This is a genomic window from Granulicella pectinivorans, from assembly GCF_900114625.1.
GTDB classification, from domain to species: domain Bacteria; phylum Acidobacteriota; class Terriglobia; order Terriglobales; family Acidobacteriaceae; genus Edaphobacter; species Edaphobacter pectinivorans.
In genome coordinates this window covers 689,523-746,119 of sequence record NZ_FOZL01000002.1, presented here as the reverse complement: position 1 = coordinate 746,119, position 56,597 = coordinate 689,523, and the positions used below count along the sequence as shown (strand labels likewise).

51 protein-coding genes and 1 tRNA gene (2 of these 52 cut by a window edge) are annotated in these 56,597 nt (G+C 60.9%); 23 read left to right on the top strand and 29 right to left on the bottom strand.

The window, feature by feature from the left end; translation table 11 throughout:
* Both BM400_RS21025 and BM400_RS21020 read left to right on the top strand, forming a co-directional pair.
* On the top strand, positions 1–404 hold the 3' portion of the coding sequence (locus tag BM400_RS21025; RefSeq protein ID WP_089843662.1) for an L-threonylcarbamoyladenylate synthase. Its footprint begins 241 nt before the window's first position; only the last 404 of its 645 coding nucleotides appear in the window; its start codon lies beyond the left edge, outside the window; it ends in the stop codon at positions 402–404.
* Between the two features lie 142 nt (positions 405–546).
* Positions 547–1,128: a YdcF family protein gene (locus BM400_RS21020; protein ID WP_245782069.1), complete on the top strand. Its 582-nt coding sequence runs from the start codon at positions 547–549 to the stop codon at positions 1,126–1,128.
* Positions 1,129–1,132: 4 nt separating this feature from the next.
* On the opposite strand, the gene BM400_RS21015 is transcribed toward BM400_RS21020, so the two are convergent.
* Positions 1,133–1,948: a DUF92 domain-containing protein gene (locus BM400_RS21015; RefSeq protein WP_175529183.1), complete on the bottom strand. Its 816-nt coding sequence runs from the start codon at positions 1,946–1,948 to the stop codon at positions 1,133–1,135.
* A 216-nt stretch (positions 1,949–2,164) separates the two neighbouring features.
* Here BM400_RS21015 and BM400_RS21010 point away from each other — a divergent pair, with 216 nt between their 5' ends.
* A complete protein-coding gene (locus tag BM400_RS21010; RefSeq protein ID WP_245782068.1) occupies positions 2,165–3,556 on the top strand; it encodes a YncE family protein in 1,392 nt (463 codons plus the stop codon).
* Between the two features lie 74 nt (positions 3,557–3,630).
* Here BM400_RS21010 and BM400_RS21005 read toward each other — a convergent pair whose 3' ends face one another.
* Both BM400_RS21005 and BM400_RS21000 read right to left on the bottom strand, forming a co-directional pair.
* Positions 3,631–4,557 (bottom strand): anti-sigma factor, encoded by a 927-nt coding sequence (locus tag BM400_RS21005; protein ID WP_089843654.1) that lies wholly within the window; start codon positions 4,555–4,557, stop codon positions 3,631–3,633.
* Entirely contained in the window at positions 4,554–5,102 is a 549-nt protein-coding gene (locus BM400_RS21000) for a sigma-70 family RNA polymerase sigma factor (protein WP_245782067.1), read from the bottom strand. The genes BM400_RS21005 and BM400_RS21000 overlap by 4 nt, the downstream gene beginning before the upstream one ends.
* A 243-nt stretch (positions 5,103–5,345) precedes the next feature.
* Here BM400_RS21000 and BM400_RS20995 point away from each other — a divergent pair, with 243 nt between their 5' ends.
* Complete coding sequence (locus tag BM400_RS20995; RefSeq protein WP_175529182.1) at positions 5,346–6,119, top strand: TlyA family RNA methyltransferase; 774 nt, start codon at positions 5,346–5,348, stop codon at positions 6,117–6,119.
* A gap of 75 nt (positions 6,120–6,194) precedes the next feature.
* Positions 6,195–7,055: an NAD(+)/NADH kinase gene (locus tag BM400_RS20990; RefSeq protein WP_089843649.1), complete on the top strand. Its 861-nt coding sequence runs from the start codon at positions 6,195–6,197 to the stop codon at positions 7,053–7,055.
* Between the two features lie 310 nt (positions 7,056–7,365).
* Here BM400_RS20990 and BM400_RS20985 read toward each other — a convergent pair whose 3' ends face one another.
* The 6 genes from BM400_RS20985 to BM400_RS20960 all read right to left on the bottom strand — a co-directional run bounded on the left by BM400_RS20985 (position 7,366) and on the right by BM400_RS20960 (position 15,827).
* Positions 7,366–9,390 carry a CocE/NonD family hydrolase gene (locus BM400_RS20985; RefSeq protein ID WP_089843647.1) on the bottom strand — a complete coding sequence of 675 codons (2,025 nt, stop codon included), beginning with the start codon at positions 9,388–9,390 and terminating at the stop codon, positions 7,366–7,368.
* 50 nt (positions 9,391–9,440) lie between these two features.
* Positions 9,441–11,063 carry a cytochrome c oxidase subunit I gene (locus BM400_RS20980; protein ID WP_089843644.1) on the bottom strand — a complete coding sequence of 541 codons (1,623 nt, stop codon included), beginning with the start codon at positions 11,061–11,063 and terminating at the stop codon, positions 9,441–9,443.
* A gap of 286 nt (positions 11,064–11,349) precedes the next feature.
* Positions 11,350–12,084 (bottom strand): ABC transporter ATP-binding protein, encoded by a 735-nt coding sequence (locus tag BM400_RS20975; protein ID WP_175529181.1) that lies wholly within the window; start codon positions 12,082–12,084, stop codon positions 11,350–11,352.
* A 15-nt stretch (positions 12,085–12,099) separates the two neighbouring features.
* A complete protein-coding gene (locus BM400_RS20970) occupies positions 12,100–13,248 on the bottom strand; it encodes an ABC transporter permease (RefSeq protein ID WP_245782066.1) in 1,149 nt (382 codons plus the stop codon).
* Entirely contained in the window at positions 13,249–14,559 is a 1,311-nt protein-coding gene (locus BM400_RS20965) for an ABC transporter permease (RefSeq protein ID WP_089843641.1), read from the bottom strand.
* Positions 14,559–15,827 (bottom strand): Fe-S-containing protein, encoded by a 1,269-nt coding sequence (locus BM400_RS20960; protein ID WP_089843638.1) that lies wholly within the window; start codon positions 15,825–15,827, stop codon positions 14,559–14,561. The genes BM400_RS20965 and BM400_RS20960 overlap by 1 nt, the downstream gene beginning before the upstream one ends.
* Before the next feature lie 193 nt (positions 15,828–16,020).
* On the opposite strand from BM400_RS20960, the gene BM400_RS22315 reads away from it, so the two are divergent.
* On the top strand, positions 16,021–16,584 hold the full coding sequence (locus BM400_RS22315; RefSeq protein WP_217644138.1) for a hypothetical protein: 564 nt from the start codon (positions 16,021–16,023) through the stop codon (positions 16,582–16,584).
* Positions 16,585–16,599: 15 nt separating this feature from the next.
* On the opposite strand, the gene BM400_RS20950 is transcribed toward BM400_RS22315, so the two are convergent.
* From BM400_RS20950 to BM400_RS20940, 3 genes are all read right to left on the bottom strand, one after another.
* A tRNA-Arg gene (locus BM400_RS20950) sits at positions 16,600–16,676 on the bottom strand.
* Positions 16,677–16,730: 54 nt separating this feature from the next.
* The gene (locus BM400_RS20945; protein ID WP_089843636.1) at positions 16,731–16,997 is read right to left on the bottom strand and encodes a hypothetical protein; all 267 of its coding nucleotides are present in this window, start codon (positions 16,995–16,997) and stop codon (positions 16,731–16,733) included.
* Between the two features lie 79 nt (positions 16,998–17,076).
* Positions 17,077–17,556: a TlpA family protein disulfide reductase gene (locus BM400_RS20940; RefSeq protein ID WP_342714613.1), complete on the bottom strand. Its 480-nt coding sequence runs from the start codon at positions 17,554–17,556 to the stop codon at positions 17,077–17,079.
* A 37-nt stretch (positions 17,557–17,593) separates the two neighbouring features.
* On the opposite strand from BM400_RS20940, the gene BM400_RS20935 reads away from it, so the two are divergent.
* From BM400_RS20935 to BM400_RS20920, 4 genes are all read left to right on the top strand, one after another.
* Positions 17,594–18,637 (top strand): glycosyltransferase family 2 protein, encoded by a 1,044-nt coding sequence (locus BM400_RS20935; RefSeq protein WP_089843631.1) that lies wholly within the window; start codon positions 17,594–17,596, stop codon positions 18,635–18,637.
* Positions 18,638–18,827: 190 nt separating this feature from the next.
* Entirely contained in the window at positions 18,828–19,295 is a 468-nt protein-coding gene (locus BM400_RS20930; RefSeq protein ID WP_089843629.1) for a DinB family protein, read from the top strand.
* Positions 19,295–19,879, top strand: a complete 585-nt coding sequence (locus BM400_RS20925; RefSeq protein ID WP_089843627.1) for a YkgJ family cysteine cluster protein — start codon at positions 19,295–19,297, stop codon at positions 19,877–19,879. The genes BM400_RS20930 and BM400_RS20925 overlap by 1 nt, the downstream gene beginning before the upstream one ends.
* Before the next feature lie 83 nt (positions 19,880–19,962).
* The gene (locus BM400_RS20920; RefSeq protein WP_245782091.1) at positions 19,963–20,499 is read left to right on the top strand and encodes a UbiX family flavin prenyltransferase; all 537 of its coding nucleotides are present in this window, start codon (positions 19,963–19,965) and stop codon (positions 20,497–20,499) included.
* 18 nt (positions 20,500–20,517) lie between these two features.
* Here BM400_RS20920 and BM400_RS20915 read toward each other — a convergent pair whose 3' ends face one another.
* The 3 genes from BM400_RS20915 to BM400_RS20905 form a co-directional block, all read right to left on the bottom strand.
* The gene (locus BM400_RS20915) at positions 20,518–21,489 is read right to left on the bottom strand and encodes an alpha/beta fold hydrolase (RefSeq protein WP_089843623.1); all 972 of its coding nucleotides are present in this window, start codon (positions 21,487–21,489) and stop codon (positions 20,518–20,520) included.
* A gap of 100 nt (positions 21,490–21,589) precedes the next feature.
* A complete protein-coding gene (locus BM400_RS20910) occupies positions 21,590–22,237 on the bottom strand; it encodes a nitroreductase family protein (RefSeq protein ID WP_089843620.1) in 648 nt (215 codons plus the stop codon).
* 123 nt (positions 22,238–22,360) lie between these two features.
* A complete protein-coding gene (locus BM400_RS20905; protein ID WP_245782065.1) occupies positions 22,361–23,377 on the bottom strand; it encodes a hypothetical protein in 1,017 nt (338 codons plus the stop codon).
* A gap of 178 nt (positions 23,378–23,555) precedes the next feature.
* On the opposite strand from BM400_RS20905, the gene BM400_RS20900 reads away from it, so the two are divergent.
* Positions 23,556–24,290 carry a hypothetical protein gene (locus tag BM400_RS20900; protein ID WP_141224033.1) on the top strand — a complete coding sequence of 245 codons (735 nt, stop codon included), beginning with the start codon at positions 23,556–23,558 and terminating at the stop codon, positions 24,288–24,290.
* 141 nt (positions 24,291–24,431) lie between these two features.
* Here the strand turns inward: BM400_RS20900 and BM400_RS20895 are convergent, their stop codons facing one another.
* A complete protein-coding gene (locus BM400_RS20895) occupies positions 24,432–26,111 on the bottom strand; it encodes a beta-L-arabinofuranosidase domain-containing protein (protein ID WP_175529180.1) in 1,680 nt (559 codons plus the stop codon).
* A 269-nt stretch (positions 26,112–26,380) separates the two neighbouring features.
* The gene (locus tag BM400_RS22240; protein WP_175529179.1) at positions 26,381–26,545 is read right to left on the bottom strand and encodes a hypothetical protein; all 165 of its coding nucleotides are present in this window, start codon (positions 26,543–26,545) and stop codon (positions 26,381–26,383) included.
* A 221-nt stretch (positions 26,546–26,766) separates the two neighbouring features.
* On the opposite strand from BM400_RS22240, the gene uvrA reads away from it, so the two are divergent.
* Both uvrA and BM400_RS20885 read left to right on the top strand, forming a co-directional pair.
* On the top strand, positions 26,767–29,904 hold the full coding sequence (uvrA, locus tag BM400_RS20890) for an excinuclease ABC subunit UvrA (protein ID WP_089843608.1): 3,138 nt from the start codon (positions 26,767–26,769) through the stop codon (positions 29,902–29,904).
* Positions 29,904–30,791 (top strand): CPBP family intramembrane glutamic endopeptidase, encoded by an 888-nt coding sequence (locus BM400_RS20885; protein WP_089843606.1) that lies wholly within the window; start codon positions 29,904–29,906, stop codon positions 30,789–30,791. The genes uvrA and BM400_RS20885 overlap by 1 nt, the downstream gene beginning before the upstream one ends.
* A 49-nt stretch (positions 30,792–30,840) precedes the next feature.
* On the opposite strand, the gene BM400_RS20880 is transcribed toward BM400_RS20885, so the two are convergent.
* Positions 30,841–31,512, bottom strand: coding sequence for an Ig-like domain-containing protein (locus BM400_RS20880; protein WP_089843603.1), 672 nt, complete (start codon positions 31,510–31,512; stop codon positions 30,841–30,843).
* A 139-nt stretch (positions 31,513–31,651) separates the two neighbouring features.
* On the opposite strand from BM400_RS20880, the gene BM400_RS20875 reads away from it, so the two are divergent.
* Complete coding sequence (locus BM400_RS20875; RefSeq protein WP_089843600.1) at positions 31,652–32,914, top strand: dipeptidase; 1,263 nt, start codon at positions 31,652–31,654, stop codon at positions 32,912–32,914.
* A 59-nt stretch (positions 32,915–32,973) separates the two neighbouring features.
* On the opposite strand, the gene purU is transcribed toward BM400_RS20875, so the two are convergent.
* From purU to BM400_RS20860, 3 genes are all read right to left on the bottom strand, one after another.
* Positions 32,974–33,831 (bottom strand): formyltetrahydrofolate deformylase, encoded by an 858-nt coding sequence (gene purU / locus BM400_RS20870; RefSeq protein WP_089843598.1) that lies wholly within the window; start codon positions 33,829–33,831, stop codon positions 32,974–32,976.
* 1 nt (position 33,832) lies between these two features.
* Positions 33,833–35,131 (bottom strand): adenylosuccinate lyase, encoded by a 1,299-nt coding sequence (gene purB / locus BM400_RS20865; RefSeq protein WP_089843595.1) that lies wholly within the window; start codon positions 35,129–35,131, stop codon positions 33,833–33,835.
* 365 nt (positions 35,132–35,496) lie between these two features.
* Positions 35,497–36,081: a DinB family protein gene (locus tag BM400_RS20860; RefSeq protein WP_089843591.1), complete on the bottom strand. Its 585-nt coding sequence runs from the start codon at positions 36,079–36,081 to the stop codon at positions 35,497–35,499.
* Positions 36,082–36,200: 119 nt separating this feature from the next.
* Between BM400_RS20860 and BM400_RS20855 the strand changes: the two genes are divergently transcribed.
* A complete protein-coding gene (locus tag BM400_RS20855; RefSeq protein ID WP_089843588.1) occupies positions 36,201–36,959 on the top strand; it encodes an NIPSNAP family protein in 759 nt (252 codons plus the stop codon).
* Between the two features lie 172 nt (positions 36,960–37,131).
* On the opposite strand, the gene trpE is transcribed toward BM400_RS20855, so the two are convergent.
* Positions 37,132–38,646 carry an anthranilate synthase component I gene (gene trpE / locus BM400_RS20850; protein WP_089843587.1) on the bottom strand — a complete coding sequence of 505 codons (1,515 nt, stop codon included), beginning with the start codon at positions 38,644–38,646 and terminating at the stop codon, positions 37,132–37,134.
* A gap of 29 nt (positions 38,647–38,675) precedes the next feature.
* Positions 38,676–38,942, bottom strand: coding sequence for a hypothetical protein (locus tag BM400_RS20845; protein WP_175529177.1), 267 nt, complete (start codon positions 38,940–38,942; stop codon positions 38,676–38,678).
* Positions 38,943–39,115: 173 nt separating this feature from the next.
* On the opposite strand from BM400_RS20845, the gene BM400_RS20840 reads away from it, so the two are divergent.
* Entirely contained in the window at positions 39,116–40,402 is a 1,287-nt protein-coding gene (locus BM400_RS20840; RefSeq protein ID WP_425432410.1) for a Glu/Leu/Phe/Val family dehydrogenase, read from the top strand.
* Positions 40,403–40,455: 53 nt separating this feature from the next.
* On the opposite strand, the gene BM400_RS20835 is transcribed toward BM400_RS20840, so the two are convergent.
* Positions 40,456–40,791, bottom strand: coding sequence for a hypothetical protein (locus BM400_RS20835; protein WP_089843580.1), 336 nt, complete (start codon positions 40,789–40,791; stop codon positions 40,456–40,458).
* Positions 40,792–40,967: 176 nt separating this feature from the next.
* On the opposite strand from BM400_RS20835, the gene pgsA reads away from it, so the two are divergent.
* Both pgsA and BM400_RS20825 read left to right on the top strand, forming a co-directional pair.
* Positions 40,968–41,660, top strand: a complete 693-nt coding sequence (pgsA, locus tag BM400_RS20830; protein ID WP_089843577.1) for a CDP-diacylglycerol--glycerol-3-phosphate 3-phosphatidyltransferase — start codon at positions 40,968–40,970, stop codon at positions 41,658–41,660.
* Positions 41,661–41,761: 101 nt separating this feature from the next.
* Positions 41,762–42,691 carry an NHL repeat-containing protein gene (locus BM400_RS20825; protein WP_089843575.1) on the top strand — a complete coding sequence of 310 codons (930 nt, stop codon included), beginning with the start codon at positions 41,762–41,764 and terminating at the stop codon, positions 42,689–42,691.
* Here the strand turns inward: BM400_RS20825 and BM400_RS20820 are convergent.
* The 4 genes from BM400_RS20820 to BM400_RS20800 all read right to left on the bottom strand — a co-directional run bounded on the left by BM400_RS20820 (position 42,627) and on the right by BM400_RS20800 (position 47,697).
* Positions 42,627–43,760, bottom strand: a complete 1,134-nt coding sequence (locus BM400_RS20820; RefSeq protein WP_089843572.1) for a mechanosensitive ion channel family protein — start codon at positions 43,758–43,760, stop codon at positions 42,627–42,629. The genes BM400_RS20825 and BM400_RS20820 overlap by 65 nt on opposite strands.
* Before the next feature lie 144 nt (positions 43,761–43,904).
* A complete protein-coding gene (locus BM400_RS20815; protein WP_089843570.1) occupies positions 43,905–45,446 on the bottom strand; it encodes a fumarate hydratase in 1,542 nt (513 codons plus the stop codon).
* A gap of 213 nt (positions 45,447–45,659) precedes the next feature.
* Positions 45,660–46,352, bottom strand: a complete 693-nt coding sequence (locus tag BM400_RS20805; protein WP_141224032.1) for a DUF481 domain-containing protein — start codon at positions 46,350–46,352, stop codon at positions 45,660–45,662.
* Positions 46,353–46,554: 202 nt separating this feature from the next.
* On the bottom strand, positions 46,555–47,697 hold the full coding sequence (locus BM400_RS20800; protein WP_089843562.1) for a DUF481 domain-containing protein: 1,143 nt from the start codon (positions 47,695–47,697) through the stop codon (positions 46,555–46,557).
* Positions 47,698–48,229: 532 nt separating this feature from the next.
* On the opposite strand from BM400_RS20800, the gene BM400_RS20795 reads away from it, so the two are divergent.
* The 3 genes from BM400_RS20795 (at position 48,230) to BM400_RS20785 (ending at position 51,561) form a co-directional block, all read left to right on the top strand.
* Positions 48,230–48,967: a GvpL/GvpF family gas vesicle protein gene (locus BM400_RS20795; RefSeq protein WP_089843559.1), complete on the top strand. Its 738-nt coding sequence runs from the start codon at positions 48,230–48,232 to the stop codon at positions 48,965–48,967.
* 192 nt (positions 48,968–49,159) lie between these two features.
* Positions 49,160–50,695, top strand: coding sequence for an OmpA family protein (locus BM400_RS20790; protein ID WP_089843557.1), 1,536 nt, complete (start codon positions 49,160–49,162; stop codon positions 50,693–50,695).
* Between the two features lie 92 nt (positions 50,696–50,787).
* On the top strand, positions 50,788–51,561 hold the full coding sequence (locus BM400_RS20785; RefSeq protein WP_089843554.1) for an SDR family NAD(P)-dependent oxidoreductase: 774 nt from the start codon (positions 50,788–50,790) through the stop codon (positions 51,559–51,561).
* Positions 51,562–51,860: 299 nt separating this feature from the next.
* Here the strand turns inward: BM400_RS20785 and BM400_RS20780 are convergent, their stop codons facing one another.
* Entirely contained in the window at positions 51,861–52,136 is a 276-nt protein-coding gene (locus BM400_RS20780) for a hypothetical protein (RefSeq protein ID WP_245782064.1), read from the bottom strand.
* Positions 52,137–52,329: 193 nt separating this feature from the next.
* On the opposite strand from BM400_RS20780, the gene BM400_RS20775 reads away from it, so the two are divergent.
* Together BM400_RS20775 and BM400_RS20770 are read left to right on the top strand one after the other, a co-directional pair.
* Positions 52,330–55,605 carry an efflux RND transporter permease subunit gene (locus BM400_RS20775; protein WP_089843551.1) on the top strand — a complete coding sequence of 1,092 codons (3,276 nt, stop codon included), beginning with the start codon at positions 52,330–52,332 and terminating at the stop codon, positions 55,603–55,605.
* Between the two features lie 24 nt (positions 55,606–55,629).
* A protein-coding gene (locus BM400_RS20770; protein ID WP_089843549.1) for an efflux RND transporter periplasmic adaptor subunit crosses the window boundary here: on the top strand, positions 55,630–56,597 show its 5' portion. 247 nt of this gene lie beyond the right edge of the window; 968 of the gene's 1,215 nt are visible here — the first part of the coding sequence; the start codon lies at positions 55,630–55,632; the stop codon falls past the right edge of the window.

The following is a 56,597-nucleotide window of genomic DNA, read 5'->3' as shown; positions in this document are numbered from 1 at the left end:
GCGGGCTGGATTCGGCCTTCGACCGGCTCGCGGAGAAGTTCTGGCCGGGACCCCTTACCTTGATCGTGAAGGCCGGCTCCAAGCTTCCGTTGCGAGTCACGGCGAATACCGGCAACGTAGCGCTGCGTGTCCCGGAGGCGGCAATTGCCCGCGCAGTTGTAGAGCGGCTTGGTCTCCCCATTACAGCAACCTCGGCCAATCTCCATGGGCATCCAGAATGCACCTATGCCAATTGTGTCCGCGACCAGATCGGCGACCGCCTCGATCTTATCGTCGATGGGGGACCAACTGCCCGCGCCGTGCCGACCACCATTGTCGATCTCTCGGGCGGAGGCTCTTCATGGATGATTCTGCGCGAGGGTGCCATTCCAACCCATGAGATTGCCCTGACGCTACAGCGATAATGGCTTCGCATCGGTTTTGGCCGGAAAGGCATCAAAAAGAACAGTACGCATGAGTCCGCCGCCCTATCAACGTCCGCCAGCGCCCAGATCTCCCGGCAGGGGGCTCTTCCGGCGTGTATTCGGACTCGCTCTCCTCGTTGCGTTGGGTTGGGGGGCTTGGCTCATCGCCGAGATTCACAAGACGGCCACCGAGGATCAGGCGCGCGCTGCGGATGCGATTGTCGTCTTCGGAGCCGCGGAGTATTCCGGACGGCCCTCCCCAGTGCTGCATGCACGGCTGGACCACGCGGTCAGCCTCTACAACAAGCAGATTGCGCCGGTCATCATCACGCTGGGCGGCGGCGGCGATAAGGATTCGGGGCGGTCGGAAGGGGGCGTGGCGCGGGATTATCTGCTGGCCAACGGGGTCCCCTACGACAAGATCATCGCCGAAACGAGATCCTTCGATACGGAACAGCAGGTGGCCCGTCTCGCCGTCATCGCCCGGGCGAACGGCCTGCAGCGGCTTGTGGTGGTGTCGGATGGGACACACCTCTTCCGCATCCGCTATCTCTGTGAGGAGCAGGGGCTCGACGTCTATACCTCCCCGCGGCCTCTCTATGGCAATATCTCCGACCAGGATCTCTCGCGAAGGTATTTTCACGAGATGGTGAGCTACACCAGCCTGAGAATGCATCTGCACGCAAGTTGGTTGAGGCTCTGGCTGGCGGGCAAGGCCAACTAGCTGCCTACCAGAATGCCTGCGGAGGCTCGAGGATGTGGAAGAATCTGATCATCAGGTAGGCGGCAAGGCAGGTCGAGGCGAAGTTGACCAGATCGTTCCCGATCCAGCCCCAGCGCTCTACCGTCGCGCCCAGCAGGCTGTCGAAGAGTAGTCCCGAGACCCCGCAGACGAAGACGAGCACGGCCACGCGAGCATCGATAGCCCCGAGCGCGGTTGCCAGCCCAGCGATCAGCGCCGCGGCAAGCACCCCGCAGAGCGTTCCGGCCATGCTGACGGCACCATTCGTGCCCGGTGGGACAGATTTCCCACTCGTTATCAGAATTGTGCGGCCACCGAAGACCTGCCCCAGCTCGGAGGAAACCGTGTCGGCGGTCGCTTCGGCGAGTGCGGCCAAACCCGCGGCGAAGAATCCGGTTTCGTGCTGCATCGCAAAGAAACCGGCAACCCCGAGGTTTGCCATCACCTGCGAAACCTGCCGGCCACTCCGTCCGCGCCGGTCGGTCAGGCCTTTCGCTTCCTTATGCAGGCGTCCGTAGCGGGTAGCGGCAAAGGTAAGGAAAAAGAGCAGCGCCAGCTCAGGGAAGGCCGTCCGTGTCCACGAAACCTCGTAATACTGCCGCGAAAGTAGGTTAAGGCAGAGCACGCCGCCGAGCGCCGCCGCCGCCGGAGTCGCCGAACGAAGCCTCCAGACAAGCAGCGAAAAAGCCGTACTGAAGGCCAGAGCCCAAAAAAACCAGACAGGTGGCCTTTGGATGCCAACGAGCGTGAAGAAACGGAGTCCAATAAAAGCCGTGAGAAGCAGCCCCATTCCCAGCGTCATCAAGAACGACTGTCTACGGTCCCAAGCCGCGGAGATAACGCGCTGTCGCTCGGGGCCACCGCCTCCGGAGTACTCCGCGTCTCTCGATTCCTTGTGCACAGCCGGGTATCCCTCCTGATGGTGATTTACAATCGAACCTTGAGCATACCGAAGCGCGTTCGTAACAAGAACCCCAAAATTGGATTCACCGTGGGAGCAGTTTTGCAGCCAGTCAGCATGTCAGTTCGCAGCATAGCCCGCAGCACCTCCGCACCGGCGTCTGGTTCCCGCCGCCGCACGCACCTCTTTCGCAGCTCCGCCGCGGCTCTGGTAGCCGCTGCCGTCTTCGCCGTGGCAGGTTGCGGCAATACGTACCGGCCTGTGATTACGGCGATCAACCCCGTCGGTCCGGCTGGACAACCGCAGAAGTACGCTGTCGCCATCTCGAGCACGGGCACAAGCACGCCCGGTCTGGCGACCATCGTCGACTTCTCCGGCGACACGGTCTTGATCACCGTGCCCGTGGGCAAGAATCCCCAGTACTTCAATGTCGATGCGCAGGGCTTCAATGGCTATGTGATCAACGGTGATTCGTCCATCAGCTCATTCGACATTTCGAACAGCCTACTCGCGAGTGGCGTTCTGGTCAGCACCCTGCTCCCGGGAGCGAATCCCGTCAGCATCTTCCCACAGGGATCCTCCGTCTATATCACGGAGCCAGGGCGGAATGCGATCGGTCAGTTTACCGGTACGCCACCGGCCCTCAAGCAGGAGCTCGGACTGGGTGTGGCGACCAATCCGGTCTATGTCGTGGGATACGCTTCTGCTCAGCGTCTGTACGCGCTCAGTCAGGGCAACGGCACCTCGCCTGGCACGGCTTCGGCTATCGATGTCCCTTCCCAGACCATCACGACGACGGTTCCGGTAGGCGTCAACCCCGTCTATGGCATCATGACCTCCGACTTCAAGCGCGCCTACATCATGAACAAGGGCAGCAATACTGTCTCGGTCATCAACGCGCAGACCAACACGCTCGATAACTTTACGGGTAGCACAGGTACGGGAACCATCGCCGTCGGGACCGCGCCGGTTTGGGCTGACTTCGCCACGACCCGCTCGGAGATGGTGGTTGCGAACCAGGGGAGCGGCACCAACAACGGCTCCGTTTCCATCATCAGCATCCCTCTTTGCAACGCCTCCGCGACGGTGACGAACCCAAACTGCGATGCCACCAACCCTGTGGACGCTGCCGGTTTCGGCACGGTGCTGGCGAATGTTCCAGTGGGTGTCAATCCCATCGTGGTCGCTGTCCTGGCTGACGGAACCCGGGCCTATGTGGCCAATGCCGGCGATCCGAGCCTGCCTTGTGCCACGGTGCCGGTAGCAGGCGTCTCGACCGGATGCTCGGTGTCGGTTGTCAATCTGACAACGAACACCGTGACTGCTACGATTCCCGTCACGGGCCACCCGAGCTTCATGGCTTTGACCAACGGCACGCCGACGGGTAAGGTCTACGTCACGTCGAAGGACAACAACACGATGACCATCATCCGTACCGATATCGATGCCGTGTCGACCTCGGTCGATCTGCAGGGCAAGGGCGTGATGGTTCGGACGACGCTGCCGTAAATAAAGTCAAGACAGACTAGAAAGCCCTGCCGGAATCATTCGGCAGGGCTTTCTGGTTGTTGCGGAGTTTTTGTTTAGGAGCCAAGCATCAGGATTGGCATGGTTGGAGTCTTTGCACCGCCCTGGTTCTCGATGGTGATGCCGAAGGCCTTGGCTTCGATTCCCTTAGGCAAATTGGTCAATGCAAAGTTGGCGTAACCCTGGGCGTCCGGGTGGAAGGTGCCGGCTGGGATTGGAGCGCCTCCGTTGGTCGGGATGATCCAAAGCTCGTAGACTTTGAAGGTATCGATCGGATCGAGACCGGTCGCGGTAAAGATCAGTACGCCGCGTTCCGCCGAATACGTTGTGCGGCCCGTAGGTGTCACTGGGGCAAGAGGCTTGCGCAGAGCAACCTTCATCGCGCCCTGGTCGTTCAATGCATCTCTGAGGGCGCGATCCGACGCGGCTTCCGCACTCACTTGGTCGATCTGCGACTTGTCGAGAGCAATTTCGCTCTTCAGGTCTTCGCCCTGGCGGTAAAGCTGCATCGTGGAGACGGCGAGCGCAGCCGCGGCGGCCCAGCCGACCCAGGGCACTACGCGCGACATCAGGCTTCGCTTTTCGACTTCTTTTTCAAAGGAGAAGAGCTGAGCTCCTCCGCTGGAGCGCTGGTACGCGCCAATGGATGCCGTGGTATCGCCAGCGGAGTCTGAGGCTACCTGCGCAGCCTGCTGAGCGGCCTGTGGCAGTTGCAGCGGGGGCACGATAGGCCGAAGCATCGGCACGGGCTTTCGCTCGCGGCTCACGCGCTTGATGAAACGGGTACGGGCCATTGCTGGCGGCGAATGCATCTCCGCGGTATAAGCGTAGGTCGCCAGGTCTCCCTGCAGCTTTGCCAACTCTTCCCGAAGCTGAGGACTGTGCTTCAGATGAAGCTCGACGTTCGCAGCCTCGTCAGCGCTCAGCAACTGCATGGCGTAGAGAAGAAGGTCTTCCGGTTCGATATGTCGCGAGTTGCTCATGCTTGGAAGGCCTTTCTCAGCGACAGCAGCGCGCTGCGGATTCTGGTCTTGACGGTTCCTAGCGGATCTCCGGTCATCTCGGCGATCTCCGAGTGAGTTAAACCATCGAAGAACGCCATCTCCAAGGTCTTGCGCTGCTCTTTTGGCAGAAGATGGATTACGGCTCGCGCTCGTTCCATCATATTGTTGCGCTCGGCTTCGTCGGCAAGATTGTATGGTGAGGCAAGGGCCACGTCATCCACCGAATCGGTCGGCTTCTTACGCCGGAGCTGATCGATTGACCGATTTCTGGAGACTACCGCCAGCCATCCGCCCAGGCTGCCCCTGGTTGCGATAAAGCTCTCGGGATGTCTCCAAACCTGCATAAAGATTTCCTGAAGGATGTCTTCGGCCGAAGCGGGGTCGCGCAGCACACGCAGTGCGACCGAGTAAACGACCTTCGAGTAACGGTCGAACAGCGATGCCATCGCCTGTTCGTCGCCGCGTTGCACAAGCGCCAGAAGCGAGGCATCATCCCTCGTCGAGGCGTCCGGCAAACCCTGCATTCCCGTCTCTCTATACATGAAACGCGCACCCTGGTAGATCAGATTGCAAATCTGGAGGTTTCTTTGCTCTTCTCACCGCATCAACAACCCTTTGATGCCCTGCGCAGGTGATGCGAACAGCGATAGCCTCGGCTAAGAACGCCAGTGTACGTTATTTCGATCCACGATTGTCGAGGGGAAAAGCATCGCCTTCGATCACCTCACAAAGTTCTTGCCGATCAACTTCGTGAGATGCTGATCCAGATGAAGATTCGCCTGGACAAACTCGTAGTGGACCGCGCGCTGGCTGCCTCGCGCGAGAGAGCGCAGGCCCTGATCCTCGCCGGTCGCGTTCTCGTAGGGGAGCAGAAGATCGACAAACCCGGTACTCCGGTTGACTCCGAGGCCGAGGTACGCCTGCTTGGCTCGGACATGCGCTACGTCAGCCGGGGCGGCCTGAAGCTCGAAGCTGCCCTGAAACACTGGGCGATCGACCTTACCGGCATCGCATGCCTCGACATCGGAGCCTCTACCGGCGGCTTTACGGATTGCATGCTCCAGCATGGTGCAGCCTCCGTCCTCGCGGTCGACACCGGCTACGGCCAGATCGCACAGAAGCTCCGTGACGACGCCCGCGTCAGCCTGCGTGAGCGTTGCAACGCCCGTCTGCTCGCGTCGGGTGAGCTCGTCGCAGAGGCTAACGGAGCCACGTTCCTTGCGATGGATGTCTCCTTCATCTCCGCAACGCTGGTTCTTCCTGCGGTTCTCAAGGCCGCCGCTCCTGAGGACATTACGTGGACGGGCACCGCGGTGCTCCTGGTCAAACCCCAGTTCGAGGCAGGCCGAGAAGCGATCGGCAAGGGTGGCATCGTCCGCTCGCAGGAGGCCAGGCAGTTCGCGATCGACCGTGTGCATGATTGCGTGCTCGCCAACGGAGGCCATCACACTGCCATCATCGATTCGCCCATCCACGGCATGGAGGGCAATCATGAATACCTGCTTTACGCTAAATTCGGCGAAAACAGTCCGAAGGTATAGGTTCCAGGTTTTAAAACGGATGACTTGGAACGGACAACTTAGAACTGCCCTTCAGAAGCCGGTACACTAACACCAATGCCCCTGGCCGCGATCATCTCGAAGCCCCAGAAGCCTGAGCTTGCCACCATCATTCCCGAGCTGGTCGGCTGGCTGAGGGAGCGCCAATACCAGGCGATTCTCGATACAGAGAGCTCGGTCTACATCGGTGCCGAAGAAGAGGGTTGCCCACGCGCCGATCTTCCGCAGTTCAAACCGAATCTCGTCATCGTACTCGGCGGCGACGGAACGCTGCTCTCCGCGGCACGCGCGTTTGCCCACCGCGAGACGCCGATCCTCTCCGTCAACCTCGGCTCGCTCGGCTTCTTGACCGAGATACCCAAGGCCGACCTCTACAACACGCTCGAGGCCTGGATCGCGGGGACCGCACCGATTGACACGCGGGCCATGATGTGTGCCCGCCTTATCCGCGACGGCAAGGTCATCCGCCAGTGGGAGACCCTCAACGACGTTGTCGTCTCCAAGGCCACCATCGCCCGCATGGGCGACTTTACGGTCGAAATCGACGGTCAGCTCGTCGCGACCTTTCGTGCGGATGGCGTCATCATCTCCACCCCGACTGGTTCCACGGCCTACAACCTCGCTGCGAATGGGCCGATCATGATGCCTTCAGTCGACGCGATGGTCATCAACCCTATCTGCCCCCATCTCCTCACGCTGCGCCCCATCGTGGTGCCTGGTAGCGTGAACGTGGCGATCCACATCGAAGGTGTGCCCAACCAGACGATGCTGACTGCGGATGGTCAGGAGGCGGTCGACCTGAACCTCGGCGATACGGTGCACTGCTGCAAGTCGCAATACAGCGTGCGCCTTCTGCGCCTCCATCAGAACGGCCTGTTCAACGTGCTTCGCCAAAAGCTGAAGTGGGGCGAGCGCTAAGCTGGTCTTTGTGGTGACAGTCTGCTTTCGCGGTAAATTTTTCGTTCAACTCATCCCGTCTATTCCGATCGCAGAGTCTGCATCGGGTACGGAGGCTGGCCGGTGATTTGGTTTTGTATCCGTCTCCAGACGGCCAGGCGGAGGTCTTGGCTGAACGTGAGCATGTGGGCTCCTGGCAGGTGTCTGGGAGAAGAGAAGCAATTGGCGCGCCAAACTTTGGTGGTGATTACGCCGAATTTCGGCCTGGATTGTGTCTGAAAGTGGAAGGGCCTGGATGAGAGCGGACATCGCTCCCATCCAGGCCGGTTATTTATGGGACGATCGGCAGGTTGATGAAGCTGGCTTTACCGGGCATGTCCCAGATGCGCTGCGTTGCCTTCTGGTAGTCCGCCGGCTTCGCATCGAAGATGTTCGGCACAAAGGTTTGCGGGTTGCGGTCATACAGCGGGAACAGCGTCGATTGCACCTGCACCATGATGCGGTGCCCGGGCTGGAAGACGTGGTTCACGTTCGGCAGATCGAACTTCACCAGCTCCGGCTCATTTGGCTTCATCGCCTCGGGGTACTCGAAGCTCTTGCGATACCGCCCGCGGAAGATATCCAGTGCAATCGGAAGCTCGTATCCGGCCATCGTCGTAGGACCGGTGGCATCATCCGGATACACATCGATCACCTTCACGATCCAGTCCGAATCCGTCCCACTGGTCGAGGCATACAGGTTCACCTCTGGCACACCGCTCACCCGCGTCGCAGTGGTCACAGGCTCGGAGACATACGTCAGCACATCCGGACGGTTGTCGACAAAACGCTGATCCTGCACCAGCCACGTCTGCCATGTCCCGACGTCCCCGGTACGCGGCAGAAAGGGAATCGGCTTCGCCGGGTCGGAGACGTACTCCGCAAACTTCGCTCCGCCGCCGGTATGCGTCTCGTAGGAGAGCTTCCCATCTGCATGCAGGTACAGCGGCCTTGACGTGCTGCCGCATCCTTTGTCGCAGCTCAGAGGCCACTTGGGCAGCTTATCCCAACGGTTCTCGCCTGTGTTATAGATCAAGACAGGTGGCGTATTCGCCTTGGGCGCGCCTTCGACGAGATACTGGTTGAAGAAGGGCATGAAGATCTCTTCGCGGACATACTCGGTCGTATCGCCATCCCAGGTGAAGGGGCCCATCACATGGCCTTCACGATTGATCTGCGAGTGGAACCACGGGCCCATCACGAGGAAGTTCTTATCGTTGTTGGTGTCCTTCGCCTCCCATAGAGTGTAGGCATGGTTTGCACCGTACATGTCTTCCTGGTCCCACAGCCCCTGCAGCCACATAGTCGGGACCGTGAGCGGCTTGGCGGAGACCAGCTTGTCGAGCGCCTGCGACTGCCAGAACCCATCGTAAGCCGGATGCGCCTCGACAGTCTTCCAGTAGGGAAGCTGATCCTCGCCGAGCGACCGCGCAAAGTTCCCTGCGGATCCTGCCTCCAGGAAGTTCGCGTAGTCGTCGTGATGATCGTGAGGAACGTGTGGCCCCGCACCCCGCACCGCCGTCTGGCTCACAAAGTAGTCCAGCATGCGCTGACGGAATGCGCCGTAGTGGAACCAGTCGTCGCCCATCCATCCATCCACCATGGGGCTCTCGGGAATCGCAGCCTTCAGCGCCGGATGCGGGTTCAACAGGGCCATCACGACGGTGAATCCCTCGTACGACGAGCCAATCATCCCAACCCTGCCATTGGTCTCGGGAAGATTCTTCACCAGCCAGTCGATCGTGTCCCATGCGTCCGTGGTATCGTCCGCGCCGGAGGGGTTATAAGGGCCTACCGGAGGCGGTGTCATCAGGTACACGCCCTCCGATCCATATTTGCCACGCACATCCTGGTAGATCCGAATGTACCCGTCCTTCACGAACACCTCATCGGGCAAACCGAGCTCGTCGATCAGGTGCGGCGAGTCGGCCTGGGCCGCAACTCCGGGGGCACTCCGTCCTGCAACGGGGGCGACCCCTGGAAGCGCGTTCCCGGCGGTCGTGCGGTGTGCCGCGGCGCGGGCAGCGGCGTTGTAGCAGGTGCGCGTCAGGACGATCGGGGCATTTTTCGCGCCCTTGGGAATCATCACGACGGTGTAGAGCTTCGTCCCGTCGCGCATCGGGATCATGAGTACGCGCTTCTCGTAGTCGAAGACGGGCGCGGGCGCTTTGTACGGAATGCGTCTAGGGGGAGTGAAGCTGGATGGGATATCGTTCCCGACGATCGTCGGATCCGCAGGCTTGTTCTGCGCAAATCCGGAAAGCGAGGAGAGCGTGAGAGTCAGCCCGGTAAGGGCTACGCGGCAGAGTGGTGTCATGAGGGTCCGTTCGCTGGTGATTTGGCCTCACTATACCACTCTGCTTCCGCCTACCTGTCCATCGACGCGTAGTCGTACGCCTCCTGCGTCACCATGGGAACCTGAGCGAAGTTCTCCGTCGGTGGAGGCGATGTCGTCTGCCATTCCAGGCCATACGCCCGCCACGGATTCGCCCCGGCGACCGGTCCGTAGAAGAGCGACCAGCCAAGATAAACCATCGTCAGCAGATATCCGAATCCCATCACCGTCGCGCCAGCGGTCGAGAAGATATTCAGCACCTGCCACTCCGGCGGATACACCGCATACCGGCGCGGCATGCCCAGGTAGCCCAGGATGAACTGCGGACCAAAGGTAAAGAAGAAACCGACGAAAATAAGCAGTGCGGCAACCTTCGCCGGAGCCTCCGGATACATGCGTCCCGTGATCTTTGGCCACCAGAAGTGCAGTCCGCCCAGATATCCCATGATCACCGAGCCCACCATCACGAAGTGAAAGTGGGCCACGATGAAGTACGTCTCGGTCAGGTGAACATCCATCCCCACCGTCCCAAGAAACACGCCTGTGCATCCCCCGATGACGAACAGCCCCAGGAAGCAGAAGGCATAGATCATCGGCGCCTCAAAGCTGATGGACCCCTTGTAAAGCGTCGAGGTCCAGTTGAAGACCTTGATCGCCGAGGGCACTGCAACCAGCATCGTCAGCAGGGAAAACACCAGCGCCGAGTACTGGCTGACACCCATGATGAACATATGGTGTTCCCATACGAAGAACCCGAACACAGCGATAGCCACCGAGGAGAACGCAACCGCCGAATACCCGAAGATACGTTTCCGTGTGAAGCACGCGATGATCTCGGAGATAACGCCCATCGAAGGCAGAAGCATGATGTACACGGCCGGGTGCGAATAAAACCAAAACAGATGCTGAAACAGCAGCGGATCGCCGCCTATCGCAGGATCGAACACCCCAATGCCGACCAGCCTCTCCAGCGCAACCAGCACAATTGCAATCGCCACCACCGGCGTAGCCAACACCATCACGATCGAAGCCGAGTAGTGCGCCCAGACGAAGAGCGGCAACCGGAACCACGTAAGCCCTGGAGCCCGCATCCTGTGGATCGTCACGATGAAGTTCAGTCCGGTAAAGATCGAAGAGAACCCCGCCACAAACGCCGCAAGCCCAGCCGAGATCACGTTCGTATTCACAAAGCGCGTGCTCAGCGGCGTCGTAAATGTCCATCCTGTATCCACGCCACCCGCGATCACGGTATACAGCAGCAACATGCCAGCGATCACATAGCAGTACCAGCTCAACAGATTGATGCGCGGAAACGCAAGATCCCTCGCACCCAGCATCAGCGGGATCAGAAAGTTACCCAGGATCGCAGGAATCGCGGGGATCAGCACAAAGAAGACCATCACGATGCCATGCATGGTGAAGACCTTGTTGTACGTATCGAGCGCCATCAGGTCCGAGGCTGGCGTCAACAGCTCCAGCCGTAGCGCAAACGCAAGCAGACCGCCAACTCCGAAGAAAAAGGTAACGCCGATCAGGTACAACAGCGCAATCCGCTTGTGGTCTTTCGTCAGCAGCCAACTCGCAAGGCCATGGCTCTCGTTCAGGTAGTTGCTTGGGGCTTTGGTCGCAGGCAGAACCACCGTGGTCGTCGTCATCCCAGACCACCTGCTTCGGCAAGAACGGGCACGGAGAGACCAGAAGCGGCAAACTCGGCTGCGGCCTGGTACATCTCCTGCACCGCGAGCACGATCAGTGGTGGGCACGTCATCTGCGTTCCGTACCCGGGGCATGGCCCAGAGCACTTGCAGCGCTTAGCGGAAGGAGGAAGTGGCGTCGGCATAGAGAACCTCGTGCCATCATCTTGCGGCCGTCAGCCGCCCTAGTCTGTGACGCTCATCACAAGCCCATGCTCTTAAGCCGAAGCCGCCTTGGGAGACAAATCTAGCGGAGCGTAACCATCCCACGCGCCGGATGACAAAAGACCTTCCCATGGCTTAGCGCAATCTTCCGCCCCGCCAGCCCCGCCATCTCCGGATCATGCGTCACCATCACGATCGTGTGCCCATTGCGATGCAGATCCTGGAGCAGTCCGGCGACGATCTTCTGGTTCGCCTCGTCCAGATTGCCCGTAGGCTCATCCGCCAGCAGGATCGGAGGATGATTGATCAGCGCCCGTGCAATACAAACCCTCTGCTGCTCTCCACCCGAAAGCTCGCTCGGCAGATGGTCCGCCCTCTTGCCCAGCCCCACACGGTCCAGCGCCTCGCGCGCCTGCCCCTGGTCCGTCATCGAATGGAAGTACTGCGCCAGCATCACATTCTCGAGCGCCGAAAGATATGGAATCAGGTGAAACTGCTGAAAGATGAATCCAATCTTGTCCGCGCGAAATCGGTCCAACTCCCCGGCACTCATGCTGGCAACATCCACGCCATCGATCTTCAACTCGCCAGCCGTAGGCCTGTCCAGACACCCCAGCATATTCACCAGCGTGCTCTTGCCGGAGCCCGATGGCCCCGTAATCGCCACCCACTCGCCCCCCACAATCGAGAACGTAGCATCGTCCAGCGCCCTCACCGTGCCTGAGCGTCCGGCATAGTCGCGCGTCACCCCACGCAGGCTGATCACCGCGCACTCGGGGCGCGTGGTCTCCATCGAAATGTCTCTGCGTTCCGCCATGGTCTCTCTCTTCCTTTACTCGCCCTTCAACAGCGCCGCAGGCTGTAGGCCGCGCAGCACGCGCGCCGGGAACAGCGCCGCCGCCGCCGCAATCACCGCGTTCAACAGAATCACCGCCGGAATAACCCCCACACGCGGAAGCGTAGCGGTGTGGAAGTTCAGTTCGCTGATCCCGAACGCCGCGGCCGAGCCCACAACGTATCCCGCAACCACCCCGGCCCCGGCAAGCACCATCGCCTCCAGCAGGAACATCCCGATCATCTGCCCCTGCGATCCGCCCAGCGCCTTCATCAATGCGAAGTCGCGCCGCCGTTCCAGCACCGACGCCGACATCGTCGCCAGCACCGACACCCCAACCGTCAACGCGATCAGCAATACCGCTCCATACATCAGCGCATGCGTGCGATCCACAATGCGCGATTCGCCCTCGACAAGCTGCCGCACAGGCTCAACCTTCATCCCCGGCAGCGCCTGCTTCATCAGCGCGATCGCGCTATCCACCTTCGCCGCACCACCCGGAACCTGTACCTCGATGGCCGTCGCTCCGGCCCCGGTCCACTGGGTAAAAGTCTCCATCGGGATATAAATGCGGCTATCTTCATCGCCGCCTGTACGCAGCCGTCCCGCGCCATGCAGCACAAGCTCCTTGCCTGCGAAGGTAAGCCTCAGAGCGTGCTCATCGGCAACAAAGTTCGCGGCCTTCTGTCCAAGCAGCGCATCCTTCTCACCCTCCGGCCAGGCATCCACCTGCCACCACGCGTCCAGCTTCTTCACCGCGTCGAAGTCGGTCCCAACAACCACAACAGGCGTGCCCCGATCGGTCGTAGCCACCGCATAGCCAAAGTCCGCGACGATGGCATCGGAACTCACGGACGCCCGCACCTTCTTCAGCGCATCCAGCGGAAGCACCTCCGCCACGGTTGTGCTATCCGGCGTCGCCGCGGCGGTAGCCTCCCCGGAGGGTGCGCCCGTCACCACCACGTTCGCGCCAAAACTGCGGAACTCATGGTGCAGCTTCGCATCGAGATCGGCATAGAGCGTCAGCAGAGCCGTCGCAACCGCAGCCGAAACCGTCAGCGCAATCAACGCGCTCAGGCTGCGTGCGCGCCGATGAATCAGTGAGCGCCGCAACATGCGCCCCATGCTGATCTGCGGAGCAGCCATCTAGGAGTCCTCCCGCAGAATCGCCGAAGGGTTCATACTCAGTGCCGCGCGAATGGAAGGCGTGCTCCCCAGGATCGCCACGATCAGCCCCATGCCGACGACCACCGGTAGGAGCACCGGATTGAAGACCGTGATCGGCGCGGAGGGCACACTGCCTGGCGTGTCGAAGATATGTCCGCCCAGCCACGCTGCCAGTCCCGATCCGGCAAGATAGCCAACGGTTCCTGCCACCAGAGCAAGCAAACCAGTCTCCGCATAAAAGAGCATCGCAATCGAACCTTTGCTCGCGCCCAGCGACCGCATCAACCCAATCTCCGACCGCCGTTCGAGCACTGCCGTCGCCATCGCAGCGCTCACCGCAAACCCTGCCGCGAGCAAAGCCGCGCCACTGATCAGCCACATCAGTCCGCCGATGCGATCCAGGATCGTCCCTTCGCTCTGCTCCACCTGCCGCACCTGCTCCGCCTGCGCCCCGGGGATCGCCTCGCGAATCTGAAACGCAATCGAGTTCGCATACGGACGGCAGTACCAGAGCTCATGCATCTTCGGAGACATCTTCTCCGGATCCTGCCGCGCGAATGCATCTTCTGGCTTCGTCCGCGCGGAAATATCGACGCGGTCGATAGCGTCGGGCAGATGCGCGATCTTCTGGGCTGTCGCCATCGGCATCAGGATTGCCTTGTCGAAGGGACCATCTGTATCGGCGATGCCGGTAATCGTGAGAGCGGCACCCCCCGCAGCACCACCGACCGCTCCCGGTTGCTGCAGGTCGATCACATCGCCCGTATGTTTCGCCAAGGTCCTCGCAAGTTCGGCTCCCAGTACAGTTTCATCGGGACCCAGCGGCCAGCGCCCGGTCAACTTCCATGCTGGATGCAGTTGCGGTGCGCCCGTCCGGGCATCTCCTGAGCCAACGGGATGGTTGAACCAAAGGCCGACAGCGTCCACCTTTCTCTCGGTCCCCCCCACGTCGGAAATCAGCGTCCGGAAGGAGAGCTGCGGGCTCATCCCGGTGATGTTGTTTGCCCAGAAGATCGCCTTCAGCTTCGCAAGGTCGGACTCTTTCAGGTAGGCTCCGCCAGCAGGCTTCAGATCCACCCCACCGATCTTCACCGAAAGCGCATCCGCGGCAGGCGTCACCACGATATTCGCCCCATACACTGCAAGCTCGCGATGAATCCTGTCCCCAATCGTAAGCGCCATCGCCAGCATGGCCGTCACGGCGGTCGTGCCCAGCAAAATCGCAATCCCGGCAAGTGCCTTCCTTCGCCGCTGACGGACGAAGCTCTCCATCAGCAGGCGCCAGAACATCACTTCTCGAACACCCCGGCCATCGCCTTCAAATCACTCGCCGCAATCGTCACCACACCGCCGCCCACCACCGATTTCAGCGGAATCGGATTACACCCACCCGGCTGTCCCATTGAAGCTGCGTTCAACGGCGAAGCGCACATCTTGCACGTAATCCCCTGCGACCCGATATAGAACCCAACCGGCCCGCAGATCGAACAGGCATCCGCCACCGAAACAATATTCCCATCCGGCTTCTTGAACAGCAGAAACCGCACCTCCGGCGCGTGTCCCTGTCCGTCGTCCACATGCACCCCAAAGCGATGCAGCTTGTCGTCGTTGATCTCGCTCGTGGACACCGTTACCTGCTCGCCCACCAGCGTCACGGAGGTCGTCGGCGACAGCGCCGTCGAGCTCTTTGCATAGATAAACTCGGCCGTCGAAAGGAAGATAAACACAAAGCTCGTCGCGACCACCGCGGTCATCCACATCTTCTCGCGCCGCTGGCTCCACGCCGCCCTGCGCCGGTCGGCGTCGGTCGCGGTCTGCGCCAACACCACCGGAGCGCGCCGCTTGTACTCCATCAGCATCATCAGTCCGGCCAGCGCCAGCATCGTCACAAAGAAGAAAAGATCGTTCCGCACAATCGGCCCAATCAGACGCATCTCCGTCTGGCTCGAAGGCAGCACATGGTTCTCGCTCAACTCATGCAGTCCGCTCACTACCAACTGGAACGTCACAAAGTAGAGAATCACCGTCGTCACGCGGAAGAACCGCTGCAGGTTGATCTTCACACTGCCGCGAATAAACAGCACCCCAAACACCACCGACACCGCCACACCCAGCAGCGTCCCGGTAAAACTCAGCAGTTCGGTCGAGTTCAGACTCACCGCCGAAAGAATCGCAACGGTCTCCACGCCCTCGCGCAGAACCAGCAAAAACACAAAGAAGAACAGTCCCACCTTGGACTCGCCGCCCGTCAGCTTCGCGATCCGGCCCTCGATCTCGCCCTTCATCGACCGCGCCGTCTTGTGCATGAACCAGATCATGCTCACGACGAACCCCGCCGCCACCAGCATCACCCAGCCCTCGAAGATGTCCTGGTTGAACTCCAGGTGCGTCAGCACAATGGCCACGCCCACCGACGCCGCAATCGCCGCGCCAAGCGCCGAGAACACTGTCTTTTTCAGGTCATGCCGACCGATTTTGCTCAGGTAGGCGAACACAATTCCGATAATCAGTGAAGCTTCCACGCCCTCGCGCAGCGTGATGATAAAGGCCTGCAGCATGATCCGTTCTTCCCGTTCCGGAACCGTTCCCGAACTTGCGCGCGACGCTCGAAAGCAACGCAACCGCCATCTCTTAGTCTATTGAGGACTAAATTGGTCGTCAATTGCCCACGCGCCTTTTCCTCGCTTCTCAGAGCAACGAATTTGCACGCCATTCATCTTTCTCCACGGCAATGTGCGTCATCCTTCCAGAATGACCCTCCTCCGTCGTGTCTTTCTCCTCCTCATCGCTGCGTCTACGCTCTTTGTGCCTCTCGGCGGCTTCGCCCAGGCTCCCGCGACGATTCTTCTCATACGCCACGCCGAAAAGCTCACCGACGGCCAGATCGACCTGTCCCCCACCGGCTTTGAGCGCGCCAAACTCCTCCCGCAGCTCTTCGTCCCCGGCCACATCCCGGCCCTGCCCACCCCGCAGGTCCTCTTCGCCACCCACCAGAGCAAGCACTCCAACCGCCCTGTCCAGACCATCACACCCTTGTCCGTGACCCTTCACCTACCCATCGACAACACCATCGAGAACGACAACTATACCGAACTCGCGCAAAAGCTCCTCAGCGGCCAATATGCCGGAAAAGTCGTCCTCGTCGCCTGGCATCACGGCAATCTGCCTGCATTGGCGACGGCACTGGGAGCCACCCTGCCCTACGCCAAATGGCCCGACACGCAGTTCGACCGCGTCTGGAAGATTGACTACAAAAACAACAAGGCGATCCTGACGGACATGCCGCAGAATCTGATGCCTGGAGATTCAAATTAGGAGGGTGGGAAGAGATGGTGCGCCCGGAAGGATTCGAACCTCCGGCCTACTGGTTCGTAGCCAGCCGCTCTATCCAACTGAGCTACGGGCGCACATATGCAACTGATTCAGAATAGCCGATTCGAGCTTCGAAATCAACCCTTGCTCTAGCTTGCCGCAACCGGCTCAGGCGGAGGAGCCGGTGCGCGAAACATCGGCACGACCTCCACGATGTCAAGCCCCGAGCGCCGCAGCAACTGGTGAATCACCGCCTCGGTCAAACGCGTCGCGTCGTACTCCACGCGCACGGTCTTTTCAGCCTCGGAAAGCACCAGCGCCCTCACGCCATACACATCGCGTGCCTTGGACATTGCCAGCATCGCCGCCTCGGTCGGAGGCACTCCATAGCGGTACACCACATCAAGCTGCGTCATGACGATATTCTATCAGCGCCCTGCGCGGGCGGCCGTTTCTGCGTGACCTGGACTAGGCTCCGTCAGCCCAAGCCTTCCCCTACAGATGTGCCAGGTACTTCTCAATCTCCGGGCTGGTCCAGTTCTGCGCCGAGACAAACTTCCTCCGCAGCACCCCCTGCCGGTCGATCACATACGTCTCCGGAATCTGCGCCGTCCCATACAGCGCATTGATCTTCTGGCTCGCATCCCGCACCGTCGTAAAGTCCACCCCACGCTTCGTCAGGAACTCCCGGTACACCGTATCGTCCTCGTCCATGCTTACGGCGACAATATCGATATCGGGCATGTCATGATGCAGCTTGATCAGGCTAGGCAGCTCCTGCAGGCAAGGCGTGCACCACGTCGCCCAAAGGTTCAGCACCACGACCTTCCCACGCAGCTTGCTCAAATCCACTGTCTGAGTGCCATCCGAGACGGCAAACAGCGGTGCCGGTTTTCCGATATTCGAAGGATGATCCCCCCGCTCGCATCCCGCAATCGTCATCACCGCCATCAAGCCCAGAATCAGTCGCCGCACAGAGAAGTCTCCCACTTCCTATAATACGAACAACCCGATGCCAGCCTCTACCGAACTCGTCGTCATCCTTCCTGCCCGCAACGAAGAGGCCGCTCTGCCGACCTGCCTCGCGTCCATTCTCGCGCAGTCCGAACCCGGTTTCGAGCTCGGCGTCCATTGGCAGCTCATCGTCGTCGACGACGCCTCCACCGACCGCACCCGAGCGCTCGCCGAGTCTAACCCGTGCGTCACCGTCCTCGAAGCCCCCAAACTCGAATCGAACAGCGGCTTCCACGGCAAGACCAACGCCTGCTGGGCCGGAGCCCAGTATGCCATCGCGAACTTTCAGCCGAAGTGGCTCCTCTTCACCGACGCCGACACCATCCACGCCGCCAACTCGCTCTCCCGCTCCATGCGCGAGGCCGAGAAGCACGACTCCGCGATGCTCTCCTACTCCCCCCGCCAGATCACCACCGGCTTCCTCCAGGCCACCGTCACCCCGCTCATCTTCTCGGAGCTCGCCAGCGTCTATCCCCCGGCTAAAGTCTCAGACCCCGCCGACCGCCTTGCCGCCGCCAACGGCCAGTTCATCCTCATCGATCGCGAGGCCTATACAGCCATCGGAGGCCACCGTGCCATCGGCCCCGAAATCCTCGAAGACGTAGCCCTCGCCCGCAACCTCAAACGCTCGCAGCGTCGCCTCCGCTTCCGTTACGCGCCGGAGATGGTCGCCGCGCGCATGTATCGCGATACACCCAGCATGATCGAGGGTTGGAGTAAGAATCTTGTCCTTCTCTTTCCCGCGCCGGTCGCTCTCATCCTATGGCGTATTCTCGACCTCCTTCTCTTCTTCGGCCTTCCCGCCATCGCTCTCGGTCTCCCGTTCCTGGCCACCTGGCAGCGAGAGGTCATCGCCGTCCTTTGGGTTCGCACCGTCTTCCGTTTCTACAGCCGCGTAGCTCGCGCTCACGCTGGCTTCCAGGGCACGGTGATCTCCATCCTCGGAGTTCCATTATTCATCTTCTTGCTGGCCCGCAGCCTGCAACTCCACCGGGTCGCCAAACAAGTCACCTGGAAGGGAAGAAGCTACCCAGCCCAGTAAGATACGAGGCCTGCATGAAAGACAATTGGCAGGAGACCGCTCGCAAAGACTCCCCGTTATACAAGTCAGTAAGAAAGGGGATGAGTTCATTCTGAGTACATGCTGCAACCCTCACTCGTCGGTGCTTCAAGCCCTCCGTGCGAAGGGGTAGCGAGGCGTGCGGACGCCCCGACAGGACTATGCTGAGTACATGCCTACCTACACGACTCCGAGCGATCTCGCGACGTTAGACCCTGTTGTCCTGGCTGACAAGCTGCATGGTGTTCTGGCTTTGGCGAAGGCTGCCTTGGCAGGATTGGAGTCGCCGGGAGTTCCCAGAGCGGAAGGGAAGTGGAGCGCACAGCAGGTGGTGGGGCACCTTTGCGATTCGGCGATGAACAACCAGCAGAGGATCGTTCGGTTGCAGTTGGCGGAGACACTGGTGATGCCGGGTTATGAGCAGGAGGGCTGGGTTCGTGTGCAGCGCTATGAGGCACGTCCGTGGGTTTCGGTGGTGGAGCTTTTTTTCGCTTTGAACGAGCATTTGGCGCACACGGTCGCTGGGATCGATCCTCGGACGTTGGGGCACACGTGGATGCTGGAGGGAGAGGCGCTTACGCTGGGGTTCATCGTGGAGGATTACATCGCGCATCTGGAGCATCATGTGAGGACGATTTAATGGATCGTCTGGTGCAGATTGCGGATGCTGCTTTGGCCTCGTCGGTGGAGAGGTCGGGGGAGCATCTTGTTTGCAGGCCGGGGTGTTCGCAGTGCTGCGTGGGGGTGTTTCCGATCGCGCAGCAGGATGCGGCGCGGCTGCGGGAGGGGTTGACGGGGCTTGTGGATCAGGAGAAGGCTGGGCGGATTCGGAGACGGGTGTTGCAGTCGCTGGCTCGAATCGATCCGTGGTTTCCGGGTGATCGGAAGACGGGAGTGCTGGGCGAGGACTATGAGGCGGCGATTCTGTTCGAGGAGTTTGCGAACGATGAGCCTTGTCCGGTGCTGGATATGGAGACTGGAACCTGCGACCTGTATGAGGCACGGCCTGTGCTTTGCCGGACGTTTGGGCCCCCGATGAGGACGGAGGAGGGGAACCTGGCCACATGCGAGCTTTGCTACATCCATGCGACGACGGAGGAGATTGCGGCGTGTGAGCTGGATCCTGGTTTTCCGGAGGTGGAGGAGGCTTCGAACGAAGAGTTTGACGCGGCACATGGGGTCGGTGGGCAGACTTTGATTGCGTATGCGTTGCGGGGCGTGTGACAGCCTGGATCGGCGATAATCGAGGGGTGAAGAATCTTTGTCTGGCGGTGACTGGGGCTAGCGGCAGTGTGTACGCCGTGGAGATGCTGCGGATGCTCGCGGTGGATGAGCGGGTGGAGCATGTCGACCTGGTGGTGAGCGAGAGTGCGCTGCGGGTGTTCGCGGAAGAGATGGGAATCTCGGGGCGGACGGGGCTGGTGGAGAAGGTGGTCGGCTCCGCGTGCGAGAGGATCCAGGTGCATGCGCATAACGATATCGGCGCGAATATTGCGAGCGGGAGTTATCCGTCGGATGGGATGATTGTGCTGCCGTGCTCGATGGGGACGCTGGCGGGGATTAGCGCGGGGCTGGCCGCGAATTTGATTCAGCGGGCCGCGGATGTCGCACTCAAGGAGCGGCGGCCTTTGATTCTTTGTGTGCGGGAGACGCCCTTCAACAGGATTCATCTGCGCAATATGACCGTGGCGGCGGAGGCAGGCGCTACGATCTTTCCGGCGATTCCTACGCTGTATAACCGACCGCAGGATACGGGTGAGATGGCTCGGAGTTTTGTACAGCGGGTGCTGGGGTTTGTGGGGTTGAAGCAGGCTGGTGCTTACGAGTGGGGTAAGAATTCGTAGGTAGGATTAGTCTGCCTTCTAGTTGTGCTGGTCGGCGTTGGGAATGGTTTTCTGGCCTGGAGCGAGTGGCGGGTCGGCTTTGAGGAAGTCCAGGGTGGTCTCTTCGACGGGCTTCCAGCACTCGGCGGGGGCCAGGTGTCCGCAGCCTTCCATGACGACCAGGGTGGATCGGTCGATGCCTTTGTGCATGCGTTCGCCGGCGCTCAGGGGAATGAGGTCGTCATGACTGCCCCAGACGATAAGGGTGGGCTGCTGGATGAGATGGAGGCGGAAGTCCATGAGTTCTTTGCCGCTGACCATGGCAGCCATGGAACGATTGACGATCCAGCTGTTGCGCTGGAGCTTGCGGAGGGCGTCGTCCTGGACGAAGCCGGGCATGAGGCGCGGGTGGGGCGAGATCGCGGACATAAGGCGGGCGAGGCCGGCCCGGTTAGTGGGTGCGAAGAGGTCGGTATCGAAGGTGGGCGGGAAGTAGAGTCCGGCGGAGTCGTAGAGCATGAGACGGTGCACGCGGTCGGGATGTTCGACGGCGAGCTTGAGGGCGACCCAGCCCCCCATGGACCAGCCTCCGACGTCGGGCTTGGCGAGGTGGAGCGCGTCAAGGAAGGAGACGACGGTCTTCTCTTCGAGGTCCATGGTGTACGGGACGTCGGGGCGTGGGGAGCGGCCGTAGCCGAGGAGGTCGGGGGCGTAGATGTGGAAGCCGGCGGCGGCGAGTCCGGGGATGAGGGGAGCCCAATCCTCGCCGCGGGAGCCCAGGCCGTGGATGAGGACGACGGTGTGTTCAGGAGAGCCGGAGGGCGGTAGGGCTTCGAGGTAGTGGAGTTCGTAGCCGTTCGCTTCGACGTAGTGGCTCTGGACGCCGGCGTGCCAGAGCTTGTAGCGGAGGATGGAGTCGTTGACGGCGAGGGGATGGAGGTAAAACGTCACTCCGCTGGCGAGGATGGCCAGAAGGACGGCGATTCCTACGATTTTAAGAAAAGTCTTCAACCAAGGGCTCCGAAAAGCAAGGCGTAACCAGGATCGAAAGGATAAGAACGGCTAACGGCCCGGGGGCTTAAGCCCCACTCTCATTCCAACGGCAACGATATTAGCGCAAAGGGCGGCCGAATTCCTCGGAGAAGACGGTGCGGCGCATATCGAAGCGGCCTCCGTCGAACTTGTCCTGTCCCTTGAGAGTGCCGACGGCCAATATGGCCACAACATGATAGCTCAACGGGAGCCGGAGAACCTCGTGAACCTTCTCCTGCTCGAAGCCTTCCATGGGGGCTGTGTCGTAGCCCATGGTCTCGGCCATCCACATCATGGTGGTGAAGGCGATCATGACGTGCTTGTTGAGCCAGCCCTTCATTTCATTGGTGGAGAAGCCGGACATGTAGCTCGGAACGGAGCTTTTGGCCTGCGAGGCGTAGCTCTCGGGCATACCTCCGGCTCGCCCCTGCTGAAGCATGTCGTCGAGATCTTTACGCCAGCCGTCGGAGTCTCCGCAGGCTACGATGACCGCCGATGCTTCTTCGACCTTCGCCTGGTTGTAGCAGGCGGTACGGAGACGCTTTTTGTGAGCGGGTTCCTGCACGACGATAAAGCGCCAGGGTTGCAGGTTATATCCGGAAGGGGCATGGAGGCCTGCTTCGAGAATCTTGACGAGATCGTCTTCGGGAAGGGGTGCGCCATCGAAGCTGGGCGTTGCGCGCCGTTCGTGAATTGCCTCGGACAACGTCTTCAAACTGTTTTCCATCGTCAACCTCTGCCGTCCTTCATTGGGACGCGATTTCAACCTATCAAGAACTGGGACTGCGAAGGAGATTCTTCTGTCGCGGAAAAAAAGGGTTGGTTCAAAGTGCAGGATGAAAGTATGGTCTCACGGTACGTCGGCCATGGCCTGCTCGGAGGCGAAGGGGTTCCCTGTGCCTGAGTCGGCGAAGATCCAGATTCCGTGGAAGGACTTGCGTAGTTCTGGGTAGACGGTGAGCAGAGCGGTCATGGCTGCAAGGTTGCGTTTGCGGGCGAGGGCCTGGTCGGCGATGGGGTCGGCGTGGATATGGGCGGCTACGTCGACGTGGTCTTTTGAAAGGGAGTCGTCGGTTTCAAGTGAGGTGAAGCGGTACTCGACGTTATCCGGTCCCTTGACGACGAGGGGTGTATCGGTGGAGATTCCCTCTGCGAGAGCGGGAGGGGCGTTTTTTGTCTGCTCGTTACGGAGGGCCTCGAGGTGGGAGCTTTGAACGAAGCCGGCCGGCCGGAGGAGGGCCTGGGCGGTCTGGTAGTAGAGCCAGGCAGACCAGGGCTGTTTCTGGGCGACGAGGTCGCGGGCCGCCTTCCAGTACCAGAGGCCATCGTGTCCGGCGGCCGTGAGGGGCTGGGGGTAGAAGCCGGCGAGGAGCCATTGTCCTGCGTCCTGACGAACGAGGAACGAGAGGCGATAGGGCGAGGGCGCGCCGGGGAGGTTCACCATGGCGAAGCCGTATTTGCCCGGGGGGAGGTTAGGGATGACGAAGTCCGTCTCCTGCACGGAGCGGTTAAGGGAGCAGAAGAACTGGGCGTCGGGGGTGGAGCCGTCGGGCTGCTTTTTGATGGTGGTGCCGTCGAGGAGGTAGATCTGTTCGACGACGGGGGTGGCACCTTTGGCCCTGGGCGCGGTGTTGTTGACGGCGTAGCCGATGGGGCCGAAGTTGCCGGCGTACTCCGCGATGGTGATGGCCTTGATGGCGTCGGCGTTGCCGGCCTGAACCTTCTGGGCGAGAGAGAGGGCGGCGGCGGCGAGGGCATCGCGCTCGGACGGCTTCATCTGCGACTGCGTCGTGCACAACTCGGCGTGGGCGACTGTGCCGATGAGCATGGTTGCTACGGCAAACGACATTTTGATACGGCCAACCATAGATCTCCTCGAAGCCCTGTGGACAGAGCCAGTCTATTTCATAGATGCCCGAAATTGAATGGAAACCCCGCGGGGGATGGGGTGAGGGCGAAAAAGGCGTTTTTCGGAGAGGTGAAAAGAGACTAAGCTGAGGGGGAGGCCGGGACATTCCCTGGCTGTCAACGTCTTACGGATAACGATGATGCGTCTTTCTCCAATTCGTTTGGCTGGGCTTTGGCTGGGGTTTGCTGGTGCGGCGATGGGCCAGAGTGCTCTGCCTGCTACGGCTCCGACGGCGTTGGCTGTGGGTACGGCGGGGCCGGTTGCGACAGGGACGGTGCCGACGCAGCGGGCGGATGTGAGCTATGAGGGCGGCTTGCTGCGGGTGGCGGCGAACAACTCGAGTCTGAACCAGATTCTGCGGGAGATCGGGCGCCTGACCGGGATGAAGATTACCGGCGGCGTGGCCGAGGACAAGGTGTTCGGCACGTATGGGCCTGCGCCGGCGAGCAAGGTGATTACGTCTCTGCTGGATGGGACGGCTTCGAATGTGATGATTGTGGAGAACTCGGCGGATGGGCCGGCAGAGCTGATTCTGACCCCTCGGCATGGTGGTGCTACGCCTCCGAATCCGAATGCGGCCAGCTTTAGCGGCGACGATGGTGGTGGGCCGATTACGCCGCAGAACCGGTTCAACCGGGCTCCGCGCGGAGAGTATGTGCCTCCTCCGCCACAACCTCCTCCTCCAGCACAGCAGGAGAGTCCGGTGAGTGGGGGGAATCCGGTGAATACGGATAATCCGCCGTCTTCGTCGACTCCGGCATCCACGGATGGATCGCAGCCACAGAGTCCGAATGGAGTGGCTACGCCGCAGCAGATCTTCGAGCAGTTGCAGAAGTTGCGGCAGCAGCAGAGTGCGACGCAGCCTCAGTAAGGTTTGCGGCGGTGCTGAAGCTGTGCCCTTCCGTTTTCCGCTGACCTGGAGGCTGTCTCCCATCGGGAAATGACGCTCTTTGCGGACTCAAGAACCCACATCTCAAAATCGGGATGTGGGGCACCCAACTGGGAGCTCCATTTAGGTTTTGAAGACGAGCTGCCAGGGTGTGGAGGGCATGGCGGTTTGCTCGGCGACCGCTCGGAGTTCGACTGTCTGGGGCTGTTCGGGGAACTCAGCGGGAAGATAGCTTGCCTTGGCGGCGGCAGTGGGGACGCGGAAGGGGCCGTTTGGGATGCGGGTGGGGTTCAGTTTGGTCTCCAGCATGTTGTGGCGGTGGAGTTCGTTGGAGTAGCCGGGATTGACCTCGGAGGCGGCTCCAAGGAGCCAGGGGCCGTACCAGAAGGCAGTGCCGGTGGTGCGCCAGGGAGCGGAGCGGTGGGAAATCGCGTAGGCGATGGTGATGGAGTCGCCGGATTTCAGGTTCCGGATTTTGGTGCCGGAGACGGGGTTGCCGTTGCGGATGAGCTGCATCTGGGTGGCCCATTCGGGACGGCGGATGGTTAGGGTCTGGCCCTTAGCTCTTGTAGCGAAGATGGTGATGGTGCCGTTCGTGGCGAGGGCGCTCGTGGCGCGAAGGGTGACGGTGGCGGTGGTGTGGGTGGCGTCTACTGGGAGGAGATAGGTGATTTCGTCTTCGGTGGCGCGGAAGGCGTTGTTGGTGACGTCGGCGAAGGCGCGCATGCCGTGCAGGGTGCAGCACCACCAGGCGCGTACACGGAGGTAGTTGGTGACGCCGTCGGAGTCGAGCTCGCCGTGGCCGAAGTCTCCGGTGGCGAACTGATTCATCGCGAACTCGTTGAAGAGGGTGGTCTCGGCAGAGGCAATGTATTTTGGGTTGCCGGTGGCCTGGGCGAGTTGGAGGTTGAGGCGGAGCCAATCGCACTCGGCGCAGCCCTCGGTGCGGGCGCGCTTGGGCGTCCAGGCCTCGGGGACGCCGCCGGTGAGGAGGAGGTCGGGGGACTCCGTCACGGAGCTCCATTCGCGCTCCACCATGGCGAGCAGGGATGGGTCGCGTGTCTCTTTGTAGAGCAGCATGACGCCGCGGAGGCTGCAGAGGTAGCCGTGGACGTGGTCGGCGGGGCGGCGCTCGATGCGTTGAGCGATGGCGAGGCAGAGGTCACGGTATTTCTCTTCCCTGGTGACGGCGTAGAGGGCTGCGAGGCCTTCGTTTTGCTGGGTCCAGCAGATGTAGCTGGAGGCGAAGTGGGAGGCTCCGAACTCTTCGGCCATGGTGTTGGAGTTGTATTTGGGGCCTAGCTTAACGAGGAAATCGCCCAGACGGCGTGCGGAGGCGAGGGTTGCGGGGTCACCCGTCAGGGTGAAGTACTCCAGGAGGCCAATGAGGAGGCGACCGTTGCCCCAAAGGAGGGCAAGATCATTGTCGTCAGGGTGATCGTAGTGGAAGGCCTTGCCGAAGAAGCCGTCGGCGTGCTGCTGGGCGATGACGCGGGCTACGACCGGAGCGAGGGTAGGGAAGGTTTCGTTGTAGGTTACGGCGGAGGTGGCGAGCGCGCCGATCCAGCGGCCGGAGACGTCTCCGGAGAAGTTGGTGAAGCGGCGGCCGGGAGTGGCGGTGATGTCTTCGAGGAGGAAGTCCGGCGTGTAGGCGGGGGCGGTCCCGTGGAGGATTCGGTCGCGGGTCAGGCGGTATCGGTCTGCCAGCGGTGTGGGAGGGATAACGATGATCGCGTGCGCGGCGAGGATTTTAAGGGAAAAGGGGACAGCCGCGGTCTGGGTCAGGAAGTGGCGTCGATTCAATTCAGCTCCTCCGTGTTCGGCGCGCTGGTTTGCAAACTTTATAGACGGAGAGGGGTAGCTTTGACGAGTAGGCTATGGAAGGATTTCGTGGGTGTGGCGCTGGTGGCGGGGACAGGAAGGCACACCCCAAGGGGTAAAGCGCGCTTTCTGCTGTTCTTTCAGACCCAAGGCTAGGCCTAGGTGCACCTGGAAGCGGAACAACACTAAGGGCGGCAGCATATTCCCCGCGGGAATGACAACAAGAGGGGAACCGATGGCGCGCGGAGCTACTAGCCTTCGACTACCTTGGCGGTGGCGAGCTGGCGGCGTGCGTGGACCTGCTGGGAGTGGATACGGAAGACCCAGAACATGGCGACGCAGATTCCGTAGGCGACGAGGACGCCGGCGGTCAGGGAGGCCAGGACGGCACAGACCAAAAGCAACGAGAGACCCACAGCGATTCCTCCGGGGAAGGTACAGATTCATTCTCTCAGTAGGATGCGGGTTAGCTCAACAAAAGGGGGTGAAAGGTGTTGCGTCATCGAATACGTAACTTTTTCGCCAACTCCCCCGGCGTGCTGAACCGGGCGATGGCATGGGACGCATACTTCGGGGCGCAAATGCCGTATTCTAGAGGACTGGGCCTTCCTGCGGTTTGAGCGGCCCACCAAACTTCATGGGCATTACACACATCACCGTTCGCGGCGCACGCCAGCACAACCTGAAGAACGTCTCGGTCTCGATTCCGCGGAACACGCTGACCGTGGTCACGGGGCTTTCGGGCTCGGGCAAGAGTTCGCTTGCCTTCGACACGATCTATGCCGAGGGGCAGAGGCGATACGTAGAGACACTTTCGGCGTATGCGCGGCAGTTTCTTGACCAAATGGAGAGGCCGGACGTCGATGCGATCGACGGGCTTTCGCCGGCGATATCAATCGAGCAGAAGACGACTTCGCGGAGTCCACGGTCGACGGTCGGGACGATCACCGAGATCTACGACTACCTGCGTTTGCTGTATGCGTCGGTGGGGCAGCCGCATTGTCCGAACTGTGCGAGGCCGATCTCACGGCAGTCGGCGGATCAGATCGTGGAGCGGATTGTGCAGATGGCTCCAGGCGAGCGGATCACCGTGTTTGCGCCGATCGTGCGGGGACGCAAGGGTGAGTTTCGCGAGGAGCTGGAGCAGCTCGACCAGCAGGGATTCCGGGCGCGCATCGATGGGGAGATGACGGAGCTGACGGATGGCATGCGGCTGGAGAAGCGCAAGAACCATACGATCGAGGCGATCGTCGACCGCATTATTTTGAAACCGATGCCGACGACTGTGCCGGAGGATGCGAACGCGGCTCTGGCTGCCGCGGAGGGCGAGACGGCGCGACCGAAGTATGACACGCGGCGGCTGGAGGCTTCGGTTGCGAAGGCCTTGCAGATGGCCAACGGGCTGGTGCTGATCGGGATTCAGAACTCGTCGCGGGAGCTGGATGAGACGCTGTACAGCTCTTCGATGGCTTGTCCCGACTGCGGGATCAATGTGCCGAAGCTGGAGCCGAGGAGCTTCTCCTTCAACTCGACGTATGGGGCTTGCCCTGAGTGCCATGGACTGGGATCGATCTATGACTTCGATCCGGCGAAGACGATCACGGACTGGTCGCGACCGCTGCTGGATGGGGCGATGGGGCCGGGGTCGGGATCGCAGTATCTGCTGCGGCTGATCAAGCTAGCAGCGGAGAAGTACAAGATCAATCTGAAGGTGCCGTTCGCGGACCTGACGAAGGCGCAGCAGGATGTGTTGCTGTATGGACCTCCGCGGAATGAAGTGGGGCGGACGGGGTTTCACGGGATCTTCGCTTACCTGCGCTCGAATCTGGAAGAGACGAAGTCCGAAGGCTATCGCGAGTACATGATGCAGTACATGTCGGCGACGACCTGCCCGCGGTGTAAGGGGCATCGGCTGCGGCCAGAGTCGCTGGCTGTGACGATTCCGATTGCGGACGCTTCGCCGTCGATTGCGGACTTTACGGGGCTGTCGCTGGAGCGCGCGCTGAAGGCTGCGCGGACGATGAGCTTCATGGGGCGGGACCGCATCATTGCGGACCGGCTGCAGCGGGAGATTATCGAGCGGCTGGAGTTTCTGGTCGCGGTTGGGTTGGGCTATCTCTCGCTGGATCGCTCGGCGGCTACGCTGTCGGGTGGCGAGGGGCAGAGGATTCGGTTGGCTACGCAGATTGGTTCTCGTCTGCGTGGGGTTTTGTATGTGCTGGATGAGCCTTCGATTGGGCTCCACCAGAGGGACAATATCCGCTTGATCCGGGCGCTTGAGGCGCTGCGTGATCTTGGGAATACCGTGCTGGTGGTCGAGCATGACGAAGACACCATGCGGCGGGCAGACTACATCCTGGATATTGGGCCGGGCGCGGGCAAGAACGGCGGCGTGATCATGGCGGATGGTACGCCGGCGGAGATCATGGCGAATCCGAACTCGGTGACCGGGCAGTATCTGGCGGGGAAGATCGAGATTGTGGCGCGGGCGAATCCGCGTGCTCTGAGCGGCAACTGGCTGACGGTTGAGAATGCGGTCTCGCACAACCTGCAGGATGTGACGGCGCATTTTCCTCTTGGCGTGATGACGGTGATCACGGGGGTGAGTGGATCGGGTAAGTCGACCCTGGTCAACGACATCCTTTACCGGGCGCTCGCGAAGGAGTTGTATGGCTCGCGCGAAGAGCCTGGCAAGCATGGCCGGGTGATTGGGATCGATCAGCTCGATAAGGTGATCCAGATCGACCAGTCGCCGATTGGGCGCACACCGCGCTCGAATCCGGCTACGTACACCGGTGTGTTCACGGCGATTCGCGATCTGTTTGCGATGCTACCGGAGTCTCGTGAGCGTGGATACAAACCGGGGCGGTTCTCGTTCAACGTGCAGGGCGGACGATGCGAGGCGTGCCAGGGCGAGGGGCAGAGGCGCATCGAGATGAACTTTCTGCCCGATGTGTATGTGCTTTGCGAAGTATGTAACGGACGTCGTTACAATCAGGAAACCCTGTCGGTGAAGTTCAAGGGGCTGTCGATCGCGGATATTCTCGATCTGCCGATTGAGGATGCGGTGCCGATTCTCAAAGACATTCCAGCGGTCAATGTAAAGCTGCAGACGCTTGTCGATGTGGGGCTTGGGTACATTCACCTGGGTCAGTCGGCGACGACGCTTTCAGGCGGTGAGGCGCAGCGGATGAAGCTGGCCCGGGAGCTCTCGAAGAGGCAGACGGGGAGGACGCTCTATCTGCTGGATGAACCTACGACGGGATTGCACTTCGACGATGTGCGGAAGCTGCTGGAGGTGCTGCACCGGCTGACGGATCTTGGGAACTCGGTGATGATCATCGAGCATAATCTGGACATCATCCGGAATGCGGATTACATCCTGGATATGGGTCCGGAGGGCGGCGAGGGCGGCGGCACTGTGGTGGCGCATGGGACGCCGGAGCAGATCGCGACCGTGGCGGCAAGCTATACGGGGCAATTTTTGAAGCAGCACTTTGAGAGCCGGCCGGGTGCGGTTGCAGTGGTGATGGGCAAAGGCAACGCGGGGCCGCAGCCGAGCACGATTCTGGCGGCGGCGGACAGGGACAAAAGCCTGAAGCCGAAGTTTGTGGCACCGGAGAAGAAGACGGGGCGTCCAACGACGACGTCTGGCGGGAACTCGGTGGCGAAGCCGGAAAAGGTGACGAAGGTTTCGGCTAAGGTTTCATCCGCGTCTAAGAAGACAGCAGTAAAATCGGTGGCGAAGAAAGCAGTGAAAAAGGCCAGGGCCTAATGAGCACGATCCCTCCTCTGGTTCCGGTGGAACAGGGAAATTACGAGACACCGTCGCCTGCCCCCGTCGAGGGCGAGGCACCACCGCGCATACCGCATATGGGACATGTCCTGGTGTTTCTGGCGATCCTGTTTGGAGCGTTCTTTCTGGCGCGGCAGGCTCTGCTGTTAGTCACGGGCGCTTACCGGGCACCGCATCTGTTTGAAGATGCGGTGCATAATCCGACGTATCTGCTGGCCACGCAGGCGGGGATTTATATTGGAACGCTGCTGGCGGCGTGGCTGATCTTTCCACATCTGTGGGAGCGCGGGTTTACGGATGGGATTCAGTGGAACGCACCGAAGGCGCGGGCGCTTGCGTTGAAGCTGATCCCGGCTGGAATTGTGGTCTCGTATCTCGCACAGATCGTTTCGCACTTTGTGACGATGCCGAAGTCGATGCCGATGGATGACTTCTTTCGTACGCGGACGGATGTTTGGATTACCTGTGCGATGGGAACTCTGCTGGCACCGCTGATTGAGGAGATCTTCTTTCGCGGGTTCCTGTTTCCCGCGCTGGCAATTGCGTATGACTGGTTGTCGCTTTCACGGAGTCCGGATGCGGTGCTGCGGTGGCGCTCGACGACGACGCTGACTACGGCTTCGTATGTATTTTCGGGGCTGCTGACGAGCATCTTCTTTGCGCTGCTGCATGGGGCGCAATTGGCGTACACGTGGCCTCTGGTGGTGTTGCTATTGTGTGTCTCAGGATTCTTTACATGGGTGAGGCTCGAGACGCAGTCTGTGGCATGTTCAACGCTGTTACACGCGAGTTATAACTTTGCGGTTTTTCTTACGGCATTTATCGGGAGCCAGGGGTTCACGCATCTGGAGAAGTTGACACGGTAGATCGAATTCCAAAAAAAGTGAAAAGCAGAGGCACATGCCTCTGCTTTTTCTATGTTGCCCCGGCGGTTTCTACGGTGACGGTTACGGTGCCTGATGTGCTGGTGGCGTACACGCTGTCGCCGACATAGGTCGCGTAGATGGCGTGGGTTCCCAGGGCGAGGGCAGTGGTGCTGAGGGTTGCGGTGCCGCTGGATACGGTCGCGCTGCCAAGGAGCGCGGTGCCGTTGTAGAAGTTGATGGTGCCGGTGGCCAGCGTTGAGGAAACGGTCGCCGTGAAAGCTACCGCCGAGCCGTAGGTGGCGGTGGAGGTCGAGGCGGAGACGGCGGTGGTCGTGGTGGTGAGGCTTTCGCTGACGAGGACGGTAATGGAACTGGAGGTGCTGCCGGTGTAGGTATCGTCGCCGGCATAGACCGCGGTGAGGGTGTGGGTTCCGATGGCTAGGGCCGTGGTGGTGAAGGTGGCGATGCCTCCGCTGAGGGTGCCGGTGCCGAGGCTGGTGGAACTGTCGTAGAAGGTGACGGTTCCGGTGGCTTCCGCAGTGGAGACGGTTGCGGTGAGGGTGAGGGAGGTCTCGTAGGCCACGGTGGTTGCGGAGCCGGTAAGGTCCGTGGTGGTGCGGGTGCTGAAGAAGAAGCCGGCGCATCCGGTGAGTGCGGTGGCGGCGGCCAGGGTCAGGATGGCGACGGCCCACTTGGAGACACTGCGGTGTATGTTTCGCACTCAAACCTCGTACAGCTTTTCTGCCTGGTGTGGACGTGGATGTTGATGGCAACGGGTTACGCGGGCGGGGTGCGATACAATTTCGTGCATACCCCGTGCTTTCTCGACTGCATTCTTTTCGTAACAAGAAAGGTTACAAATGCTCTCTTCGCGCCGTGCCGCCGCTCTCTTCTCTCTCCTTGCCGTTCCCGTGCTCGCCCAGACTCCGCGCACCAAGCCGGTGACGCAGGCTGAGGTGGACAAGATTACGCGGGAGGCGATCCTGATCGACACGCACGATGACATCCCTTCGAAGACCGTGACGGGCTACGACATTGCGACGCCGAACAAGACGGGACAGACGGATCTTGCGAGGATGAAAGGGTTTCTGGGTGCGGAGTTCTTTGCGGTATTTGTGGATGCATCGTATGTAAAAGACAATCACTCGGCGAACCGGACGCTGGAGATGATCGACACGGTGCGGACGGATGTGATTCTGAAGCATCCGGATGAGTTTATGTATGCGACAACGGCGGCCGATGTCGAGAAGGCGCACAAGCAAAAGAAGATTGCGGCGCTGATGGGGATTGAAGGTGGGCATGCGATCGAAGACTCGCTGCGGTTGCTGCGGGACTACTATGCGCTGGGTATCCGGTATATGACCCTGACGCATTTCAACACGAACAACTGGGCGGATGCTCAGGGGGACCATGACGATCCCACTGTGGCGAAGCATGATGGACTGACGCCGTTCGGGAAGGACGTGGTGCGGGAGATGAACCGGCTGGGGATGATGGTCGATATCTCGCATACGGCGGATAAGACCTTCTATGACGCGATTGCGGTTTCGACTGCGCCGATTATTGCCTCGCACAGCTCATGCCGCGCGGTGGACACGCATACGCGCAATATGACGGACGACATGATCCGTGCGCTGGCGAAGAACGGCGGGACGATGCAGATCAACTTCGATTGTGGGTATCTTTCGCAGCGGTATAACGATGCCTCGAAGCCGATGATGGCAGAGCTGCGGCCGAAGATGATGGAGGCTCGTAAGATCGCGGATCCCGCGGCGCGGGATGCGGCGATGGAGAAGCTATTTATGGAGGCCTCGGCGAAGGTTCCTCCGGCTACGCTGGCTGATGTCGTCGAGCATATCGACCACGCGGTGAAGGTGGGCGGGATCGACCATGTGGGGATCGGGACGGACTATGACGGCGTGGGATGCGTGCCGGCGGGGCTTGAGTCGTATGACAAGTTTCCGGCGCTGACCCGGGCCCTGCTGGAGAAGGGGTATTCGGCTACGGATATCAAGAAGATCTATGGAGGGAATCTACTGCGGGTGATGCGGGCGGTGGAGAAGCGGGCACAGGAGCTGAAGGGGATGGCTCCGATTGAGACTACGATCGCTACGGCGAAGTAGTCTTTACCAAATTGCTTGGAAGGGCTGGAGACTGAGGTTAAGTCTCCAGCCTTTTTGCTTTAGGCGAAGATGACGGTTTTGTTGGCGTAGGAGAGGATGCGATGGTCCAGATGCCATTGGACGGCTCGCGAGAGGACCATGCGCTCTAAATCGCGGCCCTTTTGGATGAGGCTGGGGAGCTGGTCGTTCTGCGAGATGCGGGCTACGTCCTGCTCGATGATAGGGCCTTCATCGAGGGCTTCGGTGACGTAGTGGCTGGTGGCCCCGATGAGCTTGACGCCACGGGCGTAGGCGGCGTGGTAGGGCTTGGCACCGGTGAAGGCGGGGAGGAAGGAGTGGTGGACGTTGATGATGCGTCTTGGGTAGGTCTCGACGAACTTAGGCGAGAGGATCTGCATGTAGCGGGCGAGGATGACCAAGTCGATCGTATGCGCAGAGAGCAGGGCCAGTTGGGCGGCTTCGACTTCGGGGCGGGTGGTGGCGGTCATCGGGGTGTGGTGGAAGGGGATGCCGTAGAACTCTGCCAGGGGACGGGCACTCTCGTGGTTGGAGACGATGAGGGCTACGTTGGCGTGGAATTCGCCGGTCTGGTGACGGTGCAGGAGGTCGGCGAGGCAGTGGAGATACTGGCTGACGAAGATGGCTACATTCTGTTTGGCGGCGGCGAACTCGATGCGCCAGTTCATGGCAAACTGTTCGGCGATGGGGGCGAAGGTTTCCTCGAACGATGTCTGGGTAAAGTTGGGGGCTTCGGTCGAGAACTCGACGCGCATGAAGAAGAGGCCGAGCTCGGCGTCCTGGTGCTGGTCGGCGTGGAGGATGTTGACGTCGTAGCGGCGGACGAGGAAGTCCACGATCGCAAAGACGAGACCTTTGCGATCGGGACAATCGACTAAGAGGGTGGCGGTGGTGGGCATGTTACGACTTGGCGGCTACGCGGGCGAAGATGGCGTCCACGTTGGCCAGCTGGCGCTTGTAGTCGAAGGCGTGTGCCAGCTTTTCGGGCGAGAGGCGCTCGGTGATGGCGGGGTCTTTGGCTACTTCGTCGCGGAAGACGAGGTCTTCCTTCCAGGAGCGCATGGCGTGGCCCTGGACGAGGCGATAGGCGTCTTCGCGGAGCATTCCGGATTCGGCTAGGTCGAGCAGGAGCTGGCCGGAGAAGATGAGGCCACCGGTGGACTCGAGGTTCCTGAGCATGCGGGCGGGGTAGACGAGGAGCTTGTCGATCAGGTTGGCGGTCTTCGCGAGGAGGTAGTCGGCGAGGATGGTGGAGTCGGGGATGATGACGCGCTCGGCGGAGGAGTGGCTGATGTCGCGCTCGTGCCAGAGAGCAATGTTCTCGTAGGCGGTCTGGGCGTTGGCCCGGACGACGCGGGCCAGGCCGCTGATCTGCTCGGAGGCGATGGGATTGCGCTTGTGGGGCATGGCGCTGGAGCCCTTCTGCTTTTCGGAGAAGAACTCTTCGGCTTCGCGGACTTCGGTGCGCTGGAGGTGGCGGACTTCGGTGGCGATCTTGTCGAGGGTGCTGACGAGGATGGCGAGGGCACCGATGTAGGCCGCGTGGCGGTCGCGCTGGACGACCTGCGTGGCGACGTCGACGGGGACGAGGCCGAGGGCGTCGGCGATGGCTTCTTCGTGGGCTGGCTTCAGGTGGCCAAAGGTGCCGACGGCTCCGGAGAGCTTAGCAACGCGGAGATCCTCGGCGGCGGCATCGAAGCGCTTGAGGTTGCGCTGCATCTCGGAGAACCAGAGGAGGAGCTTGAGGCCGAAGGTGGTGGGCTCGGCGTGGACGCCGTGGGTGCGGCCGATGATGGGGGTGTGCTTGAACTCGAGGGCGCGGCGGGCGAGGACGTCGGACAGCTTGACGATGCCGGCGCGGATGATAGCGGAGGCTTCCTTGATCTGGAGGGCCTGGGCGGTGTCGACGACGTCGGTGGAGGTCAGGCCGTAGTGGAGCCAGCGGGATTCGGGGCCGATGTGCTCGGCGACGGCGGTGGTGAAGGCGATGACGTCGTGCTTGACCTCGTCCTCGATGGCCTGGATGCGGGCGACGTCGAAGTTGCCTTTGTCGCGGATGGCGTCGGCGGCGTCCTGCGGGACGATGCCGGCGGCGGCGAGGGCCTGGGAGGCGGCTACTTCTACCTTGAGCCAGCAGCGGTACTTGTTTTCGTCGGACCAGATGCGGGCCATCTCGGGGCGAGTATAACGAGGGATCATGCTGTCTAGTTTACTTCGTTCGTCGATGGATTTCGGGGGGCTCCTCCCCCCTTTTGGACTCAAAGTCTTCGAGAATAAGGACTTGAGGGTGGACTTGTTCGTGGGGGGGGGCTGAAAGATTGTGGGGGAAGGGCGGTGGATCTTTCCTGGTTCTATTGTCTGCTTTTGGCAGGAACTGATAGGTCAGGTATAAGGTGTTTTGATTGAGATGTTTATGGGGTTTCTAGGCTTGACATCTGATTTTGCTGCTGTTTTGAAAGATTTTTTGTGGCGCAGATATCGAAACATACGTTTGCAGCGCAAATGCAAAAGCCGCTGCGGTGCGCTTTCTAAAGCGGCCGCAGCGGCGGGAGTTTTCGTGAGGGTTATTGCGGGGGCGTGAGGCCATTCATGCGGAGGTATTCGACCATCTGGCCGTAGTGATCGTATCCGTGGGCCACAGCGAAGGTAGCGAGGGTGGCTCGGGTGTCCATGCCATCGGCGCCCTTGATGACGGTGAAAGCGTTCTCCGGAGTGATGGTCGCGACGGCCTTGTGGCCGAAGGCGAAGGAGGCGGCGAGGGCGGCTACGGCCTCTTCCTTGGTGGTGATCTTGTCGATGGCCTTCACGTCGACGTCGGGCTTGGTGCCACTGATGGTCGAGAAGAAGTAGTAGTTGGCCTGAGCGACGTGCGTGACCTGCTGGACGAAGCTGCGGACGCCTTCGAACTTCTCACCCTGGGTGGGGGCGAAGATGGCGTGGTTGGGAGCGAAGGAGAACTTGTCGGCGGGCATGGTTTTGACGACGCCCATGGCCTCGTGCTCGAAGAGGTTGAGCATGAGGTCGATGGCTTTTGCTGGGTCGGCGGGGGTGCCGACGGCGCCGAGGGAAGGGGCCTTCCCCATTTGTGCGGTGGCGGTCAGGGTGGAGAGAGCCAGGACTGCAGCGGCTAGGGTGATCTTGATGCGCATCGGTGTGTACCTCGGAGATTTGTACAGGAAGCGAGTTCAGCGTAGCAGAGATATCACATCTGCTGGCGTAAGCTGGTGTGCGAGAACGTGTGGAGGAAGCAGTGGAGCGACGGGAGTTTATGAAATCGGCATTGGGGACGGCGGGAGCGGCTTTGGCTGGAGGCGGCGGGGCTCCGGTGGCCGGGGCGCAGGAGTTCTATCAACTGCGGACGTACACGCTGCGGAGCGGGCCGCAGGGGGCGCTGTGCCAGGGATACTTTGAGCATGCGCTGCTTCCGGCTTTGAATCGCATGGGGATTACTCCGGTGGGGGCATTCAAGCTGGATATCGGTCCCGAGACGCCGAAGTTTTATGTGCTGATTCCTTCGAAGTCGGTTGAGGTGCTGGCCACGCTCGATGCGCGGCTGGAGAACGATGCCGAGTTTGTGCAGGCGGCGAAGGCGTTCTGGGAGGCACCGGCGACGGCTCCGGCGTTTCTGCGGGTGGAGTATTCGCTTCTTTCGGCGTTTGCGGGTTGGCCGAAGCTGGTGGCTCCTAAGAAGGAGAAGAGGATCTTCCAGTTGAGGACCTATGAGAGTCCGAGCCATGCGGCGCATTCGCGTAAAGTCGCGATGTTCAATGAGGCGGAGATTGCAATCTTCGTGAAGGCGGGGCTGACGCCAGTGTTCTTTGGGGACACGATCGTTGGGCCGGCGATGCCTTCGCTGACGTATATGCTGACGTTTCCGGACGTGGCGGAGTTGGGGAAGCACTGGGCTGCGTTTTCAGCAGACCCAGCCTGGAAGGAGCTGTCGCATAGGCCGGGAAACACGGATCCGGAGATCGTGAGCAATATTTCGAATCTCTACCTGAGCCCCTTGGGGTGTTCGCAGATCTAGAACGGCAAGAGCAACAGACTGTAGGGAAAAGGCGGGAAAAGCGGGAAAAGAAGCGAGAACGGTTCGCTGATTCGGGAAGTATCTCCCATGGGGAACTGCCAGGAGCTGGAAAAGCGAACCAGGGATTTTCGCTGCGCTCAGCATGGATGTAACTCTGGGCGCAGCGATGTGGTTAGAGCCCGCGTGCTCTTTCGATGGCTCGGACGACGGCGCGGGCCTTGTTGCCGCATTCCTCGAACTCTTTTACCGGGACTGAGTCGGCTACGATGCCCGCGCCGGCCTGGATGTAGCCCTGCTCGCCATCAAGGTAGAGGGTGCGGATAGCGATGCAGGAGTCGAGGTTGCCGTTGAAGTCGGCATAGAGGATGGAGCCGCCGTAGACACCGCGACGGGTGGGCTCGAGCTCCTCGATCACCTCCATGGCGCGGATTTTAGGGGCGCCGGAGAGGGTTCCGGCAGGGAAGCATGCGCGGAAGGCATCGACCGGGCCAAGTGCTTCCTTGAGAGTGCCTTCCACGGCGCTGACCAGGTGCATGACGTGGCTGTAACGTTCCACGAACATCAGGTCCTTTACCTTCACAGACCCGAATTCGCTGACGCGGCCTACATCGTTGCGACCGAGGTCGACCAGCATGATGTGCTCGGCGACCTCTTTTTCGTCGGTACGGAGATCGTCTTCGTAGCCCTTGTCGATGGCTTCGTCCTCGGAGCGCGCGCGGGTTCCGGCGATGGGGCGGTACTCCACCTTGCGGCCATGGACGCGGACGAGAAGTTCGGGGGAGCTGCCTACGATGTGGGCCGGGGTAGTTTTCTTCCCCTTTTCGAGACCGAAGCGGAGGAAGTACATGTAGGGCGAAGGGTTGACGATCCGCAGGGCGCGATAAACGTCGAAGGCGGGAACCTCGGGGACGCAGTCGAAACGCTGCGAGAGGACACACTGGAAGACGTCTCCGGCGGCGATGTACTCCTTGGTCTTTTCGACGGCTTTCAGGAAAGCGGCCTTCGTGGTGCGAGGGGTGATCTTCAGCTTGCCCAGCGCCTTGGCCTTGCGGGGCCTGGGGAGGGCGTTGGCCAAGCGCTTTTCGAGCTTGTTCAGGCGACGGACAGCGCGGTCGTAGGCTCCCTTGGCGGATTCGCGCTGGAAGTCCGCCGTGACCATGAGGTGGATCTCCTTCTTGACATGGTCGAAGGCGATGACCTGGTCGAAGAACATCAGGCAGGCGTCGGGGACGCCGAGCTCGTCTTTGGCCAGGGTGGGGAGCTTTTCGATCTGGCGGACGACGTCGTAGGCGAAGAAGCCGACGGCTCCCGCGGTGAAGGGCGGCAGGCCAGGCAGGCGGGCGGGAGTGTGGCCGGCGAGCGCCTTCTTGAGTTCGTCGAAGATGTCCCCTTCAAACGTGCGGGGGCGTTTGCCCTTTTGCTCGGACGTGATGCTGGTGCCGCGCGAAACCATCTTTTTGTACGGTTCGATGCCGATAAAGGTGTAGCGGCCCACGCGCTCGCCGCCCTCGACGGATTCGAGCAGGAAGGCCTCGGGCTCGTCGTTCGCGATGCGCAGGAAGGCGGAGACGGGGGTCTCAAGATCGGCGACGACGGTGCGATAGACGGGGACGAGGGAATGGACGCGGCTGAGGCGCTGGAATTCTTTCTCGGAGGGAAGCTGCAGGGCTGCTCGGACGGCACACATAGAAGTAATGATAGCTGCGGAAGGGCGGTCTAGTTCAGATTCCCGCTCAGGATGAATGCGATGAAACCGAAGCAGGCGATCAGGCACGCCAGATACATCGCCGTCGTGCCAAGGATGATCCGCTTTCTCGTCTTCGGGCTTTCGAACAGTCTTCGGACCAGAAAGGCTGCAAGAAGCAGCACGGCGAAGACCGCGGCTGCGATACCGAGCCTATAAACCAGTTGGAGGATTTCACCCATAGCGCGTGTTCGTCCTGTGGATCGTAAATATGCAGTCGCTGCCGCGAGTTTGATCATCGTAATGAGAGGAGCCTATACTTCGCGGGTTGGGCCACAGACCGGTCTGGTCGAACCTTTTATGCTCCCCGGGCTGACATGTCACCGATGAGGAGAGCGCAATGGCCGGAGAATCATTTGTACCCGCAGCCCTACGAGCTGCCAAGAAGAAGGAACAAGACAAGATGGCAACGATGACGCTGGAACACACTGAAGTTAAGAAGTTGACGTTGGAAGAAGAGACGAATCCCTGGGAGGCACAGGCCGCCCGGTTCGATCTTGCTGCCGAAAAGCTGAAGCTGGATCCGGGCATCTGCAAGGTGCTGCGGTCGCCGGCGCGGGAGATCATCGTTCACATTCCGGTGGGGATGGACGATGGAACGATTGAGGTTTTCACAGGGTATCGGGTGCAGCACTCGATCGCACGCGGACCGGCGAAGGGCGGAATTCGGTTTTCGCCGGATGTATCGCTGGACGAGGTGAGGGCACTGGCGAGCTGGATGACCTGGAAGTGCGCGGTGGTGAATATTCCGTTCGGCGGCGCGAAGGGCGGTGTGATCTGCGATCCGAAAAAGATGTCGCAGGGCGAACTGGAGAGGATGACGCGGCGCTATACGGCTGAGCTGATTGAGTTTATCGGGCCTGAGAAGGACGTGCCCGCGCCGGACATGGGCACGAACGAGCAGACGATGGCGTGGATCATGGACACGTATTCCATGCACATGCGGCAGACGGTGACGTCGGTGGTGACGGGCAAGCCGGTGAATATTGGCGGCTCGCGCGGACGCCGCGAGGCTACCGGGCGAGGGATCGCCGTGGTGTGCGATCAGGCGCTGAAGGCCCTGGATATGCCGGTGCAGGGATGCCGGGTGATCGTGCAGGGCTTTGGCAATGTCGGGTCGAATGCAGCGAAGATTCTGTTCGATAAGGGCTACACGATCATCGGACTGGCGGAGTATGACGGGGCGCTTTCGAATCCGGAGGGTTTGGATATCGGCGCGTTGTTGGAGCATCGGGCGAAGGCGGGGACGATCAACGGCTTTGCCGGCGGCGTCGCGGTCGATAAGTCCGAGCTGCTGACGTGGCCGTGCGAGATTCTGATTCCCGCCGCAACGGAGAATGTGATCACCAGCCAGAACGCGGACAAGCTGCAGTGCCGGATTCTGTGCGAGGGTGCGAACGGGCCGACGACGATTGTGGCGGACGACATCCTGGAGGCGAAAGGGGTGTTTGTGATTCCGGACATCCTGGCCAACGCGGGAGGCGTGACGACGAGCTACTTTGAGTGGGTACAGGACCGCATGGGGTACTTCTGGACCGAAGCCGAAGTGAACCAGCGGCTGGAGCGCATTATGATCGACAGCTTCGACGACGTGTTGAGCTATGCGAAGTCGCACCAGGTGAACAACCGGACGGCGGCGTACATGCTGGCGATCGACCGGGTGGCCTATACGACGAAGCAGCGTGGGATCTACGCCTAATCTGGTGGTTGAAACGCCCTGCGCTTCCTCGCGGAAGGGCAGGGCGTTTTGCGTTAGCGGCGGTAGTAGGCGCGTTCGTATCCGTCGAGGTAGGCCTGGCGGAAGGCGTCGCGATAGGGCTCGTAGGGCCCCATGTTGGGTTCGTAACCGGGGGTGTCGTGGAAGACGCGGTCCTGGCGGGGGTGGTGTCCGAGGTTGTTGGAGATGTCCCGTGCGCCCATCTGGGTACCCCAGCGGAAGCCTTCCTGGTGGGCTCGTTCGATCAGGGGCGGCACGGCGTAGGCGGGTGGCGGCGGCGGGGGAGGGGCGTAGTAGGTGGGATGCGAGCATCCGGCGAGCAAAAGAGCCGCAAACAGGGCAGACGGCAGGGTGAGTGAGGCAGTTTTCATGGCATTTCTCCGTGGGGTGACGTTCCGTCTTGCTTGCACCCTGGGGTTGTAAACGTTCGGAATGGGGAAATGTCGCTCGGAATCTTTGGCGGTTGGACGGTATCTCCCCGAGGGATGGGTGGATGTGACAGAATGCTGGTAACCGTTCCTTCCGAAGTGGCGGTGAATCTTTCTCGATGAATCTGCCGAACTCCATTACGATGAGCCGCATTGCCAGCGTGCCGCTGCTGATCTGGATCATGTCGTCGCACGGCCTGCATACGCTCAACGCAATTGTGCCGCCTACGGCGACGGGGCTGCGTGGCGCGGAGCAGGAGATCGCTGCGTCGATTGTGTTTATTCTGGCTTCGATTACCGACGGTCTGGATGGATACCTGGCGCGCAGACGCAAGCAGATTACGACGATGGGGATGCTGCTGGACCCGCTGGCCGACAAGCTGATGGTGACGGCGGCTTTTATCATTCTGGTCGCGTATAACCCGCGGCTGGTTCCGCCCTGGATTGCGGTGGTGGTGATTGGGCGTGAGTTCCTGGTGTCGGGGCTGCGTTCGATTGCATCGGCGGAGGGCTTTACGATCGAGGCGAGCGAGATCGGGAAGCTGAAGACGGTCATCCAGATCGTGTCGGTGGTAGCGGCGATTCTGGCGCATCGGTGGGACTACTGGAACTGGGGTGGGTTCATCGTCGCGGTGCATCTGATCGCGGTGACGGCGATCTACTGGATGACGATCGTTTCAATTATCTCGGCGGTGGACTACTTTATCGGTTTCTGGAAGAAGATCGACCATGCCTCGGATAAGCGGCGTGGCCGGCGGACGGCTGTTTTGAGCCGGCGGAAGGCTCCGCAGGCGAACTCACCGGTGGCCTAGTTTTTCTCCCATTGCATCTTCGAGACGGCGCGTAAGATGGTGGTCGCGTGCCATTCGGGTGCGCGGTCCTGTCCAAACTCTCCCTGAGGTTTCATCCCTCCATGCGCCTTCTTCTTCTTTCCGTTCTGGCCCTGCCTGTCGCCGCGTTTGCTCAATCGACCGACCTTGCGCGGCATGACTTCTTCTACGCGGGGGAATCGCATGACAGGAAGCTCTTTGTACTGAAGGGCGGCAAGGTGGCGTGGTCGTTCGATGAGCCGGAGGGCAAGGGCGAGGTCTCGGATGCGGTGATGCTCTCGAATGGGAACATCCTCTTCGCGCACCAGTTCGCGGTGGAGGAGATTACGCCGGAGAAGAAGGTGATCTGGCGGTACGACGTCCCCGCAGGGCATGAGGTGCATACGGCGGTGCCGATCGGGCTGGACCGGGTGTTGTATATCCAGAATGGGAACCCGGCCCTGCTGCGGGTCGTGAATATTCGGACCAACGCGATCGAAAAAGAGATCCAGCTTCCGGTAAAGAATCCGCAGAGCACGCATGGGCAGTTTCGGCACGCTCGGCTGACGCCGCAGGGGACGCTTCTGGTCGCGCACATGGATTTGAGCAAGGTGGTGGAGTACGACTCCGAGGGCCATGAGCTCTGGTCGTTTCCGGGCACGGGGGTGTGGGGTGTGACGCCGCTCGAGAACGGCAATGTGCTGATCACGGATAAGGGCGGAGTGCGGGAGATTACGCGGCGGGGCGACTCGGTGTGGAACTGGAAGCCGGAGGATACGCCCACGGTGAGGTTCGACAATCTTCAACTGGCCTGGCGGCTGCCCAATGGCAATACCGTGATCAACAACTGGGGCAATGAGTGGAGCGGCCAGGTGAGCGCGGACACCCTGCAGGCGATCGAGGTGACGCCCGACAAGAAGCTGGTTTGGGTGCTGAAGCAGTGGAAGGATCCGAACCTGGGCCCGGCGACTACGATTCAGTTCCTCGATGCTTCGGAAAGGCCGGAAGAGGCGCACTTCGGGACGTTTCGGTAGACGTGCCGGTCTGCTGAAACGACATGCGGGTGGTGGGGAAGGCGTCGGGGTAGTGCTGCTGGATGTAGGCGGTCATCTCTTCGCGGACGAGGCAGCGCAGGTCGAAGCTTTCACTGGCGTTCCGTGAGCTCATCAAGCAGCGGAGCTCCATGGTCTTTTCAGTGAGGTTGGTGACCTGGAGACCGCAGACGCGGCCGTCCCAGAGCTTGGATGGGTGGACGATCCGGTCGAGCTGTGCGCGAAGTTCGGCGACTGGGATGGAGTAGTCGACGTAGAGGAAGGCCGTGCCGAGGATCTCGGCGGACTCGCGGGTCCAGTTCTGGAACGAATTTTCGATGAAGTAGCTGAGCGGCACGATGAGGCGGCGCTGGTCCCAGATGCGGATGACGACGTAGGCGGTGGTGATCTCCTCGATGCGGCCCCACTCCCCCTGCACGATGACGACGTCGTCCAGGCGGATGGGTTCGGTGAGGGCGATCTGCAGGCCGGCGAGGACGTTGGACGCGGTGGATTTGGCGGCGGTGGCGAGGACGAGGGAGGCCACCCCGGCGGAGGCGAGCAGGCCGGTGCCGTAGTGCCAGATGCGTGGGTCGTGGAAGCTCCAGAGGAGAGCGCCGAGGGTGACCACCATGATGAAGCCGATGATGAGCCGGCGGAAGAGTTGGAACTGGGTGTGGACGCGGCGGGCGCGGACGTTGTTCTCGGCGTTGAGGTCGTACTTTTTGAGCAGTAGGGTCTGCGCGACGTAGACGCCGCCGGCGGCCATCCAGCCGAGCGAGAGGATGAGGGACATGATGAGTCCCTGGCGGATGATGTCTTCCCAGTTGTCGGGCAGGTGGGGGATGCTGGGCAGGATGAAGAGGGTGCAGGTGATGAGGAAGATGGCGCGGGCGGGGTGGGCGAGGTGCCGCTGGATACCCCATCCGGGAGCGAACTCGCTGGTGCCCTCGGCCTCCTTGCGCTTGAGGACGCGGAAGAGGATGTAGTGGGCTGCGTTGGCGAGGAAGATGGCGGCGCAGAAGAGGAAGATGGCCAGGAACCAGCGGTGATTGGCTTGGAGGATGGACATGTTGGTTGGATGCAGGGAAGAGAAAAGACTGTGGGGAAAAGACGGAAGAGGCGGGAAGAAATAACAGCAGCTGTTGCCGTTTGTTTCGTGGTCATCCCCATCGCTGCGATGGCCCGCTGCGACGGGGGATGACACGAACGAGGGCTACTGGCCGAAGATGGGCAGGTTGCCGACACCCTGGGCGATCTTCTGGCTCCACTCGGCGGGGCCGGTGATGTGGACGCTGGTTCCCTGGGCGTCGACGGCGACGGTGACGGGCATGTCCTGGACCTCGAACTCGTAGATGGCTTCCATCCCAAGGTCGGCGAAGGCGAGGAGTTTCGAGTGTTTGATGGCCTTTGAGACGAGGTAGGCTGCGCCGCCGACGGCCATCAGGTAGACGGCTTCGTTGTCGCGGATGGCGGCGATGGCTTCGGGGCCGCGTTCGGCCTTGCCGATCATGCCGAGGAGGCCGGTCTGCTCGAGCATCTGGCGGGTGAACTTGTCCATGCGGGTGGCGGTGGTGGGGCCGGCGGGGCCTACGGCTTCGTCGCGCACGGCCTCGACCGGGCCGACGTAGTAGATGAAGCGTCCCTTGAAGTCGACAGGGAGCTTTTCGCCGCGGTTGAGCATGTCGGTGAGGCGCTTGTGGGCGGCGTCGCGGCCGGTGAGGAGCTTGCCGGAGAGCAGGACGACCTCGCCGGGCTTCCAGGTTTTCACTTCTTCCTTGGTGACGGTGTCGAGGTTGACGCGGCGGGCGCTGTGGACGTCGTAGGTGAGCTTCGGCCAGGCGTCGAGGGATGGCGGGTCGGTCATGACGGGGCCGGAGCCGTCGAGGCGGATGTGGAGGTGGCGGGTGGCGGCGCAGTTGGGGATCATGGCCACGGGCAGGTTGGCGGCGTGCGTGGGGTAGTCCATGATCTTGACGTCGAGCACGGTCGTCAGGCCGCCGAGGCCCTGGGCGCCGATGCCGAGGCGGTTCACCTTCTCGTAGAGCTCGATGCGGAGCTTTTCGACGTTGGTCTGGGGGCCGCGGGCGAGGAGTTCCTGCATGTCGATGGGGTCCATGAGAGACTCTTTCGCCATGACCATGGCCTTCTCGGCGGTGCCGCCGATGCCGATGCCGAGCATGCCGGGGGGACACCAGCCGGCGCCCATGGTGGGGACGGTCTTGAGAACCCAGTCGACGACCGAGTCGGAGGGATTCAGCATCACGAACTTGGATTTGGCTTCGCTTCCGCCACCTTTTGAGGCTACGGTGATGTCTACGGCGTCTCCGGCTACCAGCGTGACGACGACCATGGCGGGGGTGTTGTCGCCGGTGTTGCGGCGGGTGAAGGCTGGGTCCGCCAGCAGGCTGGGGCGGAGGACGTTGTCGGAGTTGCGCCAGGCGACGCGGACGCCTTCATCGATCATGCCCTGCATGTCCATCATGCCGAAGACGCTGGAGGCCTCCCACTGAACTTCCATGCCGACCTTGACGAAGGCGGTGACGATGCCGGTGTCCTGGCAGATGGGACGGTGGCCCTCGGCGCACATGCGGGAGTTGATGAGGATCTGTGCGATGGCATCCTTGGCGGCGGGTGATTGCTCAAGGTCGTAGGCGCGGGCCAGGTTCGTGATGTAGTCCACGGGATGGTAGAAGCTGATGTACTGGAGCGCGTCGGCTACGCTCTGGATGAGATCGTCCTGCTTGATGGTCTTCATGTTATTTCCCCAGATAAGGGTAAACCAGATGTCCTGCCGGGCGGGCCCGCTGCCCGCAGGCAGAAGCGTTGTGACGCATATACCGATGTTGCCAGGGCAAGATCGGCTGGTCCTCGCGCTGCTCGAAAATTGGCTCCTCGACCAGTTCAGCGATGAGGTTAAAAAGCATCGGGCCTGCACGTGGATCGCAGGCCCGATGGAGTGGTGAGGAGGTTATTTCTGAGACTGCTTGCCGAAGCGAAGCACAAGACCGGCGTTGACGCCTGCATTGTTCTGGAGCTTGCTGCCGAAGGTCGTGCCGACGTAGGTCGGCGTGACGCGGAAGGCGAGGTTGGGGTAGAAGTTGTAGTCGTAGCTGACACCCACCGAGAAGACCGGCTTATTCGAGGTCGGCCACATACCGAGCAGGGGAGCGGGGATCGCCTTCGATCCGCCGTCGAAGTTGCCGAGAGCGTATCCGCCCATGGCCTGCACGCTGACGGCCTGCTTCTGCTTGGCATAGAGGCGATAGGTGGGGCCGCCGAGGAAGGTGTACTCGGTGATGAGCGGGTTGTAGACGCCGTAGATGTTGTTGCCCACCTTGGCATTGCCGAACGCTCCGCGCACGTCTCCCATGATGCCCAGCTTCTTGTTCAGGAAATAGGTGGTGCTGACGGCCCAGGTGATCTCGTTGTTGCGCTGCAGATACTGGCCTGACTGGAAGCGCAGATAGCCGCCGCCGCCGAAGACCTCCCAGCGCTTGGAGTAGGTCTCCTCGGTCTGCCGCTCGATACGAGCCTTGCGGTTGGCGCTGGATTCACGCTTCGTTCTCTTGATCTGCGCCTGGGCCGGAGCCACGTACGCAACCATCACCAGAGCGACGAGAGCCGCCGCTACACACTTCATCTTCCGTTCCATACCAGACATCAAGCGTTTCCTCTGCTGAATCCTTCTTCGATCTCGTGGCCCAGCTCGTCCGCGGTTTCCGGAGGCTGTAGTGCAGGACCTCTCTTATTAGAACATCCATGGCCCCCGGCGACGTGCCGGAGGCTCGCAGATATTGCCGCAGAGGGAAGCCGTTAGGGGTTCGACGCGCCCGGACCGGACACGTCACCCCCATTCCGGCGAATCAGCGGAGGTTGTAGCTGACCCCGGTGATGAACTGGTAGCTGTTCTTCTGGTAACCGGGGGCGGGATTGTTGAGGAAGTTGTCCGTGGTCGTCACCGTGAGGCTGAGGCGTTTGAAGACCGGCGCGGACAAAATCGCGGAGACGTTCGCGGAGTAGGCGTCGGAGTTGTTGAAGGCAGGGAGGATATTGGCAGTCTGGGTGAAGACGATCTTCCGGGGAAGATTGCGGCGGTAGGCTTCGGAGATGGTGGATCCGATCAGATTCTGATTGGTCACGACGACTGCGGGGTCCTGCGAGAAGAACTTCTGTTTTTCGTAGTGGATGTCGGCCTTGAGGTCGAGCTGCTGGTTCGGTTTCTGGATCGGCGTCCAGCCGAAACCACCGCCGTAGGTCTGCTGCAGGTCAAGACCTTGCGAGAAGTTATGGTCGAAGGCGACCTCGCCGAGGTAGTAGAAGCGTGGCTTGATATATTCGTCGCGCTCGGCGTCGGCGTGCATGATGCTGGTTTTGACGGTGGTGGCGGGTGGAGGGACTTCCTGGGTGAGCTGATCGTAAGTCTCGGTGAAGTTCGCCGTGGTGCGGTTGCGTTTGGGCAGGAAATCGACCATCGGCTGGACGCGGATGAGTGCGATGCCGACGTTGAACGTCGATCCGTTGGAGCTTGAGCGCACGACCGTTGCGCCGCCGGTGATGACCCCGTTCCAACCTTGCAGGATGCCTTGTTTGGCGGCGATATCGTGCTGATAGGCAGCAGCATCGAGGATGTATTCGACATCCTTGACGGGCAGGGTCTCGACGGGCTCGGACTTGACCATGATCGTGAGTTTGCCATCTTCGATGGCGAAAGAACCAGGCACGACGGGTTGCCGGGTGATCGGTGCGTCCTTGCGGAGCACGGCGAAGTTTCCCGCCGCGCGCAGGCCCTTGATCTTGTCGATGGAGACGGTGATGTCGCCAGCCATGTCGCTGTGGAAGGTGACGTTTCCGCCGAGGGCGCGGACGAGCTTTCCGGTCAATTGATCGCCGTTGGTGAAGATGAGGACGTCGGCTGGGGGAGGAGCGGGTTTTTCCTGGGCGATGCAGGCAATGGCGGGGGCGAAGACGAGTGCGGCCAACGCCGCGCGCAATCCAAAAATCCTCATGCTCTAAAAATACCCCGGGTTGGCTTCCCGGTTACGATGGGAGGAGTTGAATTTTCCGAAAGAGGCCTTCCTTGCATCCAGCCGTTCGATTGATTGGCCGTGTACTTCGCCTGGTGGGTATTTCGAGTCCTGAAGATAATGCGCCTCAAAATCGGACGAAGGCAGATCCACCTTCGTGGCGGGACCGTTCCCATGCGACAGAAGAGCCGAAAAGCATCCTCCCGGTCGAACCGCCTGCCCGCTGAACGGGTTGAGCGACGTCCCCAGATAGCCTGAATCCATCGGAAATTCCCGGCAAAAAGCCAATAAAAACAGAGACTTAGGCGGACCAAAGTGGTCCGACCATGTTATGTGCAACTTTTTGTTGCCAATTGTCCAATCGTGCGCTTAGTATCCGTTTCGCACTCGGTAAAGTTCGTGTTTTTTCAAGCGGATATGCCGGGGGCTTTCACGTACGACATAGCTCAACGATCGAAAACATTTTCCGCTTGGCTCGAAATGGTGCCAATGCGTTGGAGTTGGAGCGAACAACATGGCATGGTACGCCTACTGTATTGCGGAACGGCAAGCTTTTCCCGAGCTCTGCCGGCACCGTCGTCCAATGCCCCTGACCGGGGTATCTGGTCTCTTCGGCAATCAAACGTTTCTTTTCCCTGCCAGTGAACTCGCCGTCATCGTCTCTGAACACTCTGACGAAGAGATTGCTGCAATGGATAGCAAGATGGCTCGCGATCATGCTCGTGTGGTTGCGGATTGTTTCAAACACTCCACCGTTCTCCCTTTCCGTTTCGGTACGACCTTTGCGGACGACGATTCGCTTCGCCGGTCGGTCCGCTCCAATCAGCGCCACTTCCTCGCCAACGTCGAGCGTCTGCGCGGCAAGGCCGAGATGCACCTGAAGGTTCTGGTGGACGATACCTGCCCTGGCAACTCGGCACGCGATATGACGGTTGGCCAGCAGTATCTGACCAGTCTGCGTGAATCCGCCAGCCGCCAGCGTGAACGGCAGTCCAAGGCGCGCGCGCTGTCGATCCAGATGCATCGCATGTTCCTTCCGCTTGCGGAAGAGATTACGTGCAAGCGGATGGAGTCGGGCAAGATGCTGCTCGATATCGCTCACCTGATCGACAACAAGACGGTCGAGCGGTACCAGAACAAATACTCGTCGGCAACGCTTCAACTGAAGGAATGCAGCATGCAGCTTTCGGGTCCCTGGCCCCCGTATCACTTCGTGCATCGCTCGAGCGCCACCGCTCAGCATCACGCTTAAGCCTAAGTCTTGACGCCACACCATCATGCCCGCCGCAGCGACAAAAAATAAAGTCGCGCGGCGGGCAACCTTCATGCGATAAAAATGCGGACTACCTTTGCATCTACGTCCGCATCGGACTTTCCAGTGGCACAGTTGGTGGGCGCTCATTTCTCGCTCAATCCATCATCTGAGGCCTGTACGAGGAGAGCGATGATTACGCAGAAGATGACCACCGGACGTGCAATGTCCACCCTTATGCTGTGCGGCCTGATGTGTGCCGGCAGCGCATTTGCCCAGGAACAAAACCCCACCGCCGCCCCCGGACCGATCGTCGAGAAAGACGGCATTTTCCTGTATCGCGTGAAGGTTGTGCAGCGCGATCTGGATGCAGTGAACTACCTGCACCGCAGCGGCTCGACCGAGATCGGTTTCGAGGGCACGGATCTTCTGCCGAACGCGAAGGGCGAGGCGAAGGTCACGAGCGAGCGTGGCGGCATCACGATCGATGCCAAGTTCGAAGGTCTTACGCCGGCAAACGGCTTTGGCCGTGAGTACCTGACCTATGTGCTGTGGGCCATTTCGGCCGATGGCCGTCCCCAGAATCTCGGTGAAGTTCTGCCGGCGGGCACGAAGAACAACATTCACGTGACAACGGCGCTGCAGTCGTTCGGCATGATCGTGACGGCGGAGCCCTATTACGCGGTGGCCCAGCCGAGCGATGTGATCGTACTGAAGAATGTGATCCGTCCCAACAAGACGTCGGGTGAGCTGCAGAAGGTCAATGCGCACTTCGCCTTGCTGCCGCGCGGTGCCTACGCGAACACGGACGGTTCGAAGTCGATCTCCGACCCGATCACGCGCAATGAACGCTCTCCGCTGGAGCTCTACCAGGCTCACAATGCGGTTGCGATTGCGATGAATACGGGAGCGGACAAATACGCGTCGGACATCATGAAGGAGGCGATGCTCGATCTGAAGAACGCCGACGACATCGATTCCAACAAGAAGGGCGATCGCAAGATGGAGATCACCTTTGCGCGTCAGGCTGTGCAGCGCGCTGAAGACGCTCGCATCCTGACCCTGCGTAAGCAGGCCGCGGAGCGCCAGCAGCAGACCGAGATGGCGAAGAATCAGGCGCAGGCCGATGCTGCCGCCGCTGCGGCTGCGGCTCAGCAGTCACAGATGGAAGCAGCGCAGGCTGCTGCGGCGAAGGCTCGTGCGGATGCAGAACGCGAGAGGGCCGAAGCCGATGCAGCTCGTGCCCGTGCCCAGGCTGCTGAGGCCAACAAGAGCGCGCAGGATGCGAATGCGGTCCGCGAGAAGCTGCGCGGTCAGTTGAACAGCGTGTTGCAGACGTCGGAGTCCGCGCGTGGTCTGATCGTGAATATGTCGGATGTGCTGTTCGATACCGGCAAGTACACACTGAAGCAGAACACGCAGATCTCGCTGGCGAAGGTTGCGGGTATCCTGCAGGCTTACCCGGGTCTGAAGCTGCAGGTTGAGGGCTATACGGACTCGGTTGGCTCAGACGAGCTGAACCAGAAGCTGTCGGAGAACCGTGCGGGTGCCGTCAAGGACTTCCTGGTCACCCAGGGCGTCTCCATCAACAACATCACGGCGGCGGGCTATGGCAAGTCGAAGCCGGTGGCTGATAACGGTACTGCGGCTGGACGTCAGCAGAACCGTCGCGTGCAGCTTGTTGTTTCGGGCGACGCGATTGGTATCACGGCGAGCGAACCTCAGTAATAGAATGAAAGTTGAGCCGGCAAAAGCCGCCTTTCGGGGCGGCTTTGCTGTTTCTGCATCACCTTCAAACAATTCAAAACCAAGGAAAACACATGCCTTCGATTCGCGATCGCGTTGCGTTTATTACCGGAGCCAGCTCCGGAATTGGCCGGGCTACCGCCCTGGCGTTTGCTGCTGAAGGGACGAAGCTTCTGCTGTGTGCACGGCGCGCCGACAAGCTGGAGGAGCTGGCGACGGAGATTGCCTCGACCCATGGGGTCGCGGTTCACACCTTTTCGCTGGACGTGCAGGATCGTCTTGCAGTGAACGCGGCGATCGAGGGGCTTCCGGAGGAGTGGCGGAAGATCGATATTCTGGTCAATAACGCAGGTTTGAGCCGCGGTCTCGCGAAGGTTTACGAGGACGACTCTCAGAACTGGGACGAGATGATCGACACCAACATGAAGGGCTTGCTCTATGTGACGCGGGCCGTGGTGCCGGGCATGGTGGAGCGCGGACTCGGCCATGTGATCAATCTGGGATCGACGGCGGGTCATATTACCTATGCGAATGGCACCGTCTACTGCGCGACGAAGGCGGCGGAAAAGGCGATCAGCGAGGGTTTGAAGCTGGATTTGATGGGAACACCTGTGCGCGTGACATCGGTCGATCCGGGCATGGTGGAGACGGCATTCAGCGAGGTACGATTCCGTGGGGATACGGAGCGGGCGGCTAAGATTTATCAAAACATTACGCCGCTGATTCCTGAGGATGTGGCGGATACGATCGTTTGGGCTGCTACGCGCCCGGCTCGGGTGAATATCCACACGATCGTGATGACGACGATCGACCAGGGGAATTCACTGGTGTTCCACCGGCGAGGCTAAGCTGAGACCGGATCTCACGCCGTGAAAGTGCACCGATTTCGGTGCACTTTTTCTTTTGGTCCGTATCGTGGCGTTCTAAGGGACTTATGCGTGGGCGATGCAAAAAACTCAAGGTTTCACCACGCACATTTTTGACCGTAAAACGTGGGAATTTGTATGGATAACGTGGACAGCGGACCACACAAAGCGCAAGAGAACGATCCGCGCACTTTGTTCGTGTGGGGCGGACGCCGAGTAGGAGGTGCTTCCATGCCCCGGCCTCGAGACATGGGTCACCCGGCTTTGCGGCGGGCGAGTGCCTAGAGGTGGATCGTCCAGCCCAGCTCGGCGAGCTTCTCTTCGATATCGGCCAGGGCGTTTTCCAGTGCTGAGCGGCGGTGCGGGTTTGAGGTGCGCTCGGAGAGGACGCGCTCGCGCTGGAGCTCGAGGGCCTGGCGGAGGCGTTTCTTCTCGGCTTCGGAGCGGGCCAGTGCGGCCTTGTCTGAAGCTGCATTCGGGGCGGTGCCGGCGGGCTTTGTTTCGCCGGCCAAGGATTGCTGTTCTTCCACGGATTTGCTCTCCCATCCACGCGACATAGCAACATTCTACGCCCGGAGACTTTTCCCGGCGACCATGCGTCCACTGGGACACCGCCCGTTCCGGCTCTCCGGTAAAATGGTCAGCACCGCCGCGTCTCGATCAACCTCGCCCTGAGCATGTGCCGAACGAGCGCGTACGGCAGAGTACTTTGAACAGCAGCAACCTCCTACGCAAGGGAAGAAGAAGCTCATGTGGATCGTACGTCTCGCGCTGCGCCGGCCCTACACCTTTGTGGTGATGAGCCTGCTGATCGCCATCCTGGGTGTCATCAGCATGGAGACGATGTCGACGGATATCTTTCCGACGATCGATATTCCGGTGGTCAGCATCATCTGGACGTATAACGGGACGTCTCCGGATGAGATGGAGAAACGTTTCACGACGATCAGCGAGCGGTCGATGACGACGGCCGTGAACGACATCGAGCATATCGAGTCGCAGTCGATCAGCGGAACGTCGATCATCAAGGTGTTCTTCCAGCCGGGCGCGAAGATCGAGGCCGCGGTGGCGCAGGTGACGGCGGTCAACCAGACGATTCTGCGTGCGATGCCTCCGGGGACGACGCCTCCGTTCATCCTGCAGTTCTCGGCATCGAACGTACCGATCCTGCAGGCGGTGTTGTCGAGCGATTCGCTGTCGGAGTCGGACCTGTATGACCTGGGCATCAACTTTGTGCGGACGCAGCTTGCGACGGTGCAAGGGGCGCAGGTGCCTTCTCCGTATGGCGGCAAGGCGCGTCAGATCCTGGTGGATCTGGACCTTGGGCAGATCTATGCGAAGGGACTTTCGCCGACCGATATCGTGAACGCGTTGACGGCGCAGAACCTGATGCTGCCTGCCGGCAATGCGAAGGTGGGAACGACCGACTACATTGTGCGGACGAACGCCAGCCCGCAGGTGTTGGCGCAGTTGAACGACATTCCGATCAAGAGCGTGAACGGTGCCGTGGTGTATATGCGCGATGTGGCGCAGGTGCATGAAGGCTTCGCGGTGCAGCAGAATATCGTGCGCATCAACGGCAAGCGCGCGGCGCTGCTGACGATTCTGAAGGCGGCATCGGCGTCGACGCTGGACATCGTCAAGCGCGTGAAGCTTGCACTGCCCCTGATCCAGAGAGGTCTGCCGTCGGCGCTCAAGATTACGCTGCTCTTCGATCAGTCGGTGTTTGTGCGTGCCGCGTTGCAGGGTGTGGTGAAGGAAGCGGCGATTGCCGCGAGCCTGACGGCACTGATGATCCTGCTCTTCCTGGGGAGCTGGCGCTCGACGGTGATTGTGGCGATCTCGATTCCGTTGTCGATTCTTACCTCGATCATCATCCTGAAGCTGCTGGGTCAGACGCTGAATACGATGACGCTGGGCGGGCTTGGGCTGGCGGTCGGCATCCTGGTGGATGACGCGACGGTGGAGATCGAGAACATCCATCGCAACCTGGCGCAGGGCAAGGAGATCGAACCGGCGATTCTGGATGGAGCGGAGCAGATCGCGGTTCCGGCGTTCGTTTCGACGCTGGCGATCTGCATTGTGTTTGTGCCGGTCGTGTTCCTTTCGGGAGCGGCGAAGAGCTTGTTTACACCGCTGGGCATGTCGGTGGTGTTCGCGATGCTGGCCTCGTATCTGCTCTCGCGTACGCTGGTGCCGACGATGGTGAAGTTCCTGCTGGCGAGCGAAGTGGCGATGTACCAGGACCACGATGCACCGGCCGATGAGAACGCGCATGCGCACCATGAGCACTCGGCCGCTGCGGCTCACGCGAGCATCATCTGGCGTATTCACTTCCGCTTCAATGCGCAGTTCGAGCGGCTGCGTGCCTTCTACCGGCGCATTCTGCTGTGGTTTCTGCGGCATGCGGGATTCGCGCTGGGATGCTTTGCGTTGTTCGCGGTGCTGTCGGCTTGTTTGATTCCGTTCATTGGGCAGGACTTCTTTCCGCAGGTCGATGCGGGTACGTTCCGGCTGCATGTGCGCGCGGCACCGGGGACGCGTATCGAAGAGGTCGAGCAATTGTTTGTGAAGGTCGAGGCGACGATCCGGCAGGAGATTCCGGCGAACGAGCTGAACATGGTGCTGGACGATATCGGCGTGCCCAATGGAAGCTTCAACCTGGCCTTCGGCGATGGTTCGCTGACCGATGTGCAGGATGGCGAGATCCTGGTGTCGCTGAAGGAGGATCATCATCCGACCGAGGCCTACCGGCAGCGTCTGCGCAAGGTGCTGCACCAGCAATATCCGGATACGATCTTCTACTTCCAGGCGTCGGATATCGTGAACCAGATTCTGAACTTCGGCCTGCCCGCGCCGATCGACATCCAGATCAGCGGACGTGCGTTCGAGAAGAATTATGCGCTTGCCGAGCAGATCCGGCATGCGGTGATGGCTGTTCCGGGCGCGGTGGACGTACACATCAACCAGGTGCTGTATGCTCCGGAGCTGCGCGTGAACGTGGACCGTGTGCGCGCGCAGACGACGGGGCTGACGCAGTCCAGCGTGGCGAATTCGATGCTGTTTGCGCTGTCGGGTTCGGGGCAGGCTTCGCCGAACTTCTGGCTGAATCCGCAGAACGGCGTGAGCTACAACGTCGTGGTGCAGGCTCCCCAGTACACCATCAACTCGGTGGCTTCGCTGAATGCGATTCCGGTCGCGGCGGCCAGGACGAACCCCGATCCGACTGCGACGCCGACCTCGCCGCAGGTGGTCAGCGACGTGGCGCAGGTGCAGCATGTGACGAGCCCTTCGGTCACGAACCACTACAACGTGCAGCCGGTGTTCGATGTCTTTGTGAACACGCAGGGGCGCGATCTGGGCGGGGTCTCGACGGATGTGGACCGTATCGTCGAGCACTACAGGAAGAGCCTTAGCCCGGGCGCTTCGCTTTCGGTGCGCGGCCAGGTTTCGAGCATGCACGAGTCGTTCACGGGGCTTGGCCTGGGCATGATCTTCGCGGTGGTTCTGGTGTATCTGCTGATGGTGGTGAACTTCCAGAGCTGGCTCGATCCGTTCATCATTCTGACGGCGTTGCCGGGCGCTGCGTGCGGGATTCTCTGGATGCTTTATCTTTCGGGCACGACGTTCTCGGTGCCTTCACTGATGGGCGCGATCATGACGGTAGGCGTGGCCACGGCGAACTCGATCCTGATGGTGACGTTTGCGAATGACCAGAGGGCCGCGGGGATGAGCGCCTTCGATGCCGCTGCCTCTGCCGGAGCCACGCGTCTGCGTCCTGTCCTGATGACGGCGCTGGCGATGATCATCGGCATGCTGCCCATGTCGCTGGGCATGGGCGAGGGCGGTGAGCAGAATGCACCGCTGGGACGCGCCGTGATCGGTGGATTGCTGGTCGCGACGGTGACCACGCTTTTGATTGTGCCTATTATCTACAGCCGCCTGCGCAAGGATCATCCGCTTGCGCCCCAGGATGCGTCTGAGGGCGCATCCCCCGAACCTGAGACGATACAAGCGCTCACCTAAAGCAGCCATGGACGTGAAAGCCTTATGACGCAAGCCGCACTGGAGTCTCGACCAAGCCGTTCCCCGTATGCCGCCGCCGTGGCGTTCTTTCTTTTGTTGATCGTTGTGGGCGTGGTGGCGCTGCTGCCGAAGCTGCGTCATCGCGACGACCTGAAGGCGGAGGCGGTTGTGGCCTCCGGTCCGCCGGTGGTGTTGGCGACGAAGCTGGAAACGGGGGATCGGAACTCGAAGATTGAGCTGCCCGCGTCGATCCAGGCGTTTGAGCAGACGACGATCTTTGCGCGTACGTCGGGCTACATCAAGGCGCGGTATGTGGACATCGGCGACCATGTTCGCAAGGGGCAGTTGCTGGCGGAGATTGAAGACCCGCAGACCGCGCAGAGCCTGCTGCAGGCGAAGGCGACGCTGGCCCAGGCGAAGGCGCAGTTGCTGCAGGCGCAGGCGAACGCGGAGCTTTCTACCGTGACCAACCAGAGGTGGCAGTCGCTGCAGAAGCAGGGCGTCGTTTCGCAGCAGGATACGGACCAGAAGAGGGCGCAGTCGTCTGCCGATCAGGCTCTGATTGCCGCGGATAAGGCCAACATCGCGGCGGCGGAGGCGAACGTCGTTTCGCTGGAGCAGCAGGCTTCGTTTTCGCGTGTGACCGCACCGTTCAACGGCGTGGTGCTGACGCGTTCGATCGATCGCGGATCGCTGATCTCGACGGGCAGCCAGAACTCCGTGCAGCAGATGTTTACGATTGCACAGTCGGATACGGTGCGGGTGTTCGCGAATGTTCCGCAGACGGCGTCCGTGGGGCTGCACCAGGGGCAGGCGGCGCAGGTTTCGATTCGCGAGATTCCGGGCACGACATTTCCCGGGACGATTACGCGGACGAGTTCGAGCCTCGATCCTTCGACGCGTACGTTGTTGGTGGAGGTGGATCTGAAGAACGATGGGCGGATTCTGCCTGGGATGTATGCGACGGTGCTGTACGATCTGCCTCCGACGGG

Excerpts from the sequence above, each read along its gene's own strand:
- BM400_RS21015 (WP_175529183.1), bottom strand. The coding sequence starts at position 1,948 with ATGACGCTGGGAATGGGGCTGCTTCTCACGGCTTTTATTGGACTCCGT.
- BM400_RS21010 (WP_245782068.1), top strand. The coding sequence starts at position 2,165 with ATGTCAGTTCGCAGCATAGCCCGCAGCACCTCCGCACCGGCGTCTGGT.
- BM400_RS21005 (WP_089843654.1), bottom strand. The coding sequence starts at position 4,557 with ATGAGCAACTCGCGACATATCGAACCGGAAGACCTTCTTCTCTACGCC.
- BM400_RS21000 (WP_245782067.1), bottom strand. The coding sequence starts at position 5,102 with ATGCAGGGTTTGCCGGACGCCTCGACGAGGGATGATGCCTCGCTTCTG.
- BM400_RS20995 (WP_175529182.1), top strand. The coding sequence starts at position 5,346 with ATGAAGATTCGCCTGGACAAACTCGTAGTGGACCGCGCGCTGGCTGCC.
- BM400_RS20990 (WP_089843649.1), top strand. The coding sequence starts at position 6,195 with ATGCCCCTGGCCGCGATCATCTCGAAGCCCCAGAAGCCTGAGCTTGCC.
- BM400_RS20985 (WP_089843647.1), bottom strand. The coding sequence starts at position 9,390 with ATGACACCACTCTGCCGCGTAGCCCTTACCGGGCTGACTCTCACGCTC.
- BM400_RS20980 (WP_089843644.1), bottom strand. The coding sequence starts at position 11,063 with ATGACGACGACCACGGTGGTTCTGCCTGCGACCAAAGCCCCAAGCAAC.
- BM400_RS20975 (WP_175529181.1), bottom strand. The coding sequence starts at position 12,084 with ATGGCGGAACGCAGAGACATTTCGATGGAGACCACGCGCCCCGAGTGC.
- BM400_RS20970 (WP_245782066.1), bottom strand. The coding sequence starts at position 13,248 with ATGGCTGCTCCGCAGATCAGCATGGGGCGCATGTTGCGGCGCTCACTG.
- BM400_RS20965 (WP_089843641.1), bottom strand. The coding sequence starts at position 14,559 with ATGTTCTGGCGCCTGCTGATGGAGAGCTTCGTCCGTCAGCGGCGAAGG.
- BM400_RS20960 (WP_089843638.1), bottom strand. The coding sequence starts at position 15,827 with ATGCTGCAGGCCTTTATCATCACGCTGCGCGAGGGCGTGGAAGCTTCA.
- BM400_RS22315 (WP_217644138.1), top strand. The coding sequence starts at position 16,021 with ATGACCCTCCTCCGTCGTGTCTTTCTCCTCCTCATCGCTGCGTCTACG.
- BM400_RS20945 (WP_089843636.1), bottom strand. The coding sequence starts at position 16,997 with ATGACGCAGCTTGATGTGGTGTACCGCTATGGAGTGCCTCCGACCGAG.
- BM400_RS20935 (WP_089843631.1), top strand. The coding sequence starts at position 17,594 with ATGCCAGCCTCTACCGAACTCGTCGTCATCCTTCCTGCCCGCAACGAA.
- BM400_RS20930 (WP_089843629.1), top strand. The coding sequence starts at position 18,828 with ATGCCTACCTACACGACTCCGAGCGATCTCGCGACGTTAGACCCTGTT.
- BM400_RS20925 (WP_089843627.1), top strand. The coding sequence starts at position 19,295 with ATGGATCGTCTGGTGCAGATTGCGGATGCTGCTTTGGCCTCGTCGGTG.
- BM400_RS20920 (WP_245782091.1), top strand. The coding sequence starts at position 19,963 with ATGCTGCGGATGCTCGCGGTGGATGAGCGGGTGGAGCATGTCGACCTG.
- BM400_RS20910 (WP_089843620.1), bottom strand. The coding sequence starts at position 22,237 with ATGGAAAACAGTTTGAAGACGTTGTCCGAGGCAATTCACGAACGGCGC.
- BM400_RS20905 (WP_245782065.1), bottom strand. The coding sequence starts at position 23,377 with ATGGTTGGCCGTATCAAAATGTCGTTTGCCGTAGCAACCATGCTCATC.
- BM400_RS20900 (WP_141224033.1), top strand. The coding sequence starts at position 23,556 with ATGATGCGTCTTTCTCCAATTCGTTTGGCTGGGCTTTGGCTGGGGTTT.
- uvrA (WP_089843608.1), top strand. The coding sequence starts at position 26,767 with ATGGGCATTACACACATCACCGTTCGCGGCGCACGCCAGCACAACCTG.
- BM400_RS20885 (WP_089843606.1), top strand. The coding sequence starts at position 29,904 with ATGAGCACGATCCCTCCTCTGGTTCCGGTGGAACAGGGAAATTACGAG.
- BM400_RS20875 (WP_089843600.1), top strand. The coding sequence starts at position 31,652 with ATGCTCTCTTCGCGCCGTGCCGCCGCTCTCTTCTCTCTCCTTGCCGTT.
- purU (WP_089843598.1), bottom strand. The coding sequence starts at position 33,831 with ATGCCCACCACCGCCACCCTCTTAGTCGATTGTCCCGATCGCAAAGGT.
- purB (WP_089843595.1), bottom strand. The coding sequence starts at position 35,131 with ATGATCCCTCGTTATACTCGCCCCGAGATGGCCCGCATCTGGTCCGAC.
- BM400_RS20860 (WP_089843591.1), bottom strand. The coding sequence starts at position 36,081 with ATGCGCATCAAGATCACCCTAGCCGCTGCAGTCCTGGCTCTCTCCACC.
- BM400_RS20855 (WP_089843588.1), top strand. The coding sequence starts at position 36,201 with ATGAAATCGGCATTGGGGACGGCGGGAGCGGCTTTGGCTGGAGGCGGC.
- trpE (WP_089843587.1), bottom strand. The coding sequence starts at position 38,646 with ATGTGTGCCGTCCGAGCAGCCCTGCAGCTTCCCTCCGAGAAAGAATTC.
- BM400_RS20845 (WP_175529177.1), bottom strand. The coding sequence starts at position 38,942 with ATGATCAAACTCGCGGCAGCGACTGCATATTTACGATCCACAGGACGA.
- BM400_RS20840 (WP_425432410.1), top strand. The coding sequence starts at position 39,116 with ATGACGCTGGAACACACTGAAGTTAAGAAGTTGACGTTGGAAGAAGAG.
- BM400_RS20835 (WP_089843580.1), bottom strand. The coding sequence starts at position 40,791 with ATGAAAACTGCCTCACTCACCCTGCCGTCTGCCCTGTTTGCGGCTCTT.
- pgsA (WP_089843577.1), top strand. The coding sequence starts at position 40,968 with ATGAATCTGCCGAACTCCATTACGATGAGCCGCATTGCCAGCGTGCCG.
- BM400_RS20825 (WP_089843575.1), top strand. The coding sequence starts at position 41,762 with ATGCGCCTTCTTCTTCTTTCCGTTCTGGCCCTGCCTGTCGCCGCGTTT.
- BM400_RS20820 (WP_089843572.1), bottom strand. The coding sequence starts at position 43,760 with ATGTCCATCCTCCAAGCCAATCACCGCTGGTTCCTGGCCATCTTCCTC.
- BM400_RS20815 (WP_089843570.1), bottom strand. The coding sequence starts at position 45,446 with ATGAAGACCATCAAGCAGGACGATCTCATCCAGAGCGTAGCCGACGCG.
- BM400_RS20805 (WP_141224032.1), bottom strand. The coding sequence starts at position 46,352 with ATGTCTGGTATGGAACGGAAGATGAAGTGTGTAGCGGCGGCTCTCGTC.
- BM400_RS20800 (WP_089843562.1), bottom strand. The coding sequence starts at position 47,697 with ATGAGGATTTTTGGATTGCGCGCGGCGTTGGCCGCACTCGTCTTCGCC.
- BM400_RS20795 (WP_089843559.1), top strand. The coding sequence starts at position 48,230 with ATGGCATGGTACGCCTACTGTATTGCGGAACGGCAAGCTTTTCCCGAG.
- BM400_RS20790 (WP_089843557.1), top strand. The coding sequence starts at position 49,160 with ATGATTACGCAGAAGATGACCACCGGACGTGCAATGTCCACCCTTATG.
- BM400_RS20785 (WP_089843554.1), top strand. The coding sequence starts at position 50,788 with ATGCCTTCGATTCGCGATCGCGTTGCGTTTATTACCGGAGCCAGCTCC.
- BM400_RS20780 (WP_245782064.1), bottom strand. The coding sequence starts at position 52,136 with ATGTCGCGTGGATGGGAGAGCAAATCCGTGGAAGAACAGCAATCCTTG.
- BM400_RS20775 (WP_089843551.1), top strand. The coding sequence starts at position 52,330 with ATGTGGATCGTACGTCTCGCGCTGCGCCGGCCCTACACCTTTGTGGTG.